This is a genomic window from Lysinibacillus antri (genome assembly GCF_003977595.1).
Taxonomy (GTDB): Bacteria; Bacillota; Bacilli; order Bacillales_A; family Planococcaceae; genus Ureibacillus; species Ureibacillus antri.
In genome coordinates this window covers 1-57,671 of sequence record NZ_RYYR01000022.1, presented here as the reverse complement: position 1 = coordinate 57,671, position 57,671 = coordinate 1, and the positions used below count along the sequence as shown (strand labels likewise).

Here is a 57,671-nt window from a genome sequence, read left to right as displayed (position 1 = left end):
TCCACCGCATATTAATGTAGCATTTTCTTCTTTGGCAATTTCAAGATAACTTGTCACCTTTTTATAATGCTCCTCACTTACAAGAGGACCCATTTTTGTTTCTGCATCTTGTGGATCGCCCACTTTTAGCTCCATTGCGGCTTTCTTAAATCGTTCTAAAAATTCATCTAAAATGGTACGTTGCACTAAGATTCTTGATCCCGCCAGACATACTTGCCCGGAATTCATGAACGCTGCTTGAATCGAAACAGGAATCGCTTTATCCAGATTGGCATCTTCGAACACGATGTTGGCTGCTTTTCCACCTAATTCAAAGGAGAATTTCTTCAAAGAATCTGCCCCGTTTTTCATAATTCGTTTCCCCGTCGCTGTAGAACCGGTGAATGAAACAAGATCTACTTGTGGATGCGTTGTTAAAGCTGTTCCAACGACTGCTCCTTGACCATGAACGACATTGACTACACCATCTGGGATTCCTGCTTCTTTCGCAATCTCGCCAAGAAGTGAAACGGAAAGCGGCGTCATTTCAGCTGGTTTAATAATCGCTGTGTTCCCCGCAGCCAGACATGGACCAAGCTTCCAAGTCGTCAACATAAACGGAACATTCCACGGGGTAATTAGGGCAGCTACTCCAACAGGTTCGTATCGTGTATAGTTTAAATACGCTTCTTCCATTGGATACACTTCGCCGCCTTGATTCTCCATAAAATCGGCAAAAAATTTGATGTTATTTGCAGCACGAGGCACTTCATGTTGGACTGCTGAATGAAAAGGTTTCCCCACATCAATTGCATCTAACCCCGCGATTTCCTCTTTCCGTTCAAGTATGATTTCAGCCATGCGGCGAAGTTTTGCACATCGCTCTGCTACTGTCATCGTTCTCCACGGACCATTTTCAAAAGCCTCTCGTGCCACACGACACGCACGATCGACATCCTCAATTGTCGCTTCACTAACTTTCGCGATTACTTCCTGTGTAGCAGGATTTTTGACATCAAATGTTGCGCCATCCATTGCTTTTCTATATTCTCCGTTTATATATAGACCGACTTCTCTTACTTTCGTTTGTACATTTGTCATTTTGTAACCTCATTTCTCTTTTTAACTGATTCTCCTGCAATCCCCCAATGCTCTGGCTCTAATTCATTGATCATAATGCGCACATTTTGGACGGGAGCTTCTAAGACGTTCGAAACGACATCCGTAACTTCACGTATTAATCGTTCTTTCTTTTCTGGTGATCTTCCTTTAAGAATATTAATCTGAATGAATGGCATTTACCTCTCCTCCTCCCCCATTCAATTTATTCGGTAAATCTCGCCTCAACTGACCCAATACCGTCAAATTCAGCTGAGAAATGGTCACCTGGTTCTATTTTGATGGCTGCCGATAAAGAACCACTTAGCACGATTTCGCCCGGTTGAATACTTTGTCCTACCTTATATAATCGGTTGGCTAACCATGCGATCGCTCTCGCTGGATGACCCATCACCGCTGCACCCGCACCTGTCGCAACTACTTCGCCATTTTGTTTAAATACCATCCCCATTAATTTCAAATCAAAATCCTTTGGTGAATAAAACTTTTCACCAATAATAAAACGGGAGGAGGAAGAATTATCTGCCACTGCATCTTGTAATGTAAAACTGAAGCCATGGAACCTGCTATCAATCAGTTCAACGGCAGGTGCAATAAATTTCGTTGCATTAAGTACATCTGCTACTGTCACATGTGGTCCCTTTAATTCTTTGTCAAAAATAAAGGCGATTTCTGGCTCCAATTTTGGATGGATGAAAGGGGTAAGGGAAATTTTGTCCCCCTCAAACAGCTGCATACTTTCAAGCAAAACGCCGTATGATGGCTCATGAACACCCATCATCTCTTGTTTTGCTTTACTTGTTAGTCCCAGTTTTCGACCGATTCTTTTTGTGTTTTCTTCTTTACACTTCATGTCAATTAATCGTTCCTGCACTTCGTAAGCGAATGCTTCGTCTAGTTCAGGATACTGATCAACAAACTTACCAACTGCTTTTTTCTGTTTTTCAGCTTGAAACAGCTCAAACGCAATTTGATCAATTGTATTTGTTTGAATCATGTGATCACCTAGTTTCCTTTCATATCCTCCCATTACGTAAGAGGATTCACTCTATTTAAACGAAGCTGTAACTGAACCAATATGGGCAAACTCCGCCGTGAACGTATCGTTTTTCTTCACTTCTACTGCACGTGTTAATGCACCTGAAAGAATAATTTCTCCTGCATTTAGCGAGACGTCGTATTTACTTAATGAATTCGCTAACCATGCCACAGCTCGAAGTGGATTTCCAAGAACAGCTGCCCCTGCGCCTGTGTCAATCATTTCACCGTTTTGGTAAGCTACCATGCCAATCCGAGTAAGATCGATTCCCTCTAGTTTTGTTGGTTTTCCACCGATAATTGCACTAGCGGATGATCCGTTGTCTGCTACGGTATCTTCAAATTTAATTTTCCAATCTTCAATTCGACTATCAATCACTTCAATTGCCGGAACAATGTAATCCGTCGCATCAATGACATCTAGAATCGAAACATTCGGACCTTTTAAATCCTTTTTTAAAATAAAAGCAATCTCAAATTCTACTTTTGGTTGAATGTAGTTTTGGAGAGATATTTCTTCCCCTTCAACAAACATCATATCTGCTAGTAGATGACCGTAGTCAGGCTGGTTGACACCAAACATATTTTGGATTGCTTTGCTTGTTGCGCCAATTTTTTTCCCAACGATCACTCCGCCATTTTCAACTTTTTGACGGATGATCTCTAATTGTGTATGATAAGCTTCATCAACTGTAATCCCTGGATAGGAAACAGTTAACGGCTCAATCACCTGTTTTGTTTCCTCTGCTTCTAATAGGCGTATGGCAGCTTCTTGAATAACCGACATAACTGTTTCCTCCTTACCTTTGCACTAAACTTTAATCCCTTTTTTGCTCGCTAGTTCTACGGCCACATCGATAATCCAATCCTCTTGACCGGCGATGGTTTGCCTTTTCCCTAGTTCCTCCATGATTTCTGCTACACCAACACCAAACTTTTCTGCAGCGTGTTTCACATGTAAAAGGAAGCTATTATAAACTCCCGCATAGCCACTTGATAGGTTGTCACGATCGATAACAATCGGAGACTGCATAAGTGGTGCTACCTTTTCTTCTGCTGCATCCATTAAAATAGCTAGATTGATGCCCGTTTCAATCTTCATTTTGTTCAAGACCGCAACAAGCACTTCTGTTTGTGCATTTCCTGCGCCTGCTCCAAGTCCTCTCAATGTTCCATCAATTTGATCAGCCCCACATTCAAGCGCCGTCAATGTATTTCCGATTGCTAGGCCAAGGTTATTGTGCGCATGGAATCCTACTTCAATGGACAATGCTTCTTTTAAAGCAGACACTCTTTCTCGAACACCACTTTGAACGAGGGCACCTGCAGAGTCAACAACATAAACACAATCGGCACCATAGGATTCCATTAACTTTGCTTGCTCTACAAGTACACTTGCAGGCTGAGTGTGTGACATCATAAGGAAGCCAACCGTTTCAAGCCCCAACTCTTTTGCTAAGCGGAAATACTGCTCCGTCACGTCGGCTTCTGTACAATGAACTGCAATACGTATAATAGAAATGCCTATTTCTGCTGCTTGTTTTAACTCTTCACTCGTCCCTATACCTGGAACGAATAAAGAAGCGATTTTCGCATTTTTGGCGGTTTGCACCGCCACTTTTATTAATTCTAATTCTGAATGCTTGGAAAACCCTTGCTGAATGGTTGAACCATTTAAACCCGATCCATGACTTACTTCAATAACAGGTACACCGGCTTCATCTAAATCCTTTACGATAGCTTGTACTTGTTGTGGTGTATAGCTATGGCTAATGGCATGGTCACCGTCTCTTAATGTTGTATCAGTCAATCTCGGTATGTTCATCGTGCCCCCTCCTTCACACTAAGTAAATGTGCTGCATAGACATCCCCCACTTGGTAAGCTGATGCCGTCATAATATCCAAGTTTCCAGCATACGTAGGGAAAAAGTCTCCCGCTCCAACGACTTCATTCATAATGACAACAGTTGGTAAGCGACCCCAAGGAGTTTCACGATAATCTACAATTGGCGTTCCTTTTAAACGGTAGCCAGGAACATACTTCGAGATTTCATTTGCAATGGATTCAACGGATTCAATGACCGCGCTTTCATCAAATTCCTCTTTAATCACAGCATAAACAGAATTTGTCATATTAATTGGTGGTTGTGCTGGATTGAAAACAGGAATTGCTCTTGCTATTTTCGCTCCACCAATTTGTTGCACTGCACTAGCTGTTGTGCGAACAAACTCATCCACATTTTGCCTTGTTCCTGGTCCAATCGATAAACTTGCGGCAGTCGCGATGACTTCTGCATAATAAACAGGCACTACGCGATTGACCGCATGAACAAGGGGCGTTGTTGCCTGACCACCACAAGAAATCAAATTGACATTCGTTTCTTCCAGATGTTCGTGTAGATTGACTGTTGGAACCACAAAGGGCCCAACAGCTGCGGGAGTCATATCTACGGCAAATTTCCCGTGTTCTTTTAATTTTGGCGCATTTAATTGATGGGCTTTCGCGCTTGTTGCATCAAATACAATCTTAATCTCCGAGTCTTCTAAAATCTCATCGATTCCACAATGACTTGTCGCAATGCCCTTTTCCCTTGCTCTGGCTAGCCCCTCCGATTTCGGATCAATCCCTGCGACTAAGGCTAACTCCATATTCCCATCATTCTTTAATATTTTATACATTAGGTCTGTCCCGATATTTCCAGACCCTAGTATGGCTACTTTTACTTTTGGCAAAACTTCACCCCACTATTCTAGTACTCAAGTAATTAGGTTTATAAAACTTCTTCTTTAACCGCCTCATTGGATGTTAGTGGCGTTCCTTGTGTCCACCAAGATTCTGGGAAATCCGTTCCAATCCATGTATCACCGTTTCCTGGAACATCCTTCATATCCCAAATTACTGGTTTCCATGCTGGGTCCGTAATGATATAACCTGTATCACCAAACAATTCGATACGGTTACCACCTGGCTCATGCACATACATACAAAATGCTTGGCTAATTCCGTGCTTATTTGGCGGCACTTCAATTTTCACATCATGGTCTTTCAGTAAATCTGCCACATCATAAAGGTTTTGTGGAACGCCATACCAGTAGCAAAGGTGATGTAGTTTCCCTTTTGCTGCATTTGGTTCTTGCATATAAGCAATTTCGTGTACAAGGTTCGAAACACTAATCCAGCTTCCTAACACATGGCCATTATCTTGAATTTGCTCTCTCAAACGGAAACCTAACGTATCAATCATAAAGTCTGTATCCGCTTTTGGATTGGATGTCATCAGGTTAATATGATCTAAGCGTCGAACTGGCACACCATTAGCTGGACGTTTAGATGGTCGATTTAATAATTTGGATCTTTGACTTTCTTCCACGTCATAGTAGTCAACTTCCCATAGAATCTCCATTAAATGGCCATCAGGGTTTGTAAATCGATACGCCTTCCCATGTCCGATATCCCCTTCAATCCAACCAATACCTAATCCTGTTTTTTCAATTTCATTTACTCGACGTTCAAGTGCTTGTGGAGAAGTAGCACGCCAAGCAACATGACCAACACCAGCTTGATCTGATTCTGTGATAATTAATGTATTATGATAGAAGTCTTCATACGCACGAAGGTAAACGGATTTTTCAGAGCGAGCTGTTACTTCCATCCCTAAAAATTTCGTGAAAAACTCAACAGATTGTTCAAGCTTTGGAGATAAAAGCTCCACGTGTGCTAATTGCGCTACATCAAAAATTTGTTCTTGGTTTAATGTCATATCAATTCCCCCATTTGATTTATTATTTGTTTATAAAACTCATTTCAGGTAATAAAGAGCGGTATTTCCCTTTAAAGAACAAAAGTGGGTCTCCCTCTTCAACCTTAAAATCGAGTACCTTCCCAATAAATAAAGTATGGTCCCCTTCGACATGTTCACTTACAACTTCGCAAGCTACTTGAGCGATGGCCCCTGTTAATACAGGAAGTCCTGCAAGAGAATCAAAGTTAACTGTTCGCGGTTCTTTTATTTGACCAGCAAATAACATCGAATATTCTTGTTGGACATCCGATAAAACGTTAATAGCAAACTTTTTACTCTCTTTAATTTTTCCAAGCATCTGAGCTTTTTCCCCTATGGAAATCACCACAAGCTTCGGTTCAAGGGAAACCGACATAAAGGCATTTGCTGTCATGCCGTGTTGTTCTCCCTCAATTTCCGTCGTGATAACCGTGACACCCGTAGCGAAGTTCCCCATAGCTTGGCGAAATTGTCGATCGTCCATGGTATCCCCTCCTATAATGATTTAAGATTTAATAACAGATTTTGATCCCGATACCTCTGCCCAAGTGCTATTTGTCCAACCATGAAGGTCATAATCGTTTAATGCAGAGTCAACAAATTTTATTTGTTGCTGGGCTGCACCCGTTGCTTCGAAGTGGAATAATGCTTCCATATTGATGTTTTCATGGTTTCCAGCATAGTTCACTTCATATAATTCATGGCGCCCACCAAATTCAGTACCGATTGTATCCCAAACCATTTTCAATAACTTCACACGTTCTTCCGCACCAATTCCAGTACCGCGGTAATACGTATCTAGGTAAGGTTTTAAATCTTCATTGAGGAAATCCTTTGAACTAGAAGGTAGTTGAATCAATCCACCTGCTACAACTTGTTCAAAGATATTCTTCACTTTCACCCATGCTCCAGGCGCCAAAGCACGGTAAGCAGCACTAGAATATGAGTTTGGAATCACCAAGCCATTTGGTCCTGGTTCAGGGTCTGTTGCCATTGCAGTCGAAAGCCCCCAGAACATATTTCGTAAAGCAACCACTTCGCCAATTTTTGATTGAACGCCACGGAAGTTTTTCGTTCCCGCGCCTTCTGTTGCTTTTAATAACAGTCCTGTCATGAAATCTAATTTCACTGCAAGACGTGTACATCCATGGAACGTGAAACGTGGTACGAAGCCGCTTCCTGCTACAAAATTATTTGACACTTCAACATTTCGGTAAGCCAACACATTTTCCCAAGGGATGAATACATTATCGAGCACAATCACCGCATCATTTTCATCAAAACGACTGGATAATGGATAATCAAATGGTGTTCCGTTTTGATGAGCATTTAACTCATAGGATTGGCGGCTAATCATACTAACCCCTTCAGCATTCATTGGTACGAAGAAGATTAGTGCATGACTATCATCGCCCCCACCCAAATCTTTCGGTCCATAGTTGGCAACAAAGTTATAATGAGTTAATGCTGAAGCTGTACCAACCATTTTGGCACCGCTTACAATAATGCCGTCATCACGCTCGGCAACTGCACGTACAAAAACATCCTTATTCTCATGTAAAGGTTTTGAACGATCCACTTGCGGATTAATAATGGTATGATTAATGAATGGTAATTCTTTTGTTGCTTTTTTGTACCAGGCTTTTGCGTTGTCTTCAAATCCTTCGTAAAAATGACTAAACGCATTTAAACTCCCAGTGAAAGACGCTTTGTAATCCGGTGTTCTTCCCATGAACCCATAACTTAACTTTGCCCACTGTGCAATCGCATCTCGTGCCCCTAGTAAATCTTGCGCACTGGTAGGCGTTTTGAAAAATTTATGTGTTCGATCACCAAATTCAGTAGTTGTCGTTAAAATATCACGTGTCGCTGGATCATGTAGAGCATCGTACATTCTTGCATATGAACGAGCAGCATTTCGGTACGCCGGATGAGTTGTCACATCCTTAATCCGTTCCCCGTTTAAATAAACTACCCTTCCGTCATTCAAGCTTTCCAAATATTCTTTACCTGTGTACATTCCCTCAACTCCATTCAAATGATAGTTACTACGTTAAGGTGATTATTACGTCAATCACTATATTTATAGTAATTTATCTGAAAATTCTAAACAATGACATAAGGTGCTAGATTTATTTCTAAAAACTGCCATCGTATGTCAGTTTCACATAAAAAAGACTACCTACTGGATGAACCCAATTAGGTAGTCTAATAAATGAAAAGCTTCTATATGGCAAGACTAGTTATTCTATTTGAAGCTGTTTAATTCGATCATGTTCTACAATCTTAAATGCTTTTAGTGCCATCATGAGCTGAAATTGCTTCTGTGGATTGCGTAAATCACAATCAAGAATAGTTGTAATTTTGTTTAGGCGATAACGAAGTCCGCTTTTTGATAGTGCTAAATGGTCCGCTGTTTGATCTAAATTTCCACCTTGTTCAAGAAAATGGTATAACGTTTCAAGTAAATCGAGCTTATTGTCATCGATATTTTCATACAATACGCCAAGTTGCTCTCGAATGATTTTTTTAATAGCTTGTTCATTTTCGTTATTGATTAAAATCCCGAGCACACCTAAATCACTAAAAAGGGTGATTGGTTGATCCCTTGAAGAAAGTCGTACTGCTGAACGTACTTCGTCCAATGCCCCCCTCGCTTCTACTATATTGCTATTTTTCGAGCTGATCCCTGCTAAAAATAATGCATTTTTAATGTGCTTTTTTAAATAGGCAATTAAGGTCTTAATTACTTTTTCGATGTGTTGTTGATGTACTTGTTTTTCAGTAATGAGGAGAATTAAACTTTCAGGTTGTTGGCCAATTAATATATTGAGGTTTTTTTCTTCACGAAAATACGTGGAGACCATTTCAAACGTTTTTTTATAGAGAGTGAATTCCTTTTCGGCATTTGCATTTAAAAATTTGTAGTTTAACGTCACCACATAAAAGGCATCCGAAAGATCTAATTGAATAAAATCTGCTTTCCTCGTAATCTCTTGTTTTGTATATTTCCCACTAATGATTTCTTCAAGGAAATGCCCCTTCACCTGTTCCATTGATTCTATCTCCGTTTTTTCTTTTAAAAATAGCAGTGAGCAAATGGATGCTAAGCGGTCGAGAATCATAGAGTCAATTTCATAATTAGGGATTCTTTCTTTGTCATAAATGAAATAACAATGTCCAACAATTTGACCTAGAAGATAAATAGGCGTTTTCAGACTAATTCCATTTTTAAAGGTAAATATCTTAACTTTTGTATGGCAACCCCTTCCGACTGAAAACTCTGATAATTCACTTCCTATGGATATGAATTCTTGGGGAGTGATTCCTTTATAAGCAATAACATGTTGCCGACTATCCTCGATCACGATCGGTAACTGATTTTGTTTATATAAAATGTGTAGAATTGAATCGATATTATTCCCCTTGATTAACTCATTGGTCAAGTCATTATACGTTTTCGATACAAATGCTAAATTATTTCTTTCCATGATGAGCTTTTCATTTGTTTGTTCTAGTTCCTTTAAAATCGGTAGCTCCTTACTATAAGAAAAGAATTCCGCGGCTTCTTGTTTCCATTCTGATAATAAACGTCCTTCCCAAACACAACAGGGGGCACCATCTCCTTGGCATTGCAATTCTTTAAAGAAGACGTCTTCCCCAAGGATAGCCTTTATATAACCTGTTGCATAGCCCGTTAACGTATAACAAACTGGTCCTTGCCGATTTCCAAAATTTTTAAGATGTTGTTCGGCTTCATAGGAATTTTCCCAAACACCTTTGAGATAAAAGGATGTCACTTTGTTTCCTTCTACTTTAAGTTCCTTTTCAGTTATACGGGATTTCGTATACCCTTTTAAGGCATGAATAATCGGACCAAGTTCAATCTGTTCCATTAAGCTCAACGACTGATTGTTTTCTACGACATCTTCGGCATCTTCCAAACCCAATTGAAAACCATACTTAAAGAAAAAAGCCTTTAATCGATTAATCCCCATATTTTCGATTAAATCCCGTTGCATCGCTCCGAAAGCTCTCGTTGATACAAAAACTGAACGTTCGTTGTTGGCAAACCATAATTCATTTTCTTGACGAATCGTTAATAAGTCATTTAGTTTAATACTTTTCATACATTGCTCCTTTATTTCTTATTTGATAATGAAGAAAATAAATGTAAATACGAATGCGATGAAAAAATGTATTAACTTATGCTTTTCTTAGAAGATTATTAGTTTCCATTATTATACTGAAGACTCTTTAAAATGAAAACGTTTTACTTTAATTGGACTGAATTAAGCTTTTGCCGATTCAGGTTTAATTCTCGAATAGCTCATCCCTAGTAGGACAACAACGACACCTGCCACAATGAATACAATAATTAATGTTGTGAAATGCTCTGGATTAAATTGGGCGCCAAATATTAACCCAAGTGCAACGGCAGAAAGAATAGAACCAAAGTGCCGACACGTTTGATACAATCCAGTTGATACGCCAACAATGTTAGCTGGACTTGCTTCAAGCATGGCAACTTGCAATGTCACATTTCCAAAACTACACCCAGCTGCAATAAGGGAAACGATTAACAACATGACGATCACCGGTACATGATCAAAGAATATCCAAAGTAATACAGCACCAAGAACAATTAACATATTCCCTGTCAAAATAGGTATATTCACACCTGATTTATCAATCCAACGACCGACTAACGGTGCTGTAATAATGCCCATTCCTGTTACTAAAAGCATTAACAAACCACTATACGCTACACTTAAATGCAGCCCATCTTGAAAATAACTCGGCAAGCCAAAAAATAAGCTATAGTAAATAAAATTCAGAACAATGTATTGTAAAAAGACTAAAGATAATTTCCGATTGGAACGAAATAATCGAATATCAATAAATGGGATGTTTGTTTTCAGTTCATGCCAAATAAATAATACTAAGGAGATTACGCCTATAATCCCTGCCACATAATTCACCGTTGCTTTAAGGGATAATAAAAATAAAAGGAGACCAACAACCCCAACGGAAAACAACAAGATACCTGATAAATCCATTTTTTGAATCAATTGTTGGAGAGTCAATTTCTCTCTGGCTTCATCCTTTGGCAATACAAACCACCCGAGTAAAAAGCATAACAACAGAACGGGTATATTGACTAAAAAAGTGGCTGGCCAATCTCCCCAATCGATCAGAAAACCTCCGATTGTAGGTCCCAGCGCGGCCATGGCGGACATCGTTAAAGAAATGAATCCAAGTGCAGCTCCCTGTCGTTCATGAATATGGTCACGAATCATGCCAATTCCCGCGGGATAAATAGCTCCGCTGCCGACTGCTTGGAATAGCCGCATGATAATTAAAAGTGCAAAAAATGGAGCAAAAGGAGCGCCCATAGCAGAGATCGCGACTAAAATGAGTCCCCCTAAAAACAGTTTCCTTCGACCAATCAAATCACCGAGTTTTCCAGCGATCGGTTGCGTCACAGCACTCGCTAAATAAAATGACGTAATTAACCAAGAAATCGTCAAATAAGAGAGACCAAAATCCCTTTGAATATTAGGAATGGCCAGTGCAATCATGGAGGAATTAAGAGGATTTAACATCGCTCCTGTTGCCACTGATGACAAAAATAATCCCCGGCTTTGACGCTCATTTTTCATTTAGACACCTTCTTTTTTATTATCATTCTGTACCCATGAAGTTGAATGCGTATAGATCCCTCTGTATAAGTCACATGATAACAATGTATATTATCTTGCCAGTCCCTATATGAGACGACCATCTTATTCATATTACCATTTACTATTATAGATTTCTAAAATTTCAGACTATTATTCTTACAAAAGATGAAAGACACTTTTCAGGACATTTTGGACGAGAATCTAATACAACCTTAAAAGGCATTCAGAATGACCTCATTCTGAATGCCTTTTGTTGATTTTCTCACGGATTCAATCCATATCTCCAAATTTTCAACATCACAACAACTATTAAATTTATCTATACACTTCTTAACGCATCAATTGGATGGAGCTTCGATGCCTTTCTTGCAGGGGCAATCCCAAAGATAATTCCGATGCCTGCTGAGAATCCGAGTGCTAAAAAAATCGTTGAAGCTGTAAGAATTAAACTCGTACCCATCATCAAACACACTACATAGGCAACTAAGACGCCACCAAAGAAACCGATTATCCCCCCTATTAGTGATAGGAATACTGCTTCTAGTAAAAACTGTTGTTGAATACGTTTTGGTTCTGCACCGAGCGCTTTTCTTAGACCAATTTCCGTTGTTCTTTCTGTCACTGATACTAGCATCATATTCATAATTCCAATACCACCGACTAATAGAGCAATGGAGCCAATCCCGCCAAGCATAAAGGACAACATGTTTGTAATTTTATTAATGGAAGAAAGCATATCCTGCATATTCATCACTGTAAACGCTTCTTTTTTGTCATTAAATGCTTCGGATAATGCCGCTTCTATATCTTCCGTTACCTTCACTGAATTCACAGCGTTTTTCATATAAACATCGACACTCGATACATATCCAGTTCCAAGTAAGCTCATAGACGTTGTATAGGGGATTATGACGGAATCATTTGTAGAAGATCCGGAGAAGCTGTTGGATTCTTTTAACGTTCCGATAATCCGGTATGAAACGCCCCCAATGATCATCTCTTGACCAATGGGGTCTTCTCCAAAAAACATCTCTTCGGCAATTGACGAACCAATTAGACTCACTTTATTTTCACTCTCGATATCCAACTGATTAATTCCTCTTCCTGTTTCTACGAGGTTTTTTGATTTGAGAAAATAGATATCATTTTTACCTTGTACTAACACGTTTGTTTTTTCTGCACCAGAAGCGACAATGGTTGTATTTCCAGAAAGCGTTGGCGACACGCCCTCTACATTTTCAATTTCTTGTAGCCGCTCAATATCACTTTCAACCAGTCCTTGTTTTAAAGGTGTACCTAACACTTGTATGGATATTTTATCTGCTCCAAATAGTTCGAATTCACTTGTCATTTCATTCATCGAGCTTTTACCAATCGTAATTAACGCAATGATTGAGCTAACACCAATGACAATGCCTAAAATTGTTAGAACAGAGCGCATTTTATTGTTCATAACATTCATCCAGGACATTTTGAGGTTTTCTTTAAACATACGCCCGCTCCTCCCTCAATTGACCGTCTAAAATATGGACAATTCGATTTGCGTGTTTGGCAATTTCTTTATCATGGGTAATCATGACAATGGTTTTCCCCTCATGATTAATTTCTTGGAAAAGTTCCATAATTTGTTGACCCGTTTTTTGATCCAATGCTCCAGTTGGTTCATCGGCTAGTAAAATCGTAGGCTCTGTGACCATTGCCCGCGCGATTGCCACTCTTTGTTGCTGACCACCAGAAAGCTGATTCGGGCGATTTTGTATTTTGTCTTCCAGTCCCACTCTACGTAGCATTTCTTTCGCTCTTTTCTTCCGTTCCTTTTCATTTATGCCAGCGTAAACTAGGGGAAGTTCGACATTTTGTAGGGCACTTAGTCTTGGTAGTAGTTGAAACTGTTGAAAGATAAATCCGATTTCTTTGTTTCTTATGGCAGCTAGTTCCTTATCATGTAATGCGTTAATTGGCTGATTCGATAGTACATAGTTGCCACTAGAAGGTGAATCAAGACAGCCGATAATATTCATTAAGGTTGATTTCCCTGAACCAGATGGACCTAGTACTGCAAGGAAATCGCCTTTCTTTACTTGTAAATCAATTTGTTTTAAAACGATTTGTTCTTCATTTCCCATACGATAGGCCTTCGTTATCCCAGTCATCGTCAAAATGTTATCGTTCACTATTGATTGCCTCCTCCATGCATCGCAGCAGCACTGTTCACTGGAGCAGCTTTTGGGATCATGACAATATCGTCCACTTCTAACCCACTTTTAACTTCGATTGTTGTACCATCGTTAATTCCCGTTTCAACATATTGTTTAATTGGCTTCCCGTCTTCAGAAGTAATCAATACGTAAGGTTTATTTTTACTATCAAATTGGATTGCCTTCATCGATACAGTGTTAATCCCTGTCGCATGATCTTTTAGCACTTTTGATTCAGCACTCATACCCACTCGAATACTTTCATCTTTTTCAAAATCGATCATCGCTGTAAAATACGATATTCCGTTTTCGTTAATCGCTTCTTTTGAAATGGCGTATATTTTCCCCTTGATGTCCTTTTCAAGAGCGTTGATTGTCACATCCACTTCTTGGTCAACCTCAACATATTTCAGGTCGTATTCATCTACTTTTACCTTCACATGTAAATTGCTATAATCCACAATATCAACTAATCTTGTTCCTTTCATGGCATGGCTATTATTTTTCGTGTAAACGCCTGCTACCTCTCCGTCAATTTCAGCTCGTATTTCCTCACCTTCTGAACTAAGGACTAACACATCACCCGTTTTTACTTGATCTCCTGCTTTTACAAGTACTTCTTCCACATGCATTTCCTTTTGACTAACGATGTTTTGTCTCGCTTTTGCATCAACTGTTCCAGAAAAACTATAATATGTTGTCATGTCTTCTATCTGAACCGTTTCCTCTTCGTATGATGCAGATCCCTTTTGTGTAAAAAAGGCACCTGAAACTAAGGATACAACCAACACTCCACCCACAACGAAACTCGTAATCTTTGTACTCCTTTTCATTTTCTTTCCTCCAATTTGATATGTGTTTTTATTGTGCTTGCTGTTCTTTACACCTTTATTTTACGAAACAATCCCCTCATAGAAACCGCACATCTTTTGGAGGACCACCGCACAGTTTTTTGAAGTACACCGCAGACGAATTGAAGAACACCGCAAAATTTTGTGGTGCTCCGCGACTTATTAGGAAAAATAAAAAAACTACCAGGAATCCCTGATAGTTTTTACTTCAATTCTTCTTCTGGAATTAATCCAAGGCTTTTCGCTTTCGCAATCGTATCCACTCTTGTTCGTACACCAAACTTTTGATAGAGCGCGGTCAAATTATATTCTAACGATCTTTGACTCATGGCTAACGTAGCAGCGATTTCGCGAGTGCTTTTGCCTTTCGAGAGCTCTAGTAAAATTTGTTCTTCGTTGGCTGTTAACACTACTTTCCCATTCGAACTCGAACTATCTGAGATGATTCCTGGTCTTCTTAGTTCTCTAACTAGAGAAAGTGGAAGAATGACCTGCTTTTTTAACGCACTCCGAATACCTGCCACTAACTCATCTCTTGAGGATGTTTTTGATAGAAATCCAGAAATACCCGCTTCCACAAGCAAATTAAAATGAGGCTTAATATCAAATCCTGTATAGATTAAGACCGTTAACTCAGGATTATAGGCAAGTGCTTGTTTTGCTAGTTCAAGTCCGTTTAAATGCGGCATGTACAAATCAAATAACAAGACATCATAATGTTTTAACTTAATTAGATTCATTGCATTCAATGAACTATTTTCAACCGTAATCTTAAAATCGGGTTCTTGCTCTAATAGCATTTTTGTCCCTTCAATGATTGATAAATGGTCATCTACAATTAAAATATTTACCATTATACTAAACTCCTTTCAAGATGGATGGGCAACTCCAAAGTAGCCATAAACGCACTTCCATGACTCGAGGTGAAATCCATTTTTCCTCCAAGACTTTGCGCTCTCTGGCTAGCACTCGTAATTCTCATATTTGGTGACAAAGGACCCATCGTTAGACCATCATCACGATAGACGAGCCTTAAATGTTCATTTTCAACTGAAAGATCGAAATTTACTACATTTGCCTTCGAATGTTCTTCCGCATAATGAAGAAATTCCTGTACAATTCTGTAGATTCCAATGGTTTGCTCCTCACTTATGGATAGCTGGGAGACATTTTTGGATGTAAAAAGGATTCTATAAGTAGACGTCAATTGAACATGCTCAAACAAATTTTCCAATGATTTTTCAAGTCCCAACTCTCTTAAAAGAGGTGGACGCAACTCATTACAAGTTGCTCTAATCGAATGAATGATATCTAACAACCCTTGTTCGATTTCAATTAGTTTCACTTTTGCTTCCTGATTGAGTTCAGATCGTTTTAATAACGTTTCGAGTCTTCGATATAAGTCGATTTGGTCTTGTAAAACGGTATCGTGTAAATCACTGGATAAGGTCAATCTTTGCTGTTCTTGAAGGTTAAACATCATGCGTAGTACCCATTGTGGTGTTTCCTTACTAAGAGTCGTCGTTTCTAGCTGATACATTAGATTTTCGATCATATTGAGATTTTCAAAAACCATGACAGAATAATTTACAAAGGTTTCTAACCAAATGAATTCCATTGGTTCGCTCATAGCAGTTGCATCAAGGGAAATAATATAGGGATGTTGCTTTCGCTCACCTAGTTTTATAAAAATATTGCTAGAAAGCTTTGCAATTTTACCGCTTTGTAAATCCTGTTCATTAGATAGTTCGTTAGGAATAGCAGTTAGAATTTGAGGATTTGAGTTTGGAAGGATTGTGACTAGCTCCTTCACGATCCTCTCCTTAAGATCGGAAAATTTCATTACGACCGTAAGATCATTTGAGAAACTTTTTAAACTATTTTGTAAAACTTCGTGTCGATTTTTATGATATTCCAGTTCTAATTCCATTCGTTTTCGTTCAGTCACATCTCTTGTCGAAACTACTTGGAGATAATTTTCAGTCCCTGGCAATGGGGTAGTTTTACATTCAAAATAACGAATTTCACCATTCTTTCGCACCATACGATATTCGGTAGAGTTGCTCTTACCAGAATCTAATAAGTGCTTATGTCGATGCATCATCAGTTCTCGATCTTCAGGATGTACTATAATAAATACGTCAACATCATTTAATTCTTCAGGTGTATAACCCGTAATTTCGTATACACTTGGGGTGGAATAGATAATGTGACGATTTTCATCAACAATAAGGAGCATATCGCTTGTATGAGTAAGGATGGTTTCAAACATTTCTTGGTTGAAGCTCATAAAAACACCACCTATTTTCAACTTGGTATTAGTAGTTTACCTTAATTCTGTCTTTCCTGAACCGAAAAAATCTTGCGTGATAGGCGCTTTTTTCTAGTGTAGCTTAGGTCTATATATAAGACTTTCGCTGCATGATTTTCGAACAAAAAAATAAACCACTTTTTACGTGGCTTATCTATCTTCTTATGAATGAACTTATCTAGTTATCGGTAATTCAAGTCTAACGCGAAGGCCTTCTCCAGGCTGTGTGTCAAATTCAATGGTACCTCCAAGGCTTTTAATTCTTTCTCTCATTCCAGATAGACCAATACTTTTGTAGGTAGGCGTCAACTTTTCGGAGTCAAATCCTATACCATCGTCTGAGTATTGAAGCATAATATTATTCTCTTTATTTTCTATATAAAAATAAAGATTACTAGCTCGAGAGTGTTTCCCAGCATTGTTTAGTAACTCCTGAACAATTCGGTATAGACCTATCGTTTCTTCTTCGTTTAAAACGAGGGACTCTCTAATCTCCGTTGTGTAGTTGATTTTAAAAGTAGACGATACTTGCATGTATTCAAATAAGTTTTCTAACGAGCTCAATAATCCCAGTTCCCGTAACAGTGGAGGACGCAGCTCATGGCAAGTCATTTGAATTTGGTGAATCGAATCTGATACCCCTTTTACAATCCCGTTAAGCTGATCTTGAATTTCGCCTTCAAAATTATATTCTTTTAAAATGGCATCAAGGTTTCGATAGAGTATCATTTGTTCGTGTAATACCGTGTCATGTAAATCACTAGATAATTCCAGCCTTTGCTTTTCGGATAAATTAAACAATAATCGCATCATCCATTGTGGACGTTTATTATTTTGAAGGGCACTTTCCAATTGATTTATTAAATTTTCAATAACATGTAAACTTTCAAAGACCATTACCGTATAAAAAATCAATGTTTCAAACCAAATTGAATCCATTGACTCCTTGATTGAACAAGCATTGATTGTAAGAATGTGCGCTTTCTCTTTTCGCTCCCCTAGTAAAATATGTATCTGCTCATTATCATATTGTATTTTACCTATCGCCAATGTTGGTAAATAAGATAGTAGTCCAATTGGGAAATCACCTTCAAAAGACTCCGTTTCACGATGAAAAATACTAATCAACGGTTGTGCTTCTGGGAGTACGGTTTCAAGTTCTTCTATTAACCTATTTTTTAAATCTGACAACTTCAACACCATTGATAGATCTTGAGAGTATTTTTTTAATTGATTTTGCAAGACTTGATATCGGTTCTTGCGGTTTGCAAGCTCAGCTTCCATCGATTTTCGTAACGTAATGTCTCTAATGTTAACCACCACTAGATTATTCGGGTCATTGGGAATCAACATTACCCGTGATTCAACATATTTGACTTCACCATTTTTATGATAAACGCGGTATTCATCCATCTTTGGTTCCTTTAGATTGATCACTTCCCGATGTGAGGCAATCAATCGATCCCGGTCTTCAGGAAAAACCGGATCAAAGACATTTCTTCCCAAAAGTTCTTCTATTCGATAACCTAATACTGTTTCAAAAGAAGGAGTTATAAACTGAACAATTTGATTTTGATCAACCACAATAAGAATATCCTGTGTATGCTTTGTAATCGTTTCAAACTCCCAATTCATATGATTCGTTTTCTCCACCCTCTCACCACCTAACTAATAAACTTCCCTTTAAATTCCATTTTACATAATGAGCGTGTAACTGAATAGAAAATTAATTCGACACAATGATAAGAGGAAACATGTCACGCTGAAAAAGTAACCATCATCCTGCCAGCATAAAAAAATGCCCGTTTCAGAGTTGCTTACGGACATTTTTAGACCAAAACTAATTATGAAACTAATTTTGCTTTTTTCATAGACGGCTTTTTCGGTTCAAGTTCATTTTGTTTTGAATGCAGTTCTTTGTAATAGCCATTTAAGTTCAATAAACTTTGGTGACTTCCACTTTCGATAATCTCGCCATTTTTAAGAACAAAAATCGTATCAGCATTAACAATTGTCGAAAGTCTATGGGCAATCATGATGACTGTTTTATCTCTTCCTACTTGGAAAACGGATTGTTGCACGAGCTTTTCACTTTCATTATCAAGAGCACTCGTCGCCTCATCTAATATTAAAATAGATGGGTCTTTTAAAAATACCCGCGCAAGGGAAATTCTTTGCTTTTGCCCCCCTGAAAGCTTAATTCCTCTTTCACCGATTTCTGTATCATATCCTTTAGGCAACTTTGTGATAAATTCGTCCGCAAAAGCTTTCTTTGCTGCTAATTCCACTTCCTCATCTGTTGCATCAGGTTTTCCTAACTTAATGTTTTCTTTAATTGATGAGCTATATAAAAAATTATCTTGTGTGACGATCCCCATCTGATCTCGCAAACTGGAAATTGAATAATCTCTAATATTTTCTCCATCGATCAGCACATCACCACAACTTGCATCGTACATTCGCATAAGGAGCTGTAAAATCGTGCTTTTCCCCCCGCCACTTTCACCAACAAATGCATAGGTTTTTCCTTTTTCGATTGTAAAATGAACCCGATTTAATATCTGACGAGACTGATCATAAGAAAATGAAACATGGTTAAATTTAATAGAATTTTGGAACGAATTTAAAACAGTTGGATGTTCTTTTTCCTTAATCGACTGTTCAATAGTTAAAAAGTCAAAAATTCGCTGTAGGGCAACACTACCTTCTGTAATGACTGGAAATGCTTGAACCAGTGCCGCAACAGGACTTCGCATTTTTTCTACATAAGCAAAGAAAGCAATGAGACTACCCACCGTTAAATTCCCTTCAATGACAAACCAACTTGCAATAAACGCTACAAGTAAAGGTGTAAAATCAATTAATACATTCACGGAAGATAACGAAAGGGCATTAATTTTAGCCTGTTTATCGGTTAACACTTCATATTGTCCCAGACGCTCATTCAATTCCTGTTTATCACGTTTTTCAGCAGAAAATAACTTAGAAATAAATGCGCCTTGAATTTTTTCAAAAATAAACCCATTTAAAATCGACCGCTCATTCATCATGTTCTTTGTAGAGATTTTAAATTTTTTCGAAAAAAAGTGTGCAAGCAAAAACTGAATCGTTATCAAAACAATGGAGATCATCGCAAGCTTCGGGTTAAGTACGAGCATAATTCCAACAACAGTGAGCAACACAATCATTTCAATGAAAATATTTCCGAATGTTGCTGTCAAGTATCCTTTTACCTTCTCGACATCATCAAAAAAACGTGTACCAATTTCCCCGCTTTTATTTTCTGTAAAATATTTCGCATCGAGGGAATGAATTTTATCAAAGATATCCTGACGAAGCTTTTTAAGAATATTATTATTAGCTGTATGGATACAGTATTGTCTAACGTATTCCATTGGATAGCGAATAAATAAAAAGGTGATGACCATACAAATCGCAATCAGAAATAACTTTTCAACTTTTTCAGCATTTGTGTAAGTACTACTTTGGAGTAAAACATCAAAAATGTATTTTAGAATAAGAGGAACAGATAGCGGAATTAAAAAACGAAACAAACTCCCTACGAATCCCCAAATATAAAACAATGCTTCTTTTCTTACATAAGGTGTAAATTGCTTGTTAAACATAATCGAACCCCTCTCGTAAAGTTAATTCTTCTACAATTATCTTTACATATTTATCAAACTTTCAGAGCGCAGACTTACTGCAAGGGGTCCGCAAATACTTTTCGTCCAATAGACAATTTTTTTCGGAAATTACAACTAATTTTTTGGAGAAATCCGTTACATCCTGCAAATCTACATATAGCGAAATCGACATACGACTTATTTAAAAATATGTGTAAATGACACTTAATTCTATATCAGTCGAATATCGTAACCGCAAAATAAAAACCCATCTCCCTAGATACACTAAAGAGATGGGCGATTGAAGTATACAACATCACAATGCAATTCATTAATTATCTTTTATGAAATTCGTCTATTCCTCTTCCTTGTTATCGTTCGTTTCAGCATCGGTTTCTTCTACACTTTCTGACAGTTCGCTATCTTTTGCTAGTAACGTGTTTGCTAGCTGATTGTTTTGTGGATTGTCAGTTGGTGGTGCCGCTTCGTTATGGCCTTCGTTTGCATGAGGAAGTTGAACCGGGTGTGCGTCATTGATGACAGTAATTGGTCGCATCATATCGTGATCTTCATGTTCTAAGAAATGACAGTGCCAAATGTAGTTGCCTGTGAAGTCTTTCCAATGCATGATGACCGATGTTACATAGCCGACATCTGCTTTAAATACATCTTTAAAGCCCGTTTCATAATCACGCGGCAATTCCAAGTCACCCATTTCAAGGATTCCTTCATTTAAATACTTTTGCACGTCAAAAGGTCTCCTTCCAATAATCTTACCCTGAATTAAATGGATATGAATTGGATGCGGAATTGGTGTCGTATTAATGAAATTCCAAATTTCAATGGAGTCTAAAGATGGTTTCTCTGTCGCAGGCTCATGATACATCTTGTCATTGAGCATCAGCATGAGTCTTCCATAGTCATCTACTGAAGCTGTTAATGGTAAATCTCTTTCAATATGCGCATGCTCCGTATGAAGATCCATTCCACGTGGTGCCATTTCTGTTGGAATCACGCTCGTATCTTTACCTTGTAGTGGGACACATACGCGGAATTGCATAATGACACTTGTATGCTCATTTGGTGGAGCGGATTCTGTATCATCATTCATGAGGGTAATTGTTTGACCTGCTAGATTGGTGAAGTCAATAATCAGATCCGTTCTTTCAGCTGGCAGTAATTCAATTGTGTTGATTGGATTCGGCGCTGTTAAAAATCCACCATCCGTTCCTAATTGAATCATCGGCTGATTGTTCGACAGTCTAAAAATATACCCTCTTCTGTTTGATGCATTTAACATACGGAATCGGTATTTTCTTGGCTCTACGTTAAGGTATGGCCAAACTTTACCATTGACAGTAATTGTGTTCCCCAGATGTCCTACTGTAATAGACGGTTTAACAGGGGCTGGAGGGAAAGGTGGTTGAGGTCCATCTGGATAAAAGAGCGATCCGTCTTCATTAAACGATTTATCTTGAATAATCATTGGAATTTCATATTTTCCGCTTGGCAGTTGTAATCGCTCTTCCATAAAGTCACGCAGCAAATAATACCCCGCAAGCCCTGCATACACATTTAATCTTGTTAAGGCCATTGCGTGGTCATGGTACCATAGTGTTGTTGCAGGTTGATGATTTGTATATTCGTGTACTTCTCTTCTAAATTTTGGTCCTACATATTCATAGTTTTGTGTATACCAAGATTCAGGGTGCCCATCGCTTTCCCAGAAAACATTAGCGCCATGTAAATGCGTTACTGTTCGCACTTCTGGTGAATCGTTGGCCGTATGCAGTGTTGTGTCAACCGGAAGAAAGTGTTTTTTCGGCAATTTATTAATATACTTCACATACGTTGTTTTATCTTTCATCGCTTCAATTGTCGGCCCCGGAACAAGCCCATCATATCCCCAAACTTTCGTCAGTGGAAAATATCGATGGAAACGGTGGTAGGCTTCTTTCATTTCTAGCTCATAGTACGAATTGAGTGGATATTTGAGGTTACGTTTTGGACGAGCAACTTTCGGCTTTTCCAATGGATCAATAAATTTTGGTATCGTCGTTGGATCTGCTGGATTCACTTTGTTGTGTTGTGACAAATCTCGATGCCTCCTAATTGTTTGATATAATCTATCTGCATTATGATGTTGTATTCTACATTGTATTAATTTGACAAAATATGATATAGGATAAATATGTAATTTATATAAGAAAAATTATTCGATCTTAAAGACCTGTTTTATGAGCACTTTTTGAAAATAATGTAATCTATTCTTCTTATTGAACTGCTTGGATTGTTTGGCTAATATTAGGTCAAGTTTGGCTAATAACCCCCGCATTTTGGCTAATAATTACATTCATTTGGCTAATATCCTCTGCATTTTGGCTATTAATTACACTCAATCATACCGTTTGTTTCTAAGAATATAATGGTGATAAATCTGTTTTGAGATGGGAGAATTGCCTTTGCACTATTTTCGAAATGTTCCAACCCCAGTCAATCAATATAGTTTTTTTGTTGGGGCGAATCCACCTACTTCGTTCAATCCGGATCCTCGTTATCCTACCATTCAAAGCACCTCATTTTTGAGCCCCTTTTCCTTTATTGTCGGGGATGTGACGATTGGCAATCAAACATTTATTGGACCATTTGTGAGTGTCCGCGCAGATGAGGGAACACCCTTTTATATTGGAAACGAAAGTAACTTACAAGATGGGGTCATTCTTCACGGATTAAGGGATCGACATTTTGAGGTGGGCGGCAAAAAATATTCTGTTTATATCGGGGATAAAGTTTCCTGTGCCCATGGATCACTCATTCATGGACCAGCCGTGCTTGAGGATAATACGTTTGTTGGATTTAATGCAATTGTATATAATGCTTGGGTGGGTGAAGGCGCATTTATTTCCACCGGTGCAACGGTTACGAATGGAGTTAAAATCAAGGCCAATAGTTTTGTTCCGCCAAATGCAACCATAGACACCCAGGCAAAAGCTGATTCATTAGCACCGGTCCCTACCACTGAGGCCGATTTTGCAAAAGCCGTACAGCGGGTAAATGCAGAATTCCCACCAGCCTATTCACTATACTTCGGGAAAAATCGATGTTCATGTGGATTGGCTTGCGGTTGAATGCTTTTAGTGGCAGGATTATTGGAATCTCGCCTGCAACATGTTTTGTTATGTTGAGTTTCCTAAGCTTAACGAGGTACTACTTGAATTAAATAACTCATAAGGAAGGGGCTGCCGAATATAGCAGCCCCTTCTTTAGCATGGATTCTGAGGATAAGCGGTCGCATTCCGGGCAAGTGCTCGCAATTCCGATCAACCGCTCTCAATTCCGATCAACCGCCCTCAATTCCAACCAACCGCCCTCAATTCCAACCAACAGTCCTCAATTCCAACCAACCGCCCTCAATTCCAACCAACCGCTCTCAATTCCGATCAACCGCCCTCAATTCCAACCAACCGCCCTCAATTCCAACCAACCGCCCTCAATTCCAACCAACCGCTCTCAATTCCAACCAACCGCTCTCAATTCCAACCAACCGCTCTCAATTCCAATCAACCGCTCTCAATTCCGATCAACCGCCCTCAATTCCAACCAACCGCCCATAATCAGCAGTTTCCTCCAACGTTTTGTCCTTCCTCCAGTTTAGAAACCCATTAAGTAACATGACTGAAATTCACAGCATCCTTAGTGTCACTGTATACGAGCTCTTCTAGTAATGGGGATGGGTTGTTTTGATAGAAGATTTTCAGTTCTTTTTGGGCACGTGTGATGGCGACGTACAATAGTTTAGTGTGAATATCGTCGTTTGGATAGCTGATGTCATTGGCATTCACTAACATTACTGCATCAAATTCCATTCCTGTTGCATTATATACAGCGATGACAGAGATATCGAGGTCCTGAATTCCCTCCGCATAGCTTGCTTGATCAAATCGTTTCTGTAATTCTTTTGCTAGGGCCTCTGCTCGCTTTTCATCTTTATGGATAATGGCAATTCGTTTGTATTTCCTTTCCCATTGCTTGAGCGTTTGTTCAATTTTCATCATCAGTGTTTTTCCGGAGTCGATTGTCTCAAACGTGACGGGACTGCCACTACTGCAAACGGATTTAATGGCATCCTCCTCATTAAACCGAACATTTAACACATGATTGGCTACTTTTACGATTTCTTTTGTTGAGCGATAATTGTTTTTCAAGTCGACAATCGTTGTTTCCTCGCCAAAGCATTCAATTACCTCTTCCCACGATTGTTCCCGATCTTCCATTAAGATTGCTTGATTTACATCGGTAATGATTGTCATAGTTGAACACATTCGTTTTAGCGTGGCGTAATGGATATAGCTTAAATCTTGCCCTTCATCAATGACGACATGTTTGTACACGGGATGGTTTTGATTTAATAGGACATGAAGATACCATAACGGCGCATAATCGTGAAAATCAATCTTCCCTGGTTCGTAATAATAGAGCAGTGCTTTGATTTCTTCATTGTCGTAGTCATTCTTCGCGAAGTACACAAATAATTGGTTATAAATTTCTAAAATCGTTCCAGGATTCATGGCATTTTTCCAATTGGTCATGATTTGATCGAACTCGTCGGTCATTTTATCTATTTTCTTTTCTTTTATGTCCGTAATTAACGACTCCACAAAAACTATTTCTCCCGCTTCCAATTCAACTTCCATCAGAAATTCTTTAAATTCAGTTGTTTTGTCTGTCAGTTCTTTCATTTGTTGGTCCAGTACATTTTTGAAGACGTTTTCGGCATGCATTAAAAACTTCTGTACCCTTGTGCAGAAAGGAAGATGCGCATATTGATCAAAAATTTTGACTAGATCCTCTTCTGTTATTGATACATGTCCATAAGCAATTGGAATCATGCTATCGCGATAACTTTCCGTCACCCTTTCCACATGTGCTTCTAGTAATTGAGCAAATCGTTTTGACGCTTTAAATTTTATCGCTTCACTGATACTTTGATCATCTTCTTTAAACACCATTTCATCGTAATAGCGGGCATAGTTCGGTGATGTGTCAATTGTGACATAGGGCGATAAATTTTGTTCCATTAGCTGACATATTGTCTTCTGATGAATGCCTGCTAGATCCAGTTGTAGGATGAGCTTTTCAAAGGGTAGCATCGATCTTTTGGATGATGCAATTAATAAAAAGTTAGCGGGTCTTAAATGTTCGTTATTAAACAACAAATAAGATAGCCTATGTAATGCGATGGAAGATTTTCCTGAGCCTGCAACGCCTTGGATGATGATATTTTTATTAAGACTGTGTCGAATGGCGATATTTTGTTCTTGTTGAATGGTTTCGATAATTTCTTTTAAGTTACCCGTTGTTTCTCTTTCATCAAGATTTGAATGCAACATTTCTTTTGTATTTGTTCTTGATTGCCATTGCCTCGGCATTCGCTCTAAATCTGAACTTGGAAACTGTTCAATAATATTCGTCACTTTTTGATTGTGAATGAGGATTTGTTTTTTGGAAAGTACGTCCACTACTTCTTTTTGGGTCTCGCCATTTTTATCAATCTCATACACTTGTAAGCTTTGTTCGGGTGTAAAATTATAATAGGTAGAAGCAATTGGCATTCTCCAATCCAAAACAACGATCTCTTCCTCACTAGTGTGAAGTCCTTTTTTTCCGATATAGAATGTTTCAAGCCCATGTCGATTTGAATTGATCTCCATTTTCCCAAAGTAGGGCTGTTTTTTTAATTCTTCCATCGTTGTCTCATTCGATGTCGTGTATAATTCGCAATCAATTTTCTGGATCGTGTCTTCTAAAAACAATTGCTCGTTTTTCAGCTCATCATTGATCAAAGTTATCAACCTCAATCCCCATAGATTTTGTTATAGAAGAAAATTGTTTGTTTTAAAATTGTATGGTGAAATGGTTTCATTATGAGTGATTTTACAGTATTTACTAGGAGAATTTATTTAGGGAAAATTATTTTAATCTGTGATTTCCCAATACGAAAAAGTTAAATTAGTAAAATCAACCTACTATACATTAAATATTATGTGAAAAAGGTATTTATTTTCAGTTAAATCTTCTATCATTTTCGCCAAATAAAAGCGAACACCCTTATAGATGCTCGCTTTTGTCTATTTTTGTGGAAATTTATGGGATAGCACATTGATTCACTCACCAGTTCTCGGAGTCGCAACGCTTTATTTTAAAAACTTATTAGTAATTTCATTGTCTTTTACAGTTAACAACCCTAAGTGATTATCCGTTTCAATAATCGCCAAACGAGTTAGCTGGTCATAACTAAATTGTTCTTTCCATATGAACTGTTCATCTGGGGTATCATTTGTGTGGATTTGGTAGGATGGATCACAATAGCGGTAGTTGAGTTGATTTTCTTTTAAACGAGAATTGATTGCTGTGACGATTTTCATGAGTGGGCCTAATCGATGAAAACTCATATTTTTTTGTGGGCTTGATGTAATTTGCTTAATCGTTAACTCTTTTCCATCCGCAAATGTGACAGTAGAATTCACGGAGAATCCATAATGTACATCCCCTGATAAAATAATGCACTGGCTTGGATTCCAGTTGGCTAGCTGGGTTAAAATGCGCGTTAAGCCTTTCCCATTATATTTCCACGCTTCAACATCAAAAACCGTTTGTACCTCTACCCCTAGCATTTTTAAAGAAGGTGTAAATGTAGAAACGAGCTCCTCAATTATTTCAAAACCAATAACCGGAGTTGCAGAAATGACGATTAACGGGGTCCCCTTTTCCCATTCACTTTCTTCTAATTGTTTCGCTAGTGCTTCAAATTCTTCATCATTTACGAGTTGTGGTGGATACGTTTCTGGCGATAATTGTTCGATTTTAGTCGTATGCGGTTTATCTTCATACTCTCGCATCGTTCGTGTATCAAGGAAAACGGCCTTTGGATTTGTAGGCGCCACAAAATGCCACGGACGGTGCTCCCATAACAGGTCCATCCATGAACGATAGTCGATTTGTTCGTTTTGTAATGAATGAAAATAGTGTTGCAGCTGCGAAATGAACTCCTCCTCAAATGACTCTGGCGCATTTCCCCATCCTTGAAATGCCCAATAAGCCGTTAACCCGTTTGTAACGACATGTTTTCCTATAGGTGATTTTTGGACAGTCGCTTTCCACTCTGCGTTAATATTCCAATCATCCGTAATATCATGGTCATCAAATATCATATACGTCGGGATGTTTGCTAGTAATCTTCTAATCTTATAAGCTGTTTGATGACAGTTGGCAAGGGCTTTTTCATGCTCGGTATAGCGTTTTTCTAATTGTTTCGTTTCGAGCTTTTTCAACTTATCACTTTGGGATTCGATATAAATATGGTCGTTATCTAGCGCTTCTTGGAAGGATTCAAAAAGTGCATAATCTTTTACAACCTCCCAAAGCACTGGACTCCAATAAAATAAATATAAAGCTGCAAACTCCCCAAATTCCATCATGTGATTGGCAGCCTTTCGTGATGAAAACTCTGCAAATTGTTTCATGATGGCCGTTCTACCATTCGTTTTGTAGAGGGAGGTGTTATAAGGTTTTTTGGCAAGGCGTTTATCAATAGTGTGCAATTTTTCATTTACTCCGATTAGCGCGCTGCTGATTTCGTGGATTGGTCGAAAGAGTGGATCGGCTACATTATCTGCATAGATTTGATCTCCCATAGTAAAGAGTGCTTGTGGACGTTGTGTAAGGTCTCGGCTCTTTTCGGCTAGTTCCCGATCGCCATTCGCTAAGGTGTCCTCCCCCTCCCCATGGAGATTTCGGCAAGAGCCATATAGGAAGTTGTTAGAATTATGATTGTCGGCAATAAAGAAGGTTGGATAGTTGAGTGAATCATAGAGGATGTTATTTGGGTTATCTTCAGAAAGCAAATCCAAATCACCTAAATCAAAGGATTCATTATCGATCGTAAAATAGAGGTTGTAGCCAATTAATTGATTGGTAGGAAAAAGTCCATTTTTAGGCGTGATTTTGATTAAATGAATAAAAAGATTTTCTCCAAACTGAACGGTTGTTGTTTCGGTGGCTGCGCGTAATTTGGAATAGTAGTCCTTTGTATGTTTTGTTGTAATTTCATAAATCTGAGCCCCAATGCTATACGCTTTACTTGTCGCTACCCAAACATACGCCTTCGTTGGCTCGACTCGTCGAAGGATCGGACCAGCCAATAGAGCAGGAAACTTGAAACTTTTCATACTTCCACCCCACGATTAGACTTTCATTACAATATGCAGAAAGCCTAATGAATGTGAGAGGTGGGGGTGAGAACCTCAAAAAAAAATAGGCGAACTGGATTTCGTCACCTACTTATTCTAAGAGATTTAGTTTTTTACTTTTATTCTACTTGTTTTTTTCGTAGAATCTGCTTCTTGTTGGATATCTGTAAATAGATTGTTAATTAAAGAAAGTTTCACTACTTCTTCAAAACGTTTAAGTGTTTTATCGATTTCTTCCATGTGGTGCTCATACCCCTTAGTTGAAGCCGCACTCTTTTCTTCTATTGAATCAATTTTATTATGTAATTCTTTCAGAGATGATTTCATATCCGTATTGAGCTTTTTTACTACTTTTTCATTTTTTTCTTGCATCGCGATCAGTTGGTTCACTTTTTCTTCAAGTCGGTCAAAATCTGTTTTTGTAACGATGCCAATTTTATTCCAATCTAAGTTCATACTGTCACCTTTTCTCGAGGTTGTTGATGCAATTCTGAAAGCACCATATCACAAATGGACAAAGTAAAATATAGGTCACATTTCTTTTGTTCTAACACTTCTGCATCTTTTTCTTTTAATTGTTCAATTTCATCAAATTGCATAGAGATTTCTTGTAAAGAGTTTGTAATCTCTTCTAAACGATCTTCAATTTGATCTGTAATCAGGCTACACTGTTCATTTACAGTTTCACGAATTGTCTCCGAAAGTTCAACTAGCGAATTGCTAAAGACCCGATTTGAAAATTCTTTCATCGCGTTTTCTTTTGCCTGACCTTTTTTCATTTTCAATATGTTTAAACATTCCGAATCATCAATGGATACTTTTCTTGATAATTCATTTTTTATCTTCCCAATCACATTTTTCTCAACGGATTGTAATTTTCGTTCCAATCGGTTAATGTTAATATTTAACTTTTTTCCATTGTAGTCTTGCACGTTAATTTTTTTAATATCTTCTACTAAAAGATTAATATTTTCTCTACACGTATTTAAACAATCTCTTTCAAATTTATCCGCAACGGGTTCTAAACTTCTTGTATAATCTCTTAAAGATTCATTAATACGCTTAGTCTCTTCTATTCGCGCCGTTTCGGGATTGTATTCATCTTCTTGCCCTGTTTCTCTACTCACTTTGCTGCTACTTTTTCCCGCAGGACCTAATACGTTGTCAATTTTATCTGCTGCCCAGTCCCCTGCTTTACCGCCAACTGTTCGCAATACACTTCTTGTTATCCCTGTTCCCATTACTAAGACTCCTTTCTTAATAAATCTAGTAAGTATTCGCTTTGCTCAACCGCAAGCATACTTTCTATTTTCACTTGTTCATATTTTTGAACATCATGATTTTTACTTTCAATCAACTGTAAAAAACTAGATTCATTTTTAGTGGCAACTTTACTGATTTCTTCCATACGATCTTCAATGACTTGAACTAAATCTTCTTCAAAATCTACCATTTTCTCTTTGATTTTATTTGTTACTTCCATTACTGCTTCAAAAATAACAGACTGTTCAAATTCGTCCATTCGTTTACTTTTTGTTGCACCAGGAAGCATTTTTAAGATCCTTCTACACTCTTCATCATCCAACGATACGCGTCTTGAAATAAAATTAGCCATAGTCCCGGTTAAATCGGATTTTATTTTTTCAAGCTTTCTTGTATATCGATCCAGTTTAAATAAAATAAAATTTTTATTATCGTCATTCAACATGCTTAACGTATCCTGTAAATCGTCAAAGAAATAATTACACTCTTTTATTATTTCATACTCAATGGTGTTTGCCTTTTGTTGTAACAGCATCGAAAAACTATTTAATATTGAGTTCAACTCGTAAATATCACTAATTTCTGTAACATTTATATCTGTCGGTTTTTGCTTGCTGATTGTTTCTTTAACCGCTTCTTGTTCTTGATCTTTATTAAAGAACAAATCAAATATTTTTTTAGCGGTTTTAAAAATCGTACCTAAATCTGGAATTGGAAAAGGAATCGGCAATTTTGGTGGAAACATTAATGATTCTCCTTATCGCTTATTTTTCTTTTCATTTGCGCTTGAAATTTTAGATTTTCCGAATGTAACACCGCTGGATTTCCTGAGATGATTTGATTATTTTTAATGTTTTTCGTAACGATGGATTTCGCCATTACGACCACATGATCACCAATCTCAATATCACCAACAATTCCACACTGTCCATAGATTGTGGTAAAATTCCCTATCTTTGCCCAACCTGCGATTCCAACTTGTGCAGCAATGATGCAATTTTCACCAATTTTCACTTCATGGGCAATTTGAACTAAATTATCAATTTTCGTTCCATCACCTACCATGGTCGTTCCGATTGTTCCCTTATCGATTGTAGTATTTGCGCCAATTTCCACATGATTACCAATGATTACATTCCCTACATTAACGAGTTTTTCGTGTGTTTGGCCGATTTTAATAAATTCAAAACTATCCGAGCCAATTATTGCTCCGGGATGGATTATGACGCCAGAACCAATCGTTACACCTTCACCTATTACAACATTCGGATAGATGATACAGTGCGCACCAATTGTCACCCCGTCTGCTATCACTGCATTCGGATAAATTATTGTCTGCTCGCCAATCGAAACGTCTTGACCGATGACACTTTGAGGCGAAATATTCGAAGTGGTTTTGGCCTTTTGCTGAAACTTTCTTAATAACATTGGCAGCATTTCTTCCGGTAAACATGGTACCTTTATATACGTTTTGCCTCTTGGAAGTGAAAGAATTGGGGGAACTAAAATAACACCAGCCTTTGTCGATTCAATCTTTTGAAGATCACTTTGTTTTCGGATATAAGTTAAGTCTGTAGAAGTTGCGTCATCAATTAAAGCAATGCCATTCACTTCCGTAGATGGTTCGCCCTCAACGATCCCATCAAGCCATTTTGCTATATCAATCGCTTTATACATTTTATCGAGTGGCCAACTTTTTAATTTGGTCACAAAGCTCGTCTACACGTTTTTCCGTACTACGACGAACTAAATTAAGTGTGTTAACTAAACTTTCACGTTGCTGTTGAACTTCCTCAAGGTTTTGTTTACTTTTTTCGCGCTCTCGTTGAATTTGATCGATATCACTATTTGCAGCATCTAATAGTTGTATATTGTTTTTACGAACGTCTTCAAAGAACGTTTGAATATCTTGTTTAATATCTAGGTAAGATTGTTCTAAATCTTCAAATAGAATATCTTGATATTTTGAAATAATTTCTGTACTTAAAATATGTTTTAAGAAATCAATGTTTGATAATTCTTTTAACTTGTCTAGATTTGCCTCGATATCTCTTATTCTAAATTTAAGTGCCGTAGATTCAATTTCGAACATCGAGTCATCATCTAAATTTTCGTAATTTGTTACTAAATTATAAAGATAGGAAGCAACAGCAAATACATTCTTTTCTGCTAAAATTTCATTGCCGTAACAATCGTCTTGTTTTAAATATTTTGTCCACTCAGCTTTTTGTTGCTTCCAGTTTTCGTCTGGACGGTTTAATGTATCCCATTGCGTCCCAATCACATATACTTTTTCTGGGTTATAACGTGTATTGGAGAATACGCGATATAATGTTGCTAATTCTTGTCCCGTCATTGCATCGGATTTTACACATGCAAACACTGCATTTGCTCGGTCAATATATCTTCTCGTTACATCTGAACGGTACCGTACTGCATCATCAAGACCTGGCGTATCAACAAATACGACTTGTTCTGGTAATCCAAAATCTGTAAGTCCTACTTCTACTTCTTTTACAAAATAATGGGTTGCTTGTTTTGAAGACGTCCATTTTTCAATTTCTGCTTTCAATGACTCTTCACTATCAAATGCAATCGTCTTATCTGCTTGTCCAATCCATTTTCCTTTTTCAGAATCGGCTTGTAATTTATTATATTCTTCTAAAAATAACGTAGATTTTGAATCATGAACGCTTTTCCACAAAGTTTCCCACTCATGACTATTATAAAAACTTAATTTTACGTAATTATTATCTTTTGCTACACGGAATTTTGTTAGTACCGCTGTTTCAGGTGTAACTGAAGTAGATGCTAATTGTTTTCCTAATAAAGCATTAATTAAAGTGGATTTACCAGCTTTAATGGCACCTACAAATGCAATATGAAATTCTGGTGTACGACTTTTTTCTATGTAATTTGTAATATTCGTAATGAGAGACGTATTTGTTCGAATCGTATCCTTAACTTCGGGATGTGAGACGATTGATTGCATTTTTGTTAACGTTTGAACATAGCGATTAATCGTCTCATTCCAAAGTACCTTTGTTTCATTCCCATTTTCGTTTTGAACTTTGTTAATAAACGTTTTCATTTTATTTTGATATAATTTTTTAAGTTCATCATTTTCGATAGAGTTTTTATTCGTAAAGGTTCCACAATTTTTACAAAAATATGAATACTCTTCAATTTTCTCGAAACATTCTTGACATGACACCATACATATTACCCCCTAGTATTTCCCTATTAATAATCCTTTTGAACTAATAAATTTATCCCAATTGTAAAACAAATTTCCGAATTTTACAAATGTGAATTTTTCTAGAATTATATTTTAGAAAAATCTAGAAGGTAAAAAATGTATTTAAGCTATCTCAAACTTTTTAAAAATACCAACGAGCAATATGATAAGCCCGATGACAAAAAATAATGGTAATAGAATCATCATTAATCCGACAGCTGCCCATCCATCTTGTACAATGATTGCAACTGTAATGCTAATTAACCAAGATAACAACGGTGTGATCGCTAACATTGTCGTGATCCCCCAAGCAATTACTTTCCACTTTTTCGATTTATTTCTACTAAAATAATAAACTAAAGCCATTATAACGACCAACAAGATAAAAGCCACTGCTATAGCCATTCATTGTCCCTCCTCATCCGAAATTTTTTTAAAAAAACATGTTCATTTTTCCAATAATACCATGCAAACTTATTAAAAATCGCATTTTTTCCTTCATAGCCATCTAAGGTCGTTTCTTTCCTTTTATTCGAGCCATACTAATATTAAATTTTTGAAGTAGGGATTCTGAAGATGATGAAATGGTATTACGGTTTGGCAATTTTCACTTTTCTTGGCTTTTGTATTTTATGGATGACCTATGAAACCTCTTTCATTGAAGCCTTTGACAAACAATTAGCTGATGTATTATATGGAAATCAATTCATCGCGATGTTCCATCATATCGGTGAAACAAAATTTATTTTTTTCATAGGGATTGTTTTAATTATTTTCATTTGGCTTCGATTACGCGATTATAAATTAATGCTATTTGTGATAATGACGGTTGGATTTAGTTATGTTTTGTACCAGTTTTTGAAACGGGCAATTGGTCGGCCGCGTCCAGATATTGTCGACCAATTTTCTACATTTAGCTTCCCTTCAGGACATGCGTTACATGGGATGCTGTATTTATTAACGATTGCCTACGTGTTAAATCAATTGATTGCATCAAAAAAGGTGAGGCTTTTGGTTTGGCTTTGTGCGAGTATTTTATTTTTGTTAATCGGATTGTCACGAGTAACAGACGCAAGTCACTACGCATCAGACGTGTTAGCTGGGTGGATGCTCGGCTATAGCTGGTTTATGTTATCTGTTTTATGGTATGAAAGTGGTAATTCAAAACGTGGCTTTGTAAGGGATCCGCATTAGTTAGTGGATTCCTTTTTTTGTGTGGTGGGGTTTATTGCAGAGTTATCCGCAATATAGGGGTCTTGGTAGGCTTGATGAAGGACAGTTCTATTGGGAATTTTAATTAAAGTGGCTTTCATTCACTTGATGAAAGACAGTTCGGCTAGAAATTTTAATCAAATTGTCCTTCATAAGCTCGATGAAAGACTGTTCGGCTGCGAATTTTAATCAATTCGTCCTTCATAAGCCGGATGAAAGACAATTTTGCTGCAGATTTTAATTAAATTGTCCTTCATTCATCACACCCATTCACTAAAGATTCTATGAAAAACGCTCAATCCACTTAAAATAGGCTAGCACACTCTAGACTTTTATCCACTTAAGGAATATTTCCCTCACATACGATGACTAGAGGATGTATTTTATAAAGGAGGGGCTCAATTTTGTATTACTTCTTTCAACCAGTTTACCTTTACTCCCCTTATGCGAGAGGTTCGTATAGAGCTAATGAACATGTTCCATATGCTGACCCACGACTTTTGTATCAACACGCAAATTCTCTAGTGCGACCTGTTGAAACTCAACCAAATAAAGCACAAAAAATAGCACAAAGACAACCAACAAATACACCCGCACCAAAACCGAATCAGCAAAATCCATACCCGCCCGTGGATTCTGATCTTTTATATCAATCTGCCAATGAATCGAAAAAATTGATGGAAGATGCAAGTAAAGTGTTGGAAAGATTATCTACATCCAGAGATTTTGATACTAGAATCATGGATCATGCCCAACAGTCCGATATGGAAGAGGTAAAACGTTTAATTGATTCGATTGGTATAACCTCTAAAGTAGATATTCACTTTAATCCAGATGGGTTACGGTTAGAATTTTCTTCTGAGGTTGAAGGCTCGGATTGTTGCAAATTAACCATTTCCTTGCGCTGGCTTTAAATCTCACAAGAAAAAAGACTTGGCCGCGAAACCAAGTCTTCTCTAATTATAAACGGTAATTGGATACTTCTTGTTGGATGTCCTAAGCGCGATTGCTTAAGTCGTTTGCTACCGATGTGATCTGTGATAATTATCATTTTTTCGAAAAAAAGAAATGGCGAAAGCTTCTCACCATTTCAATTCCATTTTATTTTCCTTGTACGGAGGCAGAGTCAGTATATGTAACCTTTTTATGCCCTCGTAATAATAACCAATAGATAACAATCGTAAAGATAATGACGAAACCGCAAACAACATACAGTGACGAATATCCCCAGTGTGCTGATACAATTCCTAATGAAAACGCACCAAGAGCCATGCCTGAATCGAAAAATGTCCAGAAGGTTGAGGTTGCATGGGCACTACGGTGTTTTTCTGCGGATTGGATAGCTAACGCTTGAGCGCACGGAACAACCGATCCATAACCGACACCTATTAGTACAGCCGCGATAAATAACGTTACCGCTGAGTCCATTGTACTAAGTAAAAATAATCCCGCTGCAAAAAAGATGAACGACGGATATAATACCGCGCTTGGTCCCTTTGTATCATACAATGGACCGGTTATAGGACGCACCGACATCATCGCAACGGCAAACACAACGAAGAACAAACTAACATATTCAAAGACATCTTTTGTTTCTGCATAGACCGAGATAAAGGACATCACACTTGTGTACGCAAATGCCGTTAACCCTGCAATAATCGCAATTGGAAGCGCCTTTACCTCAAACAAATCATGCAACGTTAGACGAGCTCGTTTTTCAGTTGTGCGCGGCACTTGATACTCCCTTACTTTCAAGGTGAAAGCAAATAAGTACCCAATCACAACCGCAGTTGCTAGTGCAATCACTAGTATTTTGAATGTAGACCATTGAATCGTCGTTAAGGCAATAAATGGTCCGAATACAACTGCTAAATTTGATGACATTGAAAAATATCCAATGCCAGCCCCTTTCCGACTATCCGGAATAATATCATTCACAATCGAGATTAATACAGTCGTAACAAGACTAAACCAGATCCCGTGGAAAAGACGTAGCGCAAAAAGTAGAGGTAACGAATCAATAAATACATACAGAATCGTTGAAATACAGAAGAACAATTCTGATATTAATAAAATTTTCCGTTTTCCAAACTTTTCAATTATTTTCCCTGCAAAAGGTCTTACTGCAATGGCCGACAACATAAAAATGGTAATCGCTAATCCAGCTTGCCCTTCTGTCCCTTTTAAATCGTTTATTATGTATACAGGCAATATCGTTAGTAAGGCATAGTACACGATAAATAAAAAGAAGTTGTTAATGAGCGCAACGAAAAATTGCCCCGTCCATATTTTCCCCTCACTGTTTTCCACCTTTTAATTCCTCCGTTAACTATTATGTTAGAAAACTATATTAATAAATAATTAATCTATTTCCCTTTAATTCTACCATAAAAGTAGACATTATTTAGACACAATTAAGAGATTTTATAAAAATATTTCGTTTTCCTAAATTAATTAGAAATATGAAGGGAATATCTACTTGAGCACGATGTCAATAAAGTCGTACAATTATTCATGAAAGGTTGGGATTTGAATGTATTTTCCATCTAAAAAAGACTTGTGGTTGTATCCGATCTATTGGGGATGTATCATTGTTTGTTTTATTCCATTATTTATTGAAAGAGACTTTGTTACTCTTTTTTTCACGATTCCTTTTACCATCATGTTAATTTGGTGTTGGTTTACGACAGGTTATAAAGTTAGTGATGACGTATTGGTGATCCAAAGCGGTCCGATCAAACAGAAGATCCTAATAAAGGATATTAAAAAAATCAAAAGCACAAAAAATCCATTATCCTCTTTCGCACTTTCAATCGATCGGCTTGAAATAACTTATAGCACTGGCTTTGGCATGGCACTTGTCTCACCAAAGGATAAAGAAAAATTCGCCTCCCTGCTAAAAGAGAGTAACCCACAAATTGAGGTGGATTTAAAGAAATAACAAAAAAAGCGGATTGGAGGTTGACCCAATTACGCTTTTGTCGTTGCTATTATTGAATTAAACCAAAATTTTCAAATGGATAAAATCTCATACTGACAGTGCCCAGTACTTTATCCATTGAAACAAACCCAAGACTTGGTTCACGGCTATCTAAGCTATATCTGCGGTTATCGCCCATGACAAAAAGATATCCATCCGGTACCACCGTTTCGCCTAGTTTTTCTTCCAACGTAAAGTCTTCTGTTAAGCTACCACTATCTACTAAGGCCTTTTTATATTCTTCTAGATAAGGCTCGTCATATTTCTTTCCGTTAATGTAAAGCGCATCATCCTCATAGGCAATGTGATCTCCAGGAAGGCCGATGATTCGTTTGATGTAGTTTGTTTCCTCTTTTACATTGAATACAACGATATCAAATCGATCATAGTCGGTAAGCTTTGGACCAATTTTATTTACAACAATGCGATCCCCGTCTTCAAAGGATGGCATCATGGAAGCCCCCTGCACAAGAACTGGTGTAAATAAAAAATATTGCATGCCCCAAACGAGAATGACGCCAAATGCGATTGCTTTAAGCCATTCAAGAAACTCACTTTTTACTTTTTGTTTTTCCACGCAAACACCTCTTTCTATCATTAGACGGGCTTAATTGAAGGAAGGTTTCAATTTTTCATAATATTGTAATTTACGGAGGTACCGCCCTAGACACCTAATCGAATAATATTTACTAAAACTTTCCATAATTATACTAAATAATAGAAGAAATATATAATACGCGCTATCGAACAAAGCAAAACCTAGACGTCCTCCTAGAAAAATCGTATAGTTAAGTGTTGATAAGTGTTTTACAAAGGAGATCCATACATGAAAATTGTTTTAACTACGCTGAATGCGAAATATATCCATACCAACTTGGCGTTGCGTTGCTTAAAAGCAGCTGCTCAACCAGATTTTGATCCAACCATCGTTGAATATACAATAAAAGATCCTGCATTTAATATTGTCTCTGATATTTACCAGTATAAGCCAGATGTTGTCGGGTTTAGTTGTTACATATGGAATATTGAAGAAACGATTCGTGTTGTTCGTATGCTACGTGCGGTGTCGCCACAAACGAAAATTATTTTAGGTGGTCCCGAAGTTTCTTATGATGTGCATGATTGGTTACGTCGAATTGAAGAAGTTGACTTCATCGTCATGGGTGAAGGTGAAAAGTCATTTAAAGATTTATTAAAATACTTTTCTGGAGAAATAGCGTTAGAGGATGTACCAGGCATTTGCTACTTACAAGATGGTAAAGTCAAAATTCATCCACAACCTGCAAAAATTGACTTACGCGAGCTTCCAAGTCCATTCCGTTTTGCAGAGGATCTACCCCACCTTGGCAAACGAATTCAATATATCGAAACAAGTCGTGGCTGTCCATTTAGTTGTCAGTTCTGTCTTTCTTCTATTGAAGTAGGCGTTCGTTACTTTAACCGCGAAAAAATAAAAGAAGATATTCGTTACTTAATGGCAAATGGTGCAAAAACAATTAAATTCGTTGACCGTACCTTTAACATTAGCCGTAGCTATGCGATGGAGATGTTCCAGTTTTTAATTGATGAGCATGTGCCTGGGGTTGTATTCCAATTTGAAATTACGGCAGACATTATGCGCCCTGAAGTAATCCAGTTCTTAAACGATAATGCGCCAAAAGGATTGTTCCGTTTTGAAATTGGCGTGCAGTCAACAAATGACCTAACAAATGAACTTGTCAAACGTCGCCAAAACTTCGAAAAATTAACACGTACCGTAACTATGGTAAAAGAAGGTGGCAAAATCGATCAACATCTTGATTTAATTGCCGGGCTTCCGGAAGAAGATTACGATAGCTTCCGACAAACGTTTAATGATGTTTTTGCTATGCGTCCTGAGGAATTGCAGCTAGGGTTTTTAAAATTATTACGTGGGACAGGTCTTCGTGTGGAGGCAGAGAAATATGGCTACACGTATGTAGATGTTGCACCATACGAAATCTTTGCGAACAATGTGTTAACGTTTGACGAAATTATTCGAATCAAACATGCAGAAGACGTGCTAGAGAAATATTGGAACGATCATCGCATGGACAATACGATTGAATATTTAGTAACGCAAAGTTTTGAAACGCCTTTTGATTTCTTCCAAAACTTCGGTACGTATTGGGAAGAAAAAGGCTGGTCACGAATTGGTCATCAGTTAGAAGATTTATTTAAGCGACTGGAAGAATTTTTAGCGACTCAACCAAATGTGAACCTTCCAATCGTTCGTAGCTTGATGCAACTCGATTATTTAGCTCGCCAACAATTCCAACCGCGAAAATTGTGGTGGAATGATCGTGTTTCGCAAGATCAGCAAAAGGCGATTTACACAATGTTGAAAGAAACACCTACATTAGCTGGTGAAGAATTTGCCAACATGAATGTAACGGAAAAGGAATTCTTTAAACACTCCCTTCTCGTTCCTTTTGCTATTAATTATGAAGCTTTCACAACTGGAGATATTGTTGCAGAAGAATCAGTTTTACTCACATACTTCCGTAACGGCCAAACACCAATCTTTGCAACGTTCCCTGTGGAATCTATTAAATAAAGAGATGCGGCATAATTCATTTAGTTGAATTATGTCGTTTTTTCTATTGATTGGGTGACACTAATGGCCAAATCGCTACTTCTCTTTTGTGGGCGAAATGTAATATTGGTCGATCGCTTTCAGGTGTAATATTGTAACGCGATAATAATGTATTTTCTTGAAACTCTGCCTCTGCATCATACAAAACCCATGAAGGATGGAGAATGTTGCCTTGAAAGAGCTTTCCCTTTTGATTGGTTGTATAAAGACAGTAGCGTTCAACTAACCATTCGTCCAATGAACCTTTACTTGGATGATAAGGTTTTGAAGCGCCTTTGTATGCACAAACGAGTTTCCCGGGGGCCTGGAAATGTACCATCTCCTTTTCCTTGTCCATGCGAATATCTTCATAAAAATAAGGTAATTGAAAAAATGTTTTGGCCCCCTTTGTAGCGAACCAATTTGATGCACCTAAATGAAAGAAGTACACACCTGGTTTTTCATTCGCCCTTACATACGTGCGTAAATTAAATCCTGCAAACTCCTTCGTTCCGGGTATAGCAGGCATCCCATGTCCCCGCATATTTTGTATAAAATATGGAACAATGCTCACCCATGCCCTATTGTCATACGTATCAAGTTGGAGTGGCTTTGGAATGAGCTTTTGTAAATGCTCTTTTTTTACAGGGTAATGCACAAATAAGTTTTCGCTCCATGTCTGCTTCATGATCCATGGAAATGACGGTAAATTAAATTTTTGACTGTTGTAGTTTGACATGGCGTTTACTCCTTTTGTTTCTTTATATATAGAAGTTTTCTCGGAATCGATTCCCACTAGACATGGTATTGTATAATAGAAGAAATTTGAGACGGAATGAGGAACTATTTTAGTGAACGAACATTATTACGATGAATTATTCGCGATCAATACTATGGGACATAAATCCGAAGTGAACAATTCAGTTTATTATCACCCTTACGAACCTACTCCATATAGTGCGTTAGAGGAATTATGTAAGCATTATGAAGTGGTGGCTAGTGACCACATTGTTGATTTTGGCTGCGGAAAAGGCCGCCTAAATTTTTTCTTAAATTATAAATTTCACGCATCTTGTGTTGGGGTTGAAATGAATCCTGATTTTTTTGACGAGGCATTGCAAAATGAGGCTTTGTATAGGAAGAAAATCAAGAAGCTTAAGGGAGATATCACGTTTCACAATTGCTTAGCTGAAAAATATGCGATTCAACCTTGCGAAAATAAATTTTACTACTTTAACCCATTTTCTGTTCAAGTATTTATAAAAGTCGTCCATAATATTTTACGGTCATTTGAAGAGACAAAACGCAATATCGATTTAATTCTTTATTACCCATCTGATGATTATCGGTATTTTTTGGACATCCAAACCAGCTTTGAATTACTAAAAGAAGTTCCGCTCCCAGGATTAGTTGAAAAAAATATAAATGAACGATTTTTGATTTATCGGATCGGGTGAACTATTGACTTAACTTGAAAATCAACTCCTCCTGTTGTAAGGAAGAGTTGATTTTTTCGTGCTCATTAAAATTAGGGTAGTAACTTCTACTCGCTCGAATAATAGAAAAGTTCTTATGGCGGTATTATTCATCATGGGATAAATAAATACCACTTCTGCCAATTTTCCTCGCATTCGGGCTTTCATCCAGGCTATGAACTCCCTTTTCATCCATTTCACCTCGCGTTCGGGCTTTCATCAGGGCTATGAACTCCCTTTTCATCCATTTCACCTGGTGTTCGGGCTTTCATCGGGGCTATGAACTCCCTTTTCATCCATTTCACCTAGCGTTCGGGCTTTCATCGGGGCTATGAACTCCCTTTTCATCCATTTCACCTAGCGTTCGGGCTTTCATCGAGGCTATGAACTCCCTTTTCATCCATTTCACCTCGCGTTCGGGCTTTCATCCGGGCTATGAACTCCCTTTTCATCCATTTCACCTGGCGTTCGGGCTTTCATCCGGGCTATGAACTCCCTTTTCATCCATTTCACCTCGCATTCGGGCTTTCATCCGGGCTATGAACTCCCTTTTCATCCATTTCACCTGGTGTTCGGGCTTTCATCGGGGCTATGAATTCCCTTTTCATCCATTTCACCTGGCGTTCGGGCTTTCATCCGGGCTATAAATACCCATTCTTCCAATTTCCCCCGTATTTCGGGCGTTCATCGCAGTTAACGTTCCTCCTGATGCTTCCAAAATTTCGATTCATCCAATACACGAAGAGACATTTAATTTCCGTAATAATATTGCAACAGATCTCCCCTTCTTGTAATTATCCTTTCGTCTATACAAACAAGCTAGAACACTCATACAATAGAAAAAGCAACTCTCATCCATCGTGAAAGTTGCTTCATATTTTTACTTTATCCCGCATTAACGGGCAGTAATTTATCTGTACCGAAAGCTTTAGCGACAGGTACAAGACTCCCACTTCAAGATTTTAGTGAAGCGAAAAAGATAAGTGAGAGATCAACTGTCCGTAAAAGCCCGATTGGTTCAACTAACAATCCGTGGGGATGAAGAACCCCCCTACGGATTGAAGTTTTACTTTATATAACTTTGAATTTCTTGAATGATTTCCTCTAGATCACGATTCGTTGTTGGAATACGGATAAATTGACTTTCGAGAGCATTAAATTCTTCTAAGAACCCATTTAGAAGAGATTCGTCATCCAATTGGTTATCTAAGAATCCTCTTCCTCTCTCATCCAGTCTTTTTTGACGTTCCTGTTCTTCTACATCTAAATAGAAAATATAATCTGGCTTACGAATCGAGTATAGCTCTGTCTCATGTTCATATGCAGCATTTACACCTTTTGCACGATGAGAAACGACTGTATCAATAAAATAGCGAATGCAATACACATTGCCATCTTGCTCACTCATGGTTTTGTTAATGATTTCTGTTAAATAAACATTAGATGCTAAATAATATAAATAATGTGCTGATGGTGAAATGTCGTAAACTTTTTCATCAATTTGACTGCGATTGGTTGAAAAAGGAAACGGTGGCGATTTGAGCAACGTTGAACCTTGATCTTCTGCATATAATTGTTCCGCTACAGTACTTGTCCCACTACCATCTAAACCTGTTAATACGATTAACTTACCCAAAATACCCACCTCATTTAATACTTTATAACAAAATTATACGATAATAATTGTTCCAATGGGTAAAAAAACATAAAAAAGCCGTTTCCTTTATATTAAGTGTTACCAGCACTTAACGGAAAACGGCTTCTCTTTCGAATCACTTGTATTCTATAAATTATTATATAGTATCTTCATATAAGAAACAACAGGAATATTATGGCGTACTTCCTCACACATGTGGTAAAATTTAAAATGGTGCTTTTTGTAGACAGTTGCAAAATACGACTGTCTATTTTTTATTGCAAAAAAGGATATACTAGTTAGAAATAAGGAGGTTATATTTATGACAATAAATTTAACAGATGCATATATTGAACGCTGCGATAAAGAAACAGAAGATACGATTGCACAAGAGCAAAGTTCTTTTCTTGCTACACCCATTACGTATTTCAAACAACATTTAAATGAATTCCTTTACATTGAGTCCCCTACTTTTGAGGCGGTAAAAATAGATGCGATTTCCCTAGAAGTAGATGATGTTTTTAGAACGTATATGGTTTTACTAGGGTTAAAAGTGCAAAAGAAACACACTTCAACGATTAAAACGTTTCTAGAAGAACATTTACACACTACAGAAACTAAAAACTATAGTGCGATGTTTTCTGGTGAAGATGGTTTATGGGAGTTAAATATTCCGATTGACTTTATTGAAGGATTCAGTGAAAGTATGACGGTCCATGAAGCACTTACACTTGCACTTCAATTCATACAAAAATTAATTCAAACTACAGAACAAAACAACTAAAAAGGATGCAGATTAATTGATAACCCAACAAGAAAATCGTACATATCTATACACTTATGTACATCACAAAGATGAATTTGATCTTTGTCGAATGGAAATGCGTTCATTTTTTGGTTTTGATACACAAGCCAACTTTTTGATTAGCGATATTGCCATCGATCCGAGTCGTAGTCCTTTTATTGAAGAGCGACTTGAGGTTTTAATTCAAGCTGACAATCTAACGGAAATTCATGAATTTGCGAAAGGCTTAAAATTAGATAAGACCTATAAAGTCATCAATTTAAATAAAATGGATATTGGCCACAATAAGAAAATCTCTCATTCAGAACGTCGTCAAATTGAACGTGATATTGGTTTATTTATTGATGGTGAACCGGAGCTGGATCACCCAGAAGTATTATTTGGTGTCATTTTATTAGATGGATTTTGGTACTTTGGGAAGTACGTTAAAAGTGAATCCATTTGGAGAAAGCATGTACATAAACCAAATAGTTATTCAACTGCCCTTAATACACGAGTAGCACGTGCTATTGCCAATATCGCGGATCCTCATTTAAATGGCATTCGTCTAATTGATCCTTGCTGCGGTATTGGTACAGTGGTTGTGGAAGCTCTTTCGATGGGAATGGATATTGTTGGTCGAGATATTAGTCCATTTGTTTGTGTAGGGGCTAGAGAAAATATTGCCTTTTTTGGACTTGATGGCAATATTACAAAGGGACCCATTGCAGAAGTTACGGAGCATTATGATGTAGCCATTATTGACCTTCCCTACAATATTTATACGCATGCTTCGCCGGAAGAACAGTTCGATATTATTCGCCATGCGCGGAGAATAGCTGATCGTGCTGTCATCGTTACGGTAGAACCAATTGATGCAATGTTAGCAGATGTAGCATTTATCATTAGGGATCGATGCGTTGCAAAAAAACAACAATTTGAACGACATATATTATTATGTGAATAATGAAGCGGCTTCTAAAAAGTTTTTTAGAGGCCTTTTTTAAAGAAAAGCGAAAGGCGCTCGCCCAGCTCCGAAAGAAACTGGCCGCCAAAAACGCCACGTCAGTGCTCCTGCGATTACTCGTCGCAAAGTTCCTTTGTGGTATTGTCGGCACTCGTACATCCGTGTACTTCGGAGACTTCCGACAAGCATGCTTGCATGCGTAGGAGGAAGTTGAAGTTTCCGAGGAGCTAGCGCCTGGAGCTAGACACTGTTCAAAGTCCAAAAATTCATTCTTATACTATAAGAAAAAACCGAAAACAAATCTCTTTGCTTTCGGTTTATATTGGATCACTTATCATTATTGTTTTTCAGCAGTATTTAAACACCATACAAAATTATCCCAAGCAGAATACCAGCCATTGAAAATTTCAGAAGAATCATCCCAACGAACGTCAAATTTTTTCTGACCATCAATTTCCACTAAATATAAAGCTAATGTTGGATCTGCCTTAGATACAGCAAGCTTCATTCCATTTTCAAGTTCCTCTTCAGTAAATGTTACGTCTGCTACTGAACGCAGTTGTGCTTGTTCAAATACGGGTTTGTTAAAAATTTTATAATTCATAATAACCTCCAGTAAAACTTTTCTAAATGTGTTGTGTAAGATTTTATCGACAAATTATAGTTTAAAGTATATCCTATAATCTTTCAGCAATGAAAAAAACAATAAAATTTTATAATAAAATTAAAGCATAAAGTGATATAAAATCATTACTGACTTTTTTAACTATACCTATTAATCTTCAATTTATCTACAATGTTATCAAAAAAAATTTGAAAAAAGGTAAAATTAATGGATGGATGTAATGTTAGAGAGAGAGTCATTATACATATGATAAAGGTTATTAAAAGAGATGAAAAAAGTAAATGATCTGTGGATGCTATAACACTCCACTAATAATAAGAGAGCATTCTTTTTCAAAAGAATGCTCCCCCTTTCACAACTAAAATCGTATTCCTTGTAATTTTTCAGCAAGCTCTTCTAATTCACTACGATTTAACAGTATATCTTTATATCGCGTAGGTAGCTTTTCATAACCTACCTCTACCCCTTTTAAACCGCCTGCAATTGCAGCTACTGTATCACTATCATTCCCAACGTTTGTCGCACCTACGACCACTTCTTCAAACGTAGAACTATTGATTAACCAATATAAAACCCAACGCATCGTATGAACAACATAACCATCAGCTGGACAATTTGGTTCTTTCTTATAGTCCCCTTCATATTGGGTATTTTTAATTTCGATTTGAATAGCTTGCTGCAGATTTTCTCCATCTAACACTCGTTTTGCTATATGATTATAAATCACACATGCTTCAGAGGCTTCTTCATCATAATGGGTCATTTTAGAATGCTGCCTAGACAGTTCATCAATCATCTCTGTATTCGTATACGCCAATGCAATCGGCAAGCATCTCATTAAACTCCCATTCCCTGCACTTTTTCCATTTAACTCTTCGTGGGTTTGTTTTGCGGCTTGGAACCAATCGCCTTGATAGTTTTGAAAGACTTGATAAATGGTCGATCCAATATCTTTTGGATTGGTACTTTCCCATTTCTTAAATTCTCTTCCAATGTCCTCAATTGGATTTTTTGGATGTTTGATAATTCCTTCCGCTACCGCAATCGTCATGGCTGTATCATCAGTTGTTTCTCCTGCCTCTAGATTCCAAACGCCCCCTCCGATTATGTCCGTTACCTTTCCATATTGTGACTGAATTTCTTCTCTCGTCATAAATTCGGTTGTTCCACCAAGTGCATCACCAATAGCAAGTCCAAATAATCCACCTTTTATTTTATCTAGCATGCAATACGCTCCTTCCCATCTACATAACTTTGTCCCATTGTACTACTTATCTCGTAACAGCGTGCAGAAAAATCCATCTTCAATAAAAACGAAAAGGATACGTGGAAGAATAGTTGCACAGACAATTCTGTTTAGTTCAACTGTCCTGTCCACCAGGAAAACCCCACTGATTGGAGCTTCACTTTATATTAATCCATTTTGTAGTTCATTTCCGTTAATTAATCACTTCTCTCTCATATCGTATAAAATTCACATCCTTTAGGGTATGACTGCTACTAGATACTATATAGGAGGACAGAACATGGATCATCAAAAGGATACCCAATCAAATTTAGAAAATGTGAAAAATGAGCAACTAGAACAATTTCGTGCGGATCACAAAAATACGAAATTAACTACTAATCAAGGTGTCACTGTATCAGATACTGAAAATTCATTAAAAGCTGGTGAACGTGGACCGACTATTATGGAAGATTTTCATTTCCGTGAAAAAATGATGCATTTTGACCATGAACGAATTCCTGAGCGAGTGGTTCATGCGCGAGGATTTGGTGTGCACGGGCATTTCCAAGTATATGAGTCGATGAAAAAATATACGAAAGCGAAATTTTTACAGGATCCATCTGTTAAAACCCCTGTATTTGTTCGCTTTTCTACAGTTGTAGGATCTCGTGGCTCGGCTGATACAGTTCGGGATGTACGTGGATTTGCGACTAAGTTTTTCACAGAAGATGGAAATTATGATTTAGTTGGGAATAATATGCCCGTTTTCTTTATACAAGACGGCATTAAATTCCCCGATCTGGTCCACGCCATTAAGCCTGAACCCGATAATGAAATTCCACAAGCAAGTGCAGCCCATGATACATTTTGGGATTTTGTCGTGAATAATACAGAAACAGCCCATATGATTATGTGGTTACTCTCAGACCGGGGTATTCCTCGCAGTTTCCGTATGATGGAAGGGTTTGGTGTTCATACATTCCGCTTTGTGAACGAACAAGGAAAAGGTACCTTTGTCAAATTCCATTGGAAGCCAAAGCTTGGTGTTCATTCTCTCACATGGGATGAAGCACAAAAAATTGCTGGGAAAGATCCGGATTTCCATCGTCGTGATTTATGGGACGCAGTAAATCAAACCATGTTCCCTGAATTCGAACTTGGCGTACAACTCTTAGCAGAAGAAGATGAATTTAAATTTAATTTTGATATTTTAGATGCTACAAAGATTTGGCCTGAAGAACTCATTCCTGTAAAAATCATTGGAAAAATGACATTGGACCGAAACCAAGACAACTTCTTTGCCGAAACGGAACAAGTGGCATTCCATACAGGCAATGTCGTACCAGGGATTGATTTTACCAATGACCCATTACTTCAAGGTCGCTTATTTTCTTACCAGGATACACAGCTACTCCGTTTAGGCGGACCAAATTTCCATGAGATTCCAATTAACCGTCCAATTGCGCCGATTCATAATAATCAACGTGACGGGTTCCATCGAATGACGATTGATAAAGGAAAAGTAAGTTATCATCGCAATTCACTTCAACAGAATTCACCAACACCTGATCCAGTAAATGGTTATACGCATTACACGGAGAAAGTGGAGGGGTATAAAATTCGTAATCGAAGCGATAGTTTTAATGATCACTACACGCAAGCTACACTTTTCTGGAATAGTATGTCAGAGACTGAGAAAAAGCATATTATTAAAGCATTCCATTTTGAAGTGGGCAATGTAAAAAATAAAACTATTAAGCAAAAAGTGGTAGAGATGTTTAACAATGTTGATGGAGAATTAGCTACACAAATTGCACAAGGCATTGGCGTTCAGCCACCAGCTACACCAAAGCAGCCAACAGTGAAAGCATCCTCCCCTGCTCTTAGTCAAATGCAGACGATTAAAAGTGCACAATCAAGAAAAGTTGCCATTTTAGCAAATGATGGATTCAATTTAAATGAATTGATCCAATTACAATCCGCATTAAAATCTGCTGGTGTTCAATCAGACATTATAAGTAAATATTTAGGGACGATTAAGAGTACGGATGGCCAAGAAGTGGAAGTCAACAAAAATTACGCTACTGCACATTCAGTAATGTACGATGCTGTTTGTGTTGTTGGCGGTCAACAATCTGTGAACGAGTTAATGAATCTTTTTGAAGCAAAATCCTTTATTAATGATGCGTTTGTTCATTTGAAACCAATTGCCGCAATTAATGAAGGGGTAGATCTTTTGTCCAACACTGAGATTAAAAATATTCATCTTGCAACAGGACAAGAAGGACAAGATCAATCAATAGAAGATAAAGGGATAGTGACTGTTCGCAATACAACAGATTTAACAACCTTCAATGAAAAATTTATTCAGGCAGTTGCATCTCATCGTCATTGGATACGTGAAGAACAAGATGGAAAAATCTCTGGATAATAAACTACTTACTTAGAATTTTTCCATCACACCATTTCGCTCCCATATTTAAATAGCAGACTGTAGAATTAAATCTCATTTTATTTCTACGGTCTTTTTTATATTTAATTATGTTTCCCAACTCTCCCTCAACTTTATTATTTTTATATACTTTGCGTCGTTTATTTTAATTTTTTAATTATTTTGTTGCGTAAGTAAAAATTAATTTTGTATTTTTATGTGTCGGATAATATGCAATAGACGTTAAAAGCACTCATGGATTAAAAATCTACTTTTTTCTAAATTAGCGATTGTTATTTCTCCAAAGTCACTAAATTTTATCGATATAGTATTTTCACGCGAAAAATTTTGGAATTTTAATACAAATATTTAACAGATTTCCTATTCTAAAAGGTTCCACAGTTCATTAAAATTTCGTAAATACTTATGACAACTTTATATATAATTCGTGAACAAATTATGAATTAAATACTATTAACATAGTGTAAAAGTGTTTTTATTTCGTTTCTTTTTATAAAATAGGTTATAGATTTCGAGAAATGTTTTTAATATAGTTTTTCGGATAAAGAAAGGAGCATCTCTCTATGAAAAGAAAGTGGTCACTACTCGCTTCGCTTACGACACTTGTTGTCTTTCTAACTGGATGTGAACCGTTATTAGTTCTAGACCCAAAAGGACCACAAGCTGCAAGACAAGCAAGTGACATTATGTTATCGATTGGAATTATGTCCGTCATTGTCATCGTTGTTTTTGCGATTTTAATTTACATGCTATGGAAATACCGCGCATCAAAACAAAGCGATGATTACGAACCACCTCATATTGAAGGTAATATTTGGGTTGAAATCATTTGTGTCGGAGTTCCAGTGTTAATTGTCGCATACTTATCCTTTGTTTCAATTAAAAGTAACTACATCGTGGAATCAACACCAGTTGGGTATGAAGATCAAGAACCTTTAGTGATTTATGCTTCCTCTTCTGACTGGAAATGGCATTTTAGTTATCCAGAGCAAGGTATTGAAACCGTGAACTATGTTTACATCCCTGCTGATCGACCAGTAGAATTCAAGCTTTATTCATATGGTCCGATTACGAGTTTCTGGATTCCTCAGCTTGGTGGTCAAAAATATGCGATGTCGGATATGGTGACAACGCTTCATTTAGCAGCTGATTATCCAGGTGAATTTATGGGACGAAACGCAAACTTTAGTGGGAAAGGTACTGCTGAAAACACGTTTATCGCTACAGCAATGTCACAAGAAGACTTTGATGAGTGGGTAGAAGAAGTGCATGATACGGCTGAACCGATTACTGAGGATGAATTTGAAGAATTATTAGAACCAGGTCATCTTGGACGTATGACATTTACTGGTACACATTTAGAGTTTAGTCCTGCTCCTGAACATAATCATGGTTCAGAAACTGAACAAGATTCAACTAAATTACATGAAGAAACTGATCACAGTGGTCATTAATAGATAAGTAATTTTCTCTTGAAAGGAGATCAAATGGAATGGATTTCTTACAACGATTTGCCATACCTCATCCAAGTCCAGCAATCTATGCATCGATGGTAGCCATTGCGTTAGTATCCATTGCGATAGTGGCTGGTTTAACCTATTACAAAAAATGGGGCTATTTATGGACTGAATGGTTAACAACTGTAGACCATAAAAAAATTGGGATTATGTATTTAATCTCCGCGCTCCTTATGCTTTTCCGTGGTGGTGCAGATGCCATTATGATGCGTGCTCAGCTTGCCACACCGGAAGCTAAGTTACTTGATGCGCAACATTACAATGAGATCTTTACAACTCACGGGGTTGTTATGATTATCTTTATGGCAATGCCGTTTATCTTTGCTTTTATGAACTTAATCGTTCCATTACAAATTGGGGCACGTGACGTAGCGTTTCCTCGATTAAACGCACTAAGCTTCTGGTTATTCTTTGCTGGTGCAATGTTATTTAATATTTCATTCGTTGTTGGGGGTTCTCCTGATGCAGGATGGACGTCTTATTTCCCTCTTGCTGGGAACGATTTCAGTACGTCAGTTGGAACAAATTACTACATGTTAGCGATCCAAATTTCAGGGATTGGTTCCTTAATGACTGGTATTAACATGTGTACGACAATTTTAAAAATGAGAGCACCGGGTATGACATTAATGAAAATGCCGATGTTCACATGGTCTGCATTCATTGCCAATGTCATTATTATCTTTGCGTTCCCTGTTTTAACTGTCGCGTTAATAATGGGAACAACTGACCGTTTATTTGGCACAAACTTCTTTACAACTGGTAATGGCGGAATGGATATGCTTTGGGCGAACTTCTTCTGGGTTTGGGGACATCCTGAAGTTTATATTCTAATCTTGCCAGCATTCGGTCTGTACAGTGAAATTATTTCAACGTTCTCAGGCCGTAACTTATATGGCTATAAATCCATGGTTGCTTCCATGGTACTCATTTCCCTACTATCGTTCTTAGTATGGACACACCATTTCTTTACAATGGGTCAGGGCGCTTTAACAAACAGTATTTTCTCTGTTACAACAATGGCCATCGCGGTGCCTACAGGGGTAAAAATATTTAACTGGCTCTTTACATTGTGGAAAGGGAAAATTCGATTTACCGTACCAATGCTATATTCAATTGGGTTTATCCCATTATTTACAATTGGTGGGGTTACAGGGGTTATGCTTGCGATGTCAGCAGCAGACTATCAATATCACAACACAATGTTCTTAGTTGCTCACTTCCATAATGCGATTATTCCTGGTGTTGTATTTGCGATGTTAGCTGGATTAACGTATTATTGGCCGAAATTCTTTGGCTTTATGTTAAATGAAAAAATTGGTAAATCCACTTTCTGGTTACTATCGATTGGATTTATTCTTGCTTTCTTCCCTATGTATATTACTGGGTTAGATGGGCAAGCACGTCGTATGTACACTTACTCAGAAAGTACAGGGTTTGGTGCACTAAACATGGTGTCATTTGTCGGTGCCGCTTTAATGGCAATCGGATTTGTAACAATTGTGTGGAATGTTTACTATAGTTTCAAACATTCATCAAGAGATATTGGGAGTGACCCATGGGATGCTCGCTCATTAGAATGGGCTACACATACACCAGTACCTGTATATAATTTTGCGAAAGTTCCACAAATCCGTTCAAGTGAAGCATTCTGGGATGCAAAAAAACACGGTCATCAATTATTTACAGGGAAACAAGAAGAAATCCATATGCCAAACAATAGTGGAGTTCCGTTCATTATGGGTATGATTTTCTTCGTCTGCGGTTTCTCATTCGTCTTTGCACTATGGATTCCAGCAGTAGTTTCATTAATTGGTATTTTCGTATGTATGGGCTTACGTTCATTTGAAAAAGATCACGGATATCATATATCTGTAAAAGAAGTAGAGGAAACGGAAAAGTTATTGGGAGGTGCTAGTAAATGAAAATCGACCATTCACAACCGTTAGAATATAGCACTGATCAAAATCAGTTAAATATACTAGGCTTTTGGATTTTCCTTGGTGCTGAAATTATGCTGTTTGCTACACTTTTCACAGCCTACTTTACCCTTGAAGGTCGTACAGGAACAGGACCAACACCAGCAGAGATTTTTGAAATTACGCCAGTTCTTATTGAAACCCTTGTCCTCTTAACAAGTAGTTTTACAATTGGACTTGGTGTGCATGCGATGAGACTTGGTCGTAAAAATGCGATGATCACGTTCTTTACTACTACCCTTCTACTAGGTTTAGTGTTCTTGGGCGTAGAGATTTATGAGTTTATGCATTATTACCATGTTGGCGCAACGTATCAAACAAGTGCCTTTACAGCTGCACTATTAACAACATTAGGTACGCATGGTGCTCACGTGACGTTAGGGTTATTCTGGGGAACATTTATTATCCTACAAGTGAAGAAACGTGGTTTAACACCGGAAACGGCCAATAAATCCTTTATCTTTTCCCTTTACTGGCATTTCTTAGATGTTGTCTGGATTTTCATCTTCAGCTTCATCTATCTGAAAGGAATGATGTAATATGAAAGAATTATTTCCTGCAAAACAGGTAATGGGGTTTGTATTTTCTTTAATCTTAACGGCAGTGGCATTACTCGTTCATTTCACGGATATGAGTTTTAGCTTTGGAATGACGATTCTATTAATCACTGCCTTTGTTCAAGCATTTTTACAACTCGTTGTCTTTATGCACGCGGGTGAATCAAAAGATGGAAAATCGATTTATACAACAATCTTTTATGGTGCGATTATCGCCATCGTGACTGTATTTGGATCTCTATTGATTTTACTTTGGGATATGTAATACGAAAAGCGGAAGCGGCTCGCCCAGCTCTTGAGAAACTGGAGACTTTCGACAAGCATGCTTGCATGCGTAGGAGGAAGTTGAAGTTTCGAAAAGAGCTAGCCGCTGCAGCTAGACAATAAGAAAAGCGGAAGCGGCTCGCCCAGCTAATCGCTTCTGCTAAATAACATAGGAAAAGAGCCGGACTTTTATATAAAAGTCTCGGCTCTTTTTATACGAATAAGGCTTTAAAACAATCTAAACCTTCTTATAGCATCTTTTAGGCGGCTCATGTTCGAACAATTGCACAAATACAGCGAGCAAAAGTAGAAAAAAGCTGCTTTTGACTAATTCAATCCCAAACCAAAGTGAAAAGCCTACAAAGAAACTTAAAACAATTAGAAAAATTCCAGCAATGGCGACTACTGCAGCGGTATTCCGAAAGAAATTAAACATGCTAGTCACTTCGCTTTCTCTCTTTTCTATATTATATGAAAAGAGTTCATAGAAAAGTCACAACTTCATGCATACAATTTTATCTAACCGGTTTTAAGGATATTTTGCTTATAAAGTCTAGTCTTTATTACCTTCCACTATAAACTCAGCAATAGATTCTTTATCATCACCAATAGAGAATGTTGTAAAGGTTACTTCATTTCCAGGCTCTACTATTTTTTCTTTCACCTGTTCGATCGCTCCTTCAGATAATCGATAGACGATATTTTGGCTGTCTACCGTAATGATAACTTCATTCGATTCTTCAATAGTTTTTAAGATTCCCTTGATTTCGGGAGCTTCTTCCCCTGCTAGCATTGTTCCACCGGCAAGATTTTCATTTAAATTTGGAGCCTCTTCCCCTTGCTCTACCGTCGATCCACACCCAACAAGTGCAAACACTGATAAAAAACAAATTATTGTAAGAAACGATTTTATTTTCACTGATTCTACACCCTTTCTTTTTATTATTTATAAGATTAGTCGAGTTGACATTAGAAAGGTTTCAAAACTGGATTTTAAACTCGATTGAAAAATTATTAGACAAATGATCAGAGATATTAGCCAAATTGCGTGTAATATTAGCCAAATCAAACGCCATATTAGCCAAACTTGGCTTACTATTAGAATTTCGAGAAATAATCCATTTAAAATCAAAAAAACGCCATTCCATCATTAAAAATGGAACGACGCTCACAGTTTTACTCTTTATAATAACTTCTTACTTGATTTCGCCCTTCTTGTTTTGCTTGGTAGAGTGCTTTATCAGCCGACTCAATTAACGAACTCGCACTTGCATACTTTGTTGGAATGATGGTCGCGACACCTAAACTAATCGTTACGACATCAGAAATTTTTGAGCCCGCATGAGAGATTTGCAAGTTTTCCACAGTTTTTCTTGCTTTTTCTGCAACCGTTTGGGCACCTTTTAAATCTGTTTCAGGCAAAATGATCCCAAACTCTTCCCCACCATAACGGAATACACTATCCGATTCTCGTTTACAAGCTTGGCTGATGGCATTTGCCACTTCTCGTAAACAATCATCTCCTCCTAGATGGCCATACGTATCGTTGTAAGCTTTGAAGAAATCAATATCTAACATAATGAGGGATAGTGGTAAATTATTTCTTTCTGCTCGTTTCCATTCTTCCTCTAATCTTTCATCAAAACTGCGACGATTTAAAATGCCTGTAAGACCATCTTTTGAAGATAGCTCTTGTAGCAGTTTATTGGCTTCGGTTAATTGCTGTTCTACCATTTTTCTTTCTGTAATATTTCGAGAAACGGTGAAAATACGTGACGCGTCTTCATTGTTCCCCTTCATGTACTTAATCGAAGACTCAAACCAAATATAATCGTTATTTTTCTTACGTATGCGATAAGTTGAAACGACATAGCCATTTTGTAGTAATTTCTCAAAGTTTTTTTCGATTAGTGGAATATCTTCTGGATGAATGAAATAATAACTGTCATAGCCTAAAATTTCGTGATCTTCGTACTGTAAAATTTCTTTTCCTGCTGGAGATACATATAAGTACTTTCCGTTTGCATCATGGATCGTAATCATATCGCTCGAATATTGCATGATTGTTCGGAAGCGTTCTTCATTTTCCGCGATGGAATAGATATGCGATTCAATCGTTTCTGCCATTTGATTGAAATTATGGCTAAGCTCTTGTAATTCTTTTATTTCATCTTTGTACGTTGGAGAGGATAAACGATAACCCCAATTTCCTTTTCCAATTTTCTTTGTTCCATCGAGTACTCGTTGAATGGGTTCTTCAATTTGTTTCGATACGAATATCATGAATACATAACCTAATAGAGCCAATAACAAAATTACACTTACGAATATAAACGCCATACGATAAAAAGACTCATAAATGGTATTTTTACTAATTTCACCAATCACTAACCATTGATTGTTATGGGCCCATTTATAGTTACCTAAAACCTTTTCACCAGTTGTCGAATCGTAAAAATCGTCTAGCTTCTTACCTGCTAAAGCGTAATTAAACAGTTCTGAATCGATTGTTTCACCTAGCTTGCCTTGACGAGATTCTGTAATAATCATACCGTCTCGGTTTACTAAATAGGTTTCTCTATTTTTATCTTGAAATTGTTTTAAAATATCATTGATTGTGTTAATGGACACTGCTCCAAACACAAGTCCCTGAAATTGTTGTGCACGATCAAAAACTGGAACAGAAATAACAATGACTGGTTTTTTGGATTGTCTGCCAATAATGACATCTGTAATAAATGCATTGCCATTTTTCGCTTCTTTAAAATATTGCCGGTCTGATACATTTACCCCGACTTCACCTGATGTATCGAGCTCCGTGATCCCATTTTTATTCACATACACAATGCCTTCAAATTCTGAATGATATTCGTCAAAGGATTGAAATATGTTGGAACTATCCGAAAGATTGAGGGATTTCATCGTTGGTAGTTCTGCGAGTGAACGAATGTTTTGTACACGGTCAGAGAGCCAAATATCAATCGTTACTTGCTGAACATCAATCATTTTCTCTAAATCATTTCTCGCATCTTCTCGTCTTTGTTGTTTTTCTAAAAATACAAAAGGAATAGAAGCTGCTAAAACTAAGAGGGCAATAAAACATATAAACCAAAATCGTAATCTGCCCTTTAAGCTAGAAATTTCAAATAAATTAAATATACGTTTAATAATGATGGTTCACACCTTATCTAATATTGTCAGTGATGGCTGATTCCCCATCTACTCTCATTATACAATTCAATTAACTGCTTAAGGGTAATGCAAAATATAGCAAAAATCAACATTAATTAACGATAATTCATATACCTTTCAACTTAATAAAATGATGGTTTTCAGGGTAGGATTTATATTCTATTAACATCGTTATTTTTCTAATAAATTACCATTATTTCTAAGTTTCAATTATAAAAAAGTGAGTTTATTAGACTTTTATCAAAAAATTTAGTATATTCACACTGAACTAATATTTAGGAGGATTTAAAATGAGCGAACTAGTAAAACATCAAATTAATGTAACGAGACGCAATATTTTAAAAGAGGTTGAAGGCATTTCATCTGAAGTATTAAGTACAATTCCAGCAGGGTTCAATAACAATATCCACTGGCAAGTAGGACATGTGTTAGTAACAGGAGAACTTTTCTTCTTCCCTGGTCAAAAGAATCTTCCAGCAGAATTCATAGAAAACTTCCGCAATGGCTCAAAACCTGCAGATTGGTCTGGTGAAGTTCCATCCCTTGAAGCGATCATCGAAAAATTACAAGAGCAACAAGAACGCATTAATGCTCTACCTGAAGAAGCATTTGCGCAACAGTTAGAAAAGCCGTTTATCGGTAATAACACATCTGGTGAACTAGCTGCATTTGGTGCATTCCATGAATCATTACATTTTGGTCAAATTCATATTTTAAAACGTTTAATTGAAACTACATTAGCTACAGAAGCGAAATAAAGGACGAAAAACCGCCATTTGAAGTGACCCCTAAAAGTTAGACACGGTTATTTCATTAGGCAACTTTCTCAAAATGGGTTCGGTATTGTACCGGACTCATTTTTAATTTTGCCT

At 37.4% G+C, this 57,671-nt stretch carries 49 protein-coding genes (1 of these 49 running past the window's edge); 14 read left to right on the top strand and 35 right to left on the bottom strand.

The window, feature by feature from the left end:
• The 19 genes from EK386_RS14635 to EK386_RS14545 all read right to left on the bottom strand — a co-directional run.
• On the bottom strand, positions 1 to 1,080 hold the 5' portion of the coding sequence (locus EK386_RS14635) for an aldehyde dehydrogenase (RefSeq protein WP_126659925.1). It extends 393 nt beyond the left edge of the window; 1,080 of the gene's 1,473 nt are visible here — the first part of the coding sequence; its start codon is at positions 1,078 to 1,080; the stop codon falls past the left edge of the window.
• Positions 1,077 to 1,277: a 2-hydroxymuconate tautomerase gene (gene thmT, locus EK386_RS14630; protein WP_121214952.1), complete on the bottom strand. Its 201-nt coding sequence runs from the start codon at positions 1,275 to 1,277 to the stop codon at positions 1,077 to 1,079. Before thmT ends, EK386_RS14635 begins: the two co-directional genes overlap by 4 nt.
• Positions 1,278 to 1,303: 26 nt before the next feature.
• Complete coding sequence (locus EK386_RS14625; RefSeq protein WP_126659924.1) at positions 1,304 to 2,095, bottom strand: 2-keto-4-pentenoate hydratase; 792 nt, start codon at positions 2,093 to 2,095, stop codon at positions 1,304 to 1,306.
• 51 nt (positions 2,096 to 2,146) lie between these two features.
• The gene (locus tag EK386_RS14620) at positions 2,147 to 2,923 is read right to left on the bottom strand and encodes a 2-keto-4-pentenoate hydratase (protein WP_126659923.1); all 777 of its coding nucleotides are present in this window, start codon (positions 2,921 to 2,923) and stop codon (positions 2,147 to 2,149) included.
• Positions 2,924 to 2,947: 24 nt separating this feature from the next.
• The gene (gene dmpG, locus EK386_RS14615) at positions 2,948 to 3,961 is read right to left on the bottom strand and encodes a 4-hydroxy-2-oxovalerate aldolase (RefSeq protein ID WP_126659922.1); all 1,014 of its coding nucleotides are present in this window, start codon (positions 3,959 to 3,961) and stop codon (positions 2,948 to 2,950) included.
• The gene (locus EK386_RS14610; RefSeq protein ID WP_126659921.1) at positions 3,958 to 4,869 is read right to left on the bottom strand and encodes an acetaldehyde dehydrogenase (acetylating); all 912 of its coding nucleotides are present in this window, start codon (positions 4,867 to 4,869) and stop codon (positions 3,958 to 3,960) included. Before EK386_RS14610 ends, dmpG begins: the two co-directional genes overlap by 4 nt.
• Positions 4,870 to 4,907: 38 nt before the next feature.
• Positions 4,908 to 5,897 (bottom strand): catechol 2,3-dioxygenase, encoded by a 990-nt coding sequence (locus EK386_RS14605; RefSeq protein WP_126659920.1) that lies wholly within the window; start codon positions 5,895 to 5,897, stop codon positions 4,908 to 4,910.
• 22 nt (positions 5,898 to 5,919) lie between these two features.
• The gene (locus EK386_RS14600; RefSeq protein ID WP_126659919.1) at positions 5,920 to 6,402 is read right to left on the bottom strand and encodes a flavin reductase family protein; all 483 of its coding nucleotides are present in this window, start codon (positions 6,400 to 6,402) and stop codon (positions 5,920 to 5,922) included.
• Positions 6,403 to 6,423: 21 nt separating this feature from the next.
• Positions 6,424 to 7,938, bottom strand: a complete 1,515-nt coding sequence (locus EK386_RS14595) for a 4-hydroxyphenylacetate 3-hydroxylase family protein (RefSeq protein WP_126659918.1) — start codon at positions 7,936 to 7,938, stop codon at positions 6,424 to 6,426.
• A gap of 223 nt (positions 7,939 to 8,161) precedes the next feature.
• A complete protein-coding gene (locus EK386_RS14590) occupies positions 8,162 to 10,048 on the bottom strand; it encodes a helix-turn-helix domain-containing protein (protein ID WP_126659917.1) in 1,887 nt (628 codons plus the stop codon).
• Positions 10,049 to 10,210: 162 nt separating this feature from the next.
• Positions 10,211 to 11,581 carry an MFS transporter gene (locus EK386_RS14585; RefSeq protein ID WP_126659916.1) on the bottom strand — a complete coding sequence of 457 codons (1,371 nt, stop codon included), beginning with the start codon at positions 11,579 to 11,581 and terminating at the stop codon, positions 10,211 to 10,213.
• Between the two features lie 340 nt (positions 11,582 to 11,921).
• Entirely contained in the window at positions 11,922 to 13,094 is a 1,173-nt protein-coding gene (locus tag EK386_RS14580; protein ID WP_126659915.1) for an ABC transporter permease, read from the bottom strand.
• On the bottom strand, positions 13,087 to 13,776 hold the full coding sequence (locus EK386_RS14575) for an ABC transporter ATP-binding protein (RefSeq protein WP_281274269.1): 690 nt from the start codon (positions 13,774 to 13,776) through the stop codon (positions 13,087 to 13,089). The genes EK386_RS14580 and EK386_RS14575 overlap by 8 nt, the downstream gene beginning before the upstream one ends.
• On the bottom strand, positions 13,776 to 14,633 hold the full coding sequence (locus EK386_RS14570; protein ID WP_126659914.1) for an efflux RND transporter periplasmic adaptor subunit: 858 nt from the start codon (positions 14,631 to 14,633) through the stop codon (positions 13,776 to 13,778). Before EK386_RS14570 ends, EK386_RS14575 begins: the two co-directional genes overlap by 1 nt.
• Positions 14,634 to 14,854: 221 nt before the next feature.
• Positions 14,855 to 15,505 carry a response regulator transcription factor gene (locus tag EK386_RS14565; RefSeq protein ID WP_126659913.1) on the bottom strand — a complete coding sequence of 217 codons (651 nt, stop codon included), beginning with the start codon at positions 15,503 to 15,505 and terminating at the stop codon, positions 14,855 to 14,857.
• Positions 15,505 to 16,941 carry a PAS domain S-box protein gene (locus tag EK386_RS14560; RefSeq protein ID WP_126659912.1) on the bottom strand — a complete coding sequence of 479 codons (1,437 nt, stop codon included), beginning with the start codon at positions 16,939 to 16,941 and terminating at the stop codon, positions 15,505 to 15,507. Before EK386_RS14560 ends, EK386_RS14565 begins: the two co-directional genes overlap by 1 nt.
• Before the next feature lie 195 nt (positions 16,942 to 17,136).
• Positions 17,137 to 18,615 carry a PAS domain-containing sensor histidine kinase gene (locus EK386_RS14555; protein ID WP_126659911.1) on the bottom strand — a complete coding sequence of 493 codons (1,479 nt, stop codon included), beginning with the start codon at positions 18,613 to 18,615 and terminating at the stop codon, positions 17,137 to 17,139.
• Positions 18,616 to 18,806: 191 nt separating this feature from the next.
• Positions 18,807 to 20,588, bottom strand: a complete 1,782-nt coding sequence (locus EK386_RS14550; RefSeq protein WP_126659910.1) for an ABC transporter ATP-binding protein — start codon at positions 20,586 to 20,588, stop codon at positions 18,807 to 18,809.
• 355 nt (positions 20,589 to 20,943) lie between these two features.
• Entirely contained in the window at positions 20,944 to 22,683 is a 1,740-nt protein-coding gene (locus EK386_RS14545; protein ID WP_126659909.1) for a multicopper oxidase family protein, read from the bottom strand.
• A 367-nt stretch (positions 22,684 to 23,050) separates the two neighbouring features.
• Between EK386_RS14545 and EK386_RS14540 the strand changes: the two genes are divergently transcribed.
• The gene (locus tag EK386_RS14540) at positions 23,051 to 23,716 is read left to right on the top strand and encodes an LbetaH domain-containing protein (RefSeq protein WP_246027683.1); all 666 of its coding nucleotides are present in this window, start codon (positions 23,051 to 23,053) and stop codon (positions 23,714 to 23,716) included.
• Between the two features lie 534 nt (positions 23,717 to 24,250).
• Here the strand turns inward: EK386_RS14540 and EK386_RS14535 are convergent.
• The 8 genes from EK386_RS14535 to EK386_RS14500 form a co-directional block, all read right to left on the bottom strand.
• Entirely contained in the window at positions 24,251 to 26,440 is a 2,190-nt protein-coding gene (locus EK386_RS14535; protein WP_126659907.1) for a HelD family protein, read from the bottom strand.
• Between the two features lie 342 nt (positions 26,441 to 26,782).
• The gene (locus EK386_RS14530; RefSeq protein ID WP_126659906.1) at positions 26,783 to 28,816 is read right to left on the bottom strand and encodes a metallophosphoesterase family protein; all 2,034 of its coding nucleotides are present in this window, start codon (positions 28,814 to 28,816) and stop codon (positions 26,783 to 26,785) included.
• 126 nt (positions 28,817 to 28,942) lie between these two features.
• Positions 28,943 to 29,293, bottom strand: a complete 351-nt coding sequence (locus EK386_RS14525; protein ID WP_126659905.1) for a hypothetical protein — start codon at positions 29,291 to 29,293, stop codon at positions 28,943 to 28,945.
• Positions 29,290 to 30,078, bottom strand: coding sequence for a hypothetical protein (locus EK386_RS14520; RefSeq protein WP_126659904.1), 789 nt, complete (start codon positions 30,076 to 30,078; stop codon positions 29,290 to 29,292). The genes EK386_RS14525 and EK386_RS14520 overlap by 4 nt, the downstream gene beginning before the upstream one ends.
• A 2-nt stretch (positions 30,079 to 30,080) precedes the next feature.
• A complete protein-coding gene (locus tag EK386_RS14515; RefSeq protein WP_126659903.1) occupies positions 30,081 to 30,845 on the bottom strand; it encodes a hypothetical protein in 765 nt (254 codons plus the stop codon).
• Positions 30,845 to 31,810 (bottom strand): UDP-3-O-(3-hydroxymyristoyl)glucosamine N-acyltransferase, encoded by a 966-nt coding sequence (gene lpxD / locus EK386_RS14510; protein WP_126659902.1) that lies wholly within the window; start codon positions 31,808 to 31,810, stop codon positions 30,845 to 30,847. The genes EK386_RS14515 and lpxD overlap by 1 nt, the downstream gene beginning before the upstream one ends.
• Positions 31,779 to 33,317 carry a dynamin family protein gene (locus EK386_RS14505; RefSeq protein WP_126659901.1) on the bottom strand — a complete coding sequence of 513 codons (1,539 nt, stop codon included), beginning with the start codon at positions 33,315 to 33,317 and terminating at the stop codon, positions 31,779 to 31,781. The genes lpxD and EK386_RS14505 overlap by 32 nt, the downstream gene beginning before the upstream one ends.
• Before the next feature lie 144 nt (positions 33,318 to 33,461).
• Positions 33,462 to 33,743 carry a hypothetical protein gene (locus EK386_RS14500; protein WP_126659900.1) on the bottom strand — a complete coding sequence of 94 codons (282 nt, stop codon included), beginning with the start codon at positions 33,741 to 33,743 and terminating at the stop codon, positions 33,462 to 33,464.
• 171 nt (positions 33,744 to 33,914) lie between these two features.
• On the opposite strand from EK386_RS14500, the gene EK386_RS14495 reads away from it, so the two are divergent.
• Both EK386_RS14495 and EK386_RS14490 read left to right on the top strand, forming a co-directional pair.
• Entirely contained in the window at positions 33,915 to 34,532 is a 618-nt protein-coding gene (locus EK386_RS14495) for a phosphatase PAP2 family protein (protein WP_126659899.1), read from the top strand.
• Between the two features lie 422 nt (positions 34,533 to 34,954).
• The gene (locus EK386_RS14490) at positions 34,955 to 35,464 is read left to right on the top strand and encodes a YuzC family spore coat inner layer protein (RefSeq protein ID WP_126659898.1); all 510 of its coding nucleotides are present in this window, start codon (positions 34,955 to 34,957) and stop codon (positions 35,462 to 35,464) included.
• 187 nt (positions 35,465 to 35,651) lie between these two features.
• On the opposite strand, the gene EK386_RS14485 is transcribed toward EK386_RS14490, so the two are convergent.
• Positions 35,652 to 36,860: an MFS transporter gene (locus EK386_RS14485; RefSeq protein WP_126659897.1), complete on the bottom strand. Its 1,209-nt coding sequence runs from the start codon at positions 36,858 to 36,860 to the stop codon at positions 35,652 to 35,654.
• Between the two features lie 223 nt (positions 36,861 to 37,083).
• Here EK386_RS14485 and EK386_RS14480 point away from each other — a divergent pair, with 223 nt between their 5' ends.
• Positions 37,084 to 37,491, top strand: coding sequence for a PH domain-containing protein (locus tag EK386_RS14480; RefSeq protein WP_126659896.1), 408 nt, complete (start codon positions 37,084 to 37,086; stop codon positions 37,489 to 37,491).
• 49 nt (positions 37,492 to 37,540) lie between these two features.
• Here the strand turns inward: EK386_RS14480 and lepB are convergent, their stop codons facing one another.
• Entirely contained in the window at positions 37,541 to 38,128 is a 588-nt protein-coding gene (gene lepB, locus EK386_RS14475) for a signal peptidase I (RefSeq protein WP_126659895.1), read from the bottom strand.
• A gap of 228 nt (positions 38,129 to 38,356) precedes the next feature.
• Here lepB and EK386_RS14470 point away from each other — a divergent pair, with 228 nt between their 5' ends.
• Positions 38,357 to 40,105, top strand: coding sequence for a B12-binding domain-containing radical SAM protein (locus EK386_RS14470; protein ID WP_126659894.1), 1,749 nt, complete (start codon positions 38,357 to 38,359; stop codon positions 40,103 to 40,105).
• A gap of 43 nt (positions 40,106 to 40,148) precedes the next feature.
• Here EK386_RS14470 and EK386_RS14465 read toward each other — a convergent pair whose 3' ends face one another.
• Positions 40,149 to 40,862: a YqjF family protein gene (locus tag EK386_RS14465; RefSeq protein WP_126659893.1), complete on the bottom strand. Its 714-nt coding sequence runs from the start codon at positions 40,860 to 40,862 to the stop codon at positions 40,149 to 40,151.
• 112 nt (positions 40,863 to 40,974) lie between these two features.
• Between EK386_RS14465 and EK386_RS14460 the strand changes: the two genes are divergently transcribed.
• Complete coding sequence (locus EK386_RS14460; RefSeq protein ID WP_126659892.1) at positions 40,975 to 41,580, top strand: methyltransferase; 606 nt, start codon at positions 40,975 to 40,977, stop codon at positions 41,578 to 41,580.
• Positions 41,581 to 42,664: 1,084 nt separating this feature from the next.
• Here the strand turns inward: EK386_RS14460 and EK386_RS14450 are convergent.
• Positions 42,665 to 43,234 (bottom strand): nucleoside/nucleotide kinase family protein, encoded by a 570-nt coding sequence (locus tag EK386_RS14450; RefSeq protein ID WP_158674438.1) that lies wholly within the window; start codon positions 43,232 to 43,234, stop codon positions 42,665 to 42,667.
• Between the two features lie 322 nt (positions 43,235 to 43,556).
• Between EK386_RS14450 and EK386_RS14445 the strand changes: the two genes are divergently transcribed.
• The gene (locus EK386_RS14445) at positions 43,557 to 44,018 is read left to right on the top strand and encodes a hypothetical protein (protein WP_126659890.1); all 462 of its coding nucleotides are present in this window, start codon (positions 43,557 to 43,559) and stop codon (positions 44,016 to 44,018) included.
• 16 nt (positions 44,019 to 44,034) lie between these two features.
• Positions 44,035 to 44,985 (top strand): TRM11 family SAM-dependent methyltransferase, encoded by a 951-nt coding sequence (locus tag EK386_RS14440; RefSeq protein ID WP_246027682.1) that lies wholly within the window; start codon positions 44,035 to 44,037, stop codon positions 44,983 to 44,985.
• 337 nt (positions 44,986 to 45,322) lie between these two features.
• Here EK386_RS14440 and EK386_RS14435 read toward each other — a convergent pair whose 3' ends face one another.
• On the bottom strand, positions 45,323 to 45,589 hold the full coding sequence (locus EK386_RS14435; protein ID WP_126659889.1) for a hypothetical protein: 267 nt from the start codon (positions 45,587 to 45,589) through the stop codon (positions 45,323 to 45,325).
• A 379-nt stretch (positions 45,590 to 45,968) separates the two neighbouring features.
• Positions 45,969 to 46,835 carry an ADP-ribosylglycohydrolase family protein gene (locus EK386_RS14430; RefSeq protein WP_126659888.1) on the bottom strand — a complete coding sequence of 289 codons (867 nt, stop codon included), beginning with the start codon at positions 46,833 to 46,835 and terminating at the stop codon, positions 45,969 to 45,971.
• Between the two features lie 301 nt (positions 46,836 to 47,136).
• Here EK386_RS14430 and EK386_RS14425 point away from each other — a divergent pair, with 301 nt between their 5' ends.
• The 5 genes from EK386_RS14425 (at position 47,137) to qoxD (ending at position 53,608) form a co-directional block, all read left to right on the top strand.
• Positions 47,137 to 49,269, top strand: coding sequence for a catalase (locus EK386_RS14425; protein ID WP_126659887.1), 2,133 nt, complete (start codon positions 47,137 to 47,139; stop codon positions 49,267 to 49,269).
• 584 nt (positions 49,270 to 49,853) lie between these two features.
• On the top strand, positions 49,854 to 50,744 hold the full coding sequence (gene qoxA, locus EK386_RS14420; RefSeq protein ID WP_126659886.1) for a cytochrome aa3 quinol oxidase subunit II: 891 nt from the start codon (positions 49,854 to 49,856) through the stop codon (positions 50,742 to 50,744).
• Positions 50,745 to 50,782: 38 nt separating this feature from the next.
• A complete protein-coding gene (qoxB, locus tag EK386_RS14415) occupies positions 50,783 to 52,732 on the top strand; it encodes a cytochrome aa3 quinol oxidase subunit I (protein WP_126659885.1) in 1,950 nt (649 codons plus the stop codon).
• Positions 52,729 to 53,325, top strand: a complete 597-nt coding sequence (qoxC, locus tag EK386_RS14410; RefSeq protein WP_126659884.1) for a cytochrome aa3 quinol oxidase subunit III — start codon at positions 52,729 to 52,731, stop codon at positions 53,323 to 53,325. The genes qoxB and qoxC overlap by 4 nt, the downstream gene beginning before the upstream one ends.
• A gap of 1 nt (position 53,326) precedes the next feature.
• Positions 53,327 to 53,608, top strand: a complete 282-nt coding sequence (gene qoxD / locus EK386_RS14405; protein ID WP_126659883.1) for a cytochrome aa3 quinol oxidase subunit IV — start codon at positions 53,327 to 53,329, stop codon at positions 53,606 to 53,608.
• 552 nt (positions 53,609 to 54,160) lie between these two features.
• Here qoxD and EK386_RS14400 read toward each other — a convergent pair.
• Both EK386_RS14400 and EK386_RS14395 read right to left on the bottom strand, forming a co-directional pair.
• Entirely contained in the window at positions 54,161 to 54,526 is a 366-nt protein-coding gene (locus EK386_RS14400) for a hypothetical protein (RefSeq protein WP_126659882.1), read from the bottom strand.
• Positions 54,527 to 54,783: 257 nt separating this feature from the next.
• Positions 54,784 to 56,676 (bottom strand): diguanylate cyclase domain-containing protein, encoded by a 1,893-nt coding sequence (locus EK386_RS14395; RefSeq protein ID WP_281274270.1) that lies wholly within the window; start codon positions 56,674 to 56,676, stop codon positions 54,784 to 54,786.
• Between the two features lie 413 nt (positions 56,677 to 57,089).
• On the opposite strand from EK386_RS14395, the gene EK386_RS14390 reads away from it, so the two are divergent.
• Positions 57,090 to 57,557, top strand: coding sequence for a DinB family protein (locus EK386_RS14390; protein ID WP_126659880.1), 468 nt, complete (start codon positions 57,090 to 57,092; stop codon positions 57,555 to 57,557).
• The last annotated feature ends 114 nt before the right edge of the window (positions 57,558 to 57,671 follow it).

Coding starts and splice junctions, on each gene's coding strand:
- EK386_RS14605 (WP_126659920.1), bottom strand. CDS start 5,897: ATGACATTAAACCAAGAACAAATTTTTGATGTAGCGCAATTAGCACAC.
- EK386_RS14445 (WP_126659890.1), top strand. CDS start 43,557: ATGACAATAAATTTAACAGATGCATATATTGAACGCTGCGATAAAGAA.
- EK386_RS14595 (WP_126659918.1), bottom strand. CDS start 7,938: ATGTACACAGGTAAAGAATATTTGGAAAGCTTGAATGACGGAAGGGTA.
- EK386_RS14480 (WP_126659896.1), top strand. CDS start 37,084: ATGTATTTTCCATCTAAAAAAGACTTGTGGTTGTATCCGATCTATTGG.
- EK386_RS14500 (WP_126659900.1), bottom strand. CDS start 33,743: ATGGCTATAGCAGTGGCTTTTATCTTGTTGGTCGTTATAATGGCTTTA.
- EK386_RS14470 (WP_126659894.1), top strand. CDS start 38,357: ATGAAAATTGTTTTAACTACGCTGAATGCGAAATATATCCATACCAAC.
- EK386_RS14530 (WP_126659906.1), bottom strand. CDS start 28,816: ATGAAAAGTTTCAAGTTTCCTGCTCTATTGGCTGGTCCGATCCTTCGA.
- EK386_RS14550 (WP_126659910.1), bottom strand. CDS start 20,588: ATGTTTAACAAGCAATTTACACCTTATGTAAGAAAAGAAGCATTGTTT.
- EK386_RS14565 (WP_126659913.1), bottom strand. CDS start 15,505: ATGGTAAATATTTTAATTGTAGATGACCATTTATCAATCATTGAAGGG.
- EK386_RS14495 (WP_126659899.1), top strand. CDS start 33,915: ATGATGAAATGGTATTACGGTTTGGCAATTTTCACTTTTCTTGGCTTT.
- dmpG (WP_126659922.1), bottom strand. CDS start 3,961: ATGAACATACCGAGATTGACTGATACAACATTAAGAGACGGTGACCAT.
- EK386_RS14425 (WP_126659887.1), top strand. CDS start 47,137: ATGGATCATCAAAAGGATACCCAATCAAATTTAGAAAATGTGAAAAAT.
- EK386_RS14560 (WP_126659912.1), bottom strand. CDS start 16,941: ATGAGCTTCAACCAAGAAATGTTTGAAACCATCCTTACTCATACAAGC.
- EK386_RS14520 (WP_126659904.1), bottom strand. CDS start 30,078: ATGGGAACAGGGATAACAAGAAGTGTATTGCGAACAGTTGGCGGTAAA.
- EK386_RS14585 (WP_126659916.1), bottom strand. CDS start 11,581: ATGAAAAATGAGCGTCAAAGCCGGGGATTATTTTTGTCATCAGTGGCA.
- EK386_RS14430 (WP_126659888.1), bottom strand. CDS start 46,835: ATGCTAGATAAAATAAAAGGTGGATTATTTGGACTTGCTATTGGTGAT.
- EK386_RS14570 (WP_126659914.1), bottom strand. CDS start 14,633: ATGAAAAGGAGTACAAAGATTACGAGTTTCGTTGTGGGTGGAGTGTTG.
- EK386_RS14580 (WP_126659915.1), bottom strand. CDS start 13,094: ATGTTTAAAGAAAACCTCAAAATGTCCTGGATGAATGTTATGAACAAT.
- EK386_RS14390 (WP_126659880.1), top strand. CDS start 57,090: ATGAGCGAACTAGTAAAACATCAAATTAATGTAACGAGACGCAATATT.
- qoxA (WP_126659886.1), top strand. CDS start 49,854: ATGAAAAGAAAGTGGTCACTACTCGCTTCGCTTACGACACTTGTTGTC.
- EK386_RS14600 (WP_126659919.1), bottom strand. CDS start 6,402: ATGGACGATCGACAATTTCGCCAAGCTATGGGGAACTTCGCTACGGGT.
- EK386_RS14515 (WP_126659903.1), bottom strand. CDS start 30,845: ATGTTTCCACCAAAATTGCCGATTCCTTTTCCAATTCCAGATTTAGGT.
- EK386_RS14620 (WP_126659923.1), bottom strand. CDS start 2,923: ATGTCGGTTATTCAAGAAGCTGCCATACGCCTATTAGAAGCAGAGGAA.
- EK386_RS14435 (WP_126659889.1), bottom strand. CDS start 45,589: ATGAATTATAAAATTTTTAACAAACCCGTATTTGAACAAGCACAACTG.
- EK386_RS14625 (WP_126659924.1), bottom strand. CDS start 2,095: ATGATTCAAACAAATACAATTGATCAAATTGCGTTTGAGCTGTTTCAA.
- thmT (WP_121214952.1), bottom strand. CDS start 1,277: ATGCCATTCATTCAGATTAATATTCTTAAAGGAAGATCACCAGAAAAG.
- qoxB (WP_126659885.1), top strand. CDS start 50,783: ATGGATTTCTTACAACGATTTGCCATACCTCATCCAAGTCCAGCAATC.
- qoxD (WP_126659883.1), top strand. CDS start 53,327: ATGAAAGAATTATTTCCTGCAAAACAGGTAATGGGGTTTGTATTTTCT.
- EK386_RS14465 (WP_126659893.1), bottom strand. CDS start 40,862: ATGTCAAACTACAACAGTCAAAAATTTAATTTACCGTCATTTCCATGG.
- EK386_RS14590 (WP_126659917.1), bottom strand. CDS start 10,048: ATGAAAAGTATTAAACTAAATGACTTATTAACGATTCGTCAAGAAAAT.
- qoxC (WP_126659884.1), top strand. CDS start 52,729: ATGAAAATCGACCATTCACAACCGTTAGAATATAGCACTGATCAAAAT.
- lepB (WP_126659895.1), bottom strand. CDS start 38,128: ATGATAGAAAGAGGTGTTTGCGTGGAAAAACAAAAAGTAAAAAGTGAG.
- EK386_RS14525 (WP_126659905.1), bottom strand. CDS start 29,293: ATGAACTTAGATTGGAATAAAATTGGCATCGTTACAAAAACAGATTTT.
- EK386_RS14505 (WP_126659901.1), bottom strand. CDS start 33,317: ATGGTGTCATGTCAAGAATGTTTCGAGAAAATTGAAGAGTATTCATAT.